Genomic DNA, 57,671 nt, shown 5'->3' on the forward strand with positions numbered 1-57,671 from the left:
TTATATTGTTTTCATTTACTAAAATTAAAAAGGATTGCAGAATGTTGGGAACCCTAAAGGGTTTCCCAACACTCTGAATAAAAGGACCATTAAATGGCCCTTTTATAGTTTTTTTAAAGAATCATATATAATCTTTAAAATATTATAAATGAAAACTAAATCTCACTTTTTTTTAAAAACTTCTCTATTTCTTTTATTAAATGTTTCGCTCCATCTATACTAACAGTAATGTTTCCATTTGCTAATGATATGTTCTGATCTGAAACATCACCTGTTATTTGACAAGCATTGTAAGGTTCATATTTTTGTAAAATGACTTTATCTTCATCTACGAAAATTTCAAGTGGTGATTTAATTTGTATACCTAATACATCTCTTAATTCTTTAGGAATAACAATTCGTCCTAATTCGTCTACTTTTCGAATAACTCCTGTTGCTTTCATATTACTCCCCCTTACTCTCTATTAATTTTCCACCTCGCTTTTTCCATTTTATCACTTTTTGGCAATACTTGTATCTTTTTAGAAAATTTTGTACTCAAGTTAAAAAAACACAGTTAACGAATACGTAATCTCTCTTTCAATTGTTTTAAATAACGAGATCGTATTATTAAGAAGTATACAACTTGAATTCCTACGAAAATACTTAATACAATTGTATTTTCTTTAAACAGTGAGTACTCAAACATCTGTCCTAACGCAGTTAACGCTACTGCCCCATGTAATGTTGCAACACCTATCGGAACGAAGAATAAAAGTGCCAATCGAATTGTAACTACTTTCGATAATTCCCCACTCGTTAAGCCAACTTTTCGAATCATTTCAAATAACCGAGTATCATCCTCCAAATCAGAAAATAAACGGAAGTAAAGGAAGCTTCCTGCACATACGAAAAATACAATACCAATAAAGAAACCTACAAATAAAATTGGTCCTGCGATTTGTAAACTTTGGTTTTGTTCGTACTCTTCTGCACTAAACGTTGCATGTTCTTCATAAGGCTTCATCTGACTCGTAAGTTCTTTACCAACCTCAATTTCATCTTTCATTCCTTCAGTTTTATACATATAATCTTTTGTTTCTATAAATCCACCTTGTAATGAATCATATTGATTATTAGGGATTACATAAACATTTCCTCTTAATATTTTCCCCAATGAAGACGAAGTAACTTTTTTCACTTTTAAATGTTCATTCATATTAGGTAAAGTAATTTCTTTTCTTTCTTTCATCGGTGGTCCTGGTATTTCGGCCGACAAAAATAAAACCTCTTTATTTGCTACAGTATTAAATGGTTCTCCTGTTAACTTTGCATATTCCTTATACTCTGATTCTTTTATAAAAATGGCGCTTCTTAATGACTGCTCCTCCGTTTTCTTCGATGAGATATTAGTTTTTGAAGCTGCTATATTATGTTTTTTTAGTCCCTCATCGATGATCTTCAGATGCTGTGATTCATTACTATTCCCTTGCTTAGAGTGGTAATAAAACGCAATTGGTCTCTCCATAATCCCTTTCGTCATTGATGCAAAGCCAACTAATGTACCTATTGCCGAAAATGCTACAGTTGAAATTATCGTTATAATAAAGAACATTCTTGCGTTATCTCTCATACGGTACGCTAAATCTGACAACGTAATAATATTTGTCTGTGTCCAATAGAAACGTTTACTTTTTTTACATAGCCGAATAATAAAGACACTCAACTGCTTGTACAGCAAATACGTACCAATAATGACTACCGTTGTAACCGGAATCATCATCACAAATACCATAGCACCATGCGACATAAGAGCGCCTGTATAACCAGCACTAAGCAATACTACTGCTAATATAGAAGAAATACTCGATGCTTTCGGTTCTGGCTTCGCCTCTGCTGATCCTCTAAACAATTTCATAATATTATTTTTACGAACCATTCCGGCACTAAATAATGAAATAATCATAAATAATATGAAAAACATAATACTCGTTACAACAACTGCTTTCATTGGAATGTAATAGGATAAGGAAATATCTAGTTTTAATATCATTGGGGCTACAAAAATTAATACTCCTGAAAACAACATACCTGAAAGAATCCCGAAAATAATTGCCCCTATTCCAATCATAATATTTTCAAAGAAGATAAGACGCTTTAATTGATATTTCGTCATACCAAGCATCATTAAAATTCCTAGTTCACGCTTTCTCGTTTTTAAAAACATTCCCATTGAATATAAAATAAAGAAGAATGTAAATACGTAAATAATAGACTGTGCAAACGACATACTTACAAATACATACTGACCTAATTCTCCTGCACTTAATGCCGGATGAAACGCAAAAAACGAATATACAAAAAAGGCCATAATTGCAAATGCACTACTCAAAAAATATGCTGAATATGTCCGTCTATTTCGCGTTACATTCCGATATGCGAGTTCTCTAATGTTCATATTACTTCTCCGCCCTTCTACTAACTATGCTTTTATAGTAGTAAAGTAGGGAAATACCTTCCATCGATTCAAATGACAAAAACCTTACATTTTTGAAAGGTAAAAAAATTGCTTAAACGAAACAGTTTCATTATAATGACTACATTCATATTCATACACACATCCTATTGTATATTCGTTAGTTTTGCGAAATAATAAAGGATAGAAGTATGTACCAATATATACATAAAAATTTTTTATTTACCGCTTTAATATGAATAGGAGGAAAACATAATGACATTACAAGAACAGATTATGAAAGCATTACATGTTCAGCCTGTAATTGATCCGAAAGTAGAAATTCGTAAACGAGTTAATTTCTTAAAAGATTATGTAAAAAAAACAGGTGCGAAAGGATTTGTACTTGGAATTAGCGGCGGCCAAGACTCTACATTAGCAGGACGTTTAGCACAGCTTGCAGTTGAAGAAATTCGTAACGAAGGTGGTAACGCAACGTTTATCGCTGTACGTCTTCCTTACAAAGTGCAAAAGGATGAAGATGACGCACAATTAGCATTACAATTTATTCAAGCTGATCAATCAACTGCATTTGATATCGCTTCAACCGTTGATGCTTTTTCAAATCAATACGAGAACTTATTAGGTGAATCATTAACTGATTTCAATAAAGGTAACGTGAAAGCTCGTATCCGTATGGTTACACAATATGCAATTGGTGGACAAAAAGGTCTACTTGTTATCGGAACAGATCATGCTGCAGAAGCTGTAACAGGATTCTTTACAAAATTCGGAGATGGTGGTGCAGATTTATTACCATTAACGGGATTAACGAAGCGCCAAGGACGTGCTTTATTACAAGAGTTAGGTGCAGATGAGCGACTTTACTTAAAAATGCCAACAGCTGATTTATTAGATGAAAAGCCAGGTCAAGCTGATGAAACAGAATTAGGCATTACTTACGATCAATTAGATGATTATTTAGAAGGTAAATCAGTTCCAGCTGACGTTGCAGAAAAAATCGAAAAGCGTTACACAGTGAGTGAACATAAAAGACAAGTACCAGCGTCAATGTTTGATGATTGGTGGAAATAGAACATAAAAAAGAAGCTAATCTTTTAGCTTCTTTTTTATATGTTAGCGATATACCCCTACTCTTTTCTCCAATAAATCTTGCAAGCAATCTTCATGTTGTTTACAAAATAACGGAGGCATTTTGTCTAATGGGAAAAATTTCAAATCTAATGTTTCATCACCGTCTATTTTTTTATTCCCTCCAACTATTGAGCATGAAAAGCACATCACAATTGTCTGTGCTTTATCTCCATTTGGATATGTTTGAAAATATTTTGTATACACTCCAATAAGCTCATGTATTTTTACATCATACCCAGTTTCTTCTTTTATTTCTCGAATCGCAGTTTCCGCAGCCGACTCCCCTATCTCCATTGCGCCACCTGGAAAGCCCCAAGCATTAAAGTCTCCTCTTTTTTGCAGTAATACTTCTCCCTCTTTATTAAACACAAAACCACCCGCAAAGTTTAAGAAAACATAATCATGTCCTACTTTTTCACGTAATTCTTTTATATAATCGGCCATTTCTTTTCCTCTTTTCATACGTCTTCCATCGTTATCTCGCTATTTGCCAGGCAGTAAGATCCCCACCTCAAAATGTAGCGGAAGCAAAGAAATTAGGTGGGAGATCAACTGCTCGTAAAAGCCTTCACTTTACTTCTTATTTATTTCTAGCAATTCAATAATTCGATCTAGCTTCTGATTCATATTGATAACATGTTGTTTTTTTGCAGCGCTACTTTGCAATAATCTTCTAATAAACAAAGTAAATGATAGGAAAAACAAAACGATAAGTTCGATTATTAAACAAGTATATATCAATATAAATATATTACTTTCGAACAAATCCATTTAAATTCCACATCCTTCCTTTTTATTTTATCACACAATTCTGTTTTTTAAAACGATACATAATAAAAAGAGCACCTTTTACAGATGCTCTTCTTCATTACTTAATACGTAAATGTAATTGTCGCTAATGAATAACCTGCCATTGCACTATATGGTGCTACTTGATAAGATACACGCTTTGCACCTTTTGGCCAATTTATTTCATTTAATACTTTCTTTATATCTTGCATTGTTCCATCCATGGACTGCTTATATCGTACTTCTACCTTTTCTGGTTTACTAGCAAATTGTTGCTGCAACTTTTGCTTAAATTCATTATAATTTTCCGCTCCGTATTGTGCAGATAAGTATTGTAAATTTGTTTCTTTTAACATTTGCTCATATACAACGTTTTTTGAACTACCAGCTTTTATTTTGTTTGTTAACTCACCAAAGTAACTTGTAGTTGCTGCTGGATATTTACTACGATCCCAGTCATGGTCTTTACTTAATTGGTCGTCAGACATATTAAAATATGAATATGTTACACGTCCAGCTTTGTCTGGTACTGGATCATCGAATGTAGTATCAAGATGGTACCATTTGTTTTCAATGTTCACTAAATTCCATGCATGAGCTTGTCCATTTCCTGTACCAGTTACAATATGATTTTGAATACCTGCTTCTTTTAGTAATTCATATGTTAATAATGTATACCCTTGGCAAACAGCAGAACGGTTCGCTAACGCTTCATATGCTGTATACGCTTGATAAGAAGTGTCGTATGATACATGTTTCACAACATAATCATGAATAGCTTTTACTTTTTCATGCGCATCCATTCCTGGCTTTACAATTGAACTTATAATTGCTTTCGCCTGAGATTTTACATATTGTGTTTGCTCTTTTGATTCACGGTATTTCACTTGTAGTGTAAACGAATAGTTCCCTGGCATCCCTTTAATAGAATATCTAGTAGAGGCTACATTATATTTTACATACTCATCAGCATCTACGATTTTATTAAACTCGCCGTACAATTGGTCCATAATCTTTCTAGCATCTCTATCTTTTGTTTTATATGTGATTGTAATATTTTCTTCACGATTATCAATCTGTTTTTTTAATTCTTTTCTGAAATCATCTAATAACTTTGCATCTGATTGTGTCGTCACTACAGTTGGATTCGTAGCTGCATAAGATACAGTTGACGATTGTAAGCCTCCCATTACAATCGTTGAACAAAGTGCGGCAGCTGTCATATACTTACTTGTCTTTCCCATCTTGTCACTCCTTATATTCTATAACTATACGAAAAAGTATCGTATAGTTTCAGAGTATACAATACTTTTCAAAATAGGTCATATGAGATTATGCATATTAATTAATTCACATAAAAAAGGTTGCTCTTTTAAAAAGAGCAACCTTTTTTATTAACACGTTTGTAACACACAGCATGTATTTTCAAAACGTCGATTTTTCAAATCTTCATTACCAATACAGAAATATAACATTCCTAACTCTCCCCAAACCATATTACAATTTTTATGATCTGAATCGATTTGGAATAAAAGCGTCATTTGCTGTGGATCTATCCCCATATATTCTCCTGTCTCATGTAGTACTTCCTCTTGTACAGAGAATGGCTCACCAAACATTTGATGGTTATCGTAGTTATCTGGGATTAGTTCTTCAAGTAATTGCAAGAAACGATCTGAATCGGCCTCATCTTCAATGAAAAGTTCTGGTAATTTATACGTCAGTTCAAAAGTAATTGCGCATTGATTATATTTCGCTTGCGTTTCATCCGCTCTTCGTAATTGCTCTACTGGAACATCATAATAAAGTACGCGCCCAGCTTCCATTGGATTCACATCTTCTTCAAAATAATTTTCAATGCTAAAGAAATATAACATTCCTGCCTTAGGTAGATTATGATTCATACGAACGTTTTGTAAATCATTTAGATTAAATTGCGCGATAAAATGTAACGGATTTCCTTTATACATTGGATATTCAAATGTATCCGGTAAATCAGGAGCTCCCCCCATTTTTGAACTACCAATCGCAACCGTTTCTTGCTGCTCAGGCACAACTTTTACACAAGGAAATACAGTATTAATAAGTTCCTCTTTTAAATGTGTCAGTCCATATTTATCAATTAACACTTCAATTTTGTTATCCATATATTCTCCTTACATCTCTATACTTATTTGTATCATAGCACAAAGATTATACTCCATTTATCACAAAATCAACAAGCCTTCCAAAAAACGGGCTTATCCCTCATACGCGAACAAGTTTAAAAAAGCATAGTATACATTGTTCCTACAAACACGATAGTTCTTTATTCCTTCCAGTACATTTTCCCTTCGTTCATTTTCATTTTTAATTTAAGGAGGAATTCCACATGGGTTACGGATATAGTTGCGGCGGTTACGGTTACGGCGGTAGTTGTGGTGGATGTGGTTATGGAGGTTTCGCTTTATTAATCGTTTTATTTATCCTTCTAATCATCATCGGAGCTAGCTGTTGGGGCGGCTTTGTAGGCTGCTAGTAAACTTAAAAACTATTGTAAAAAAGCACGTATATTACGTGCTTTTTTTACATTTTCATTTTTAGAAAGGAAGTATGTGCAATGAAAATTGATGGTGTTTTTGAAGGAGGCGGTGTGCGTGGAATTGCACATGTAGGGGCAATTTGCGCGTTAGCTGAAAAAGGGTATGAATGGGAGCGTGTAGCTGGAACATCGGCTGGTGCTATTATTGCAGCTCTTTTAGCTGCTGGCTATTCTTGTTCAGAATTAAAAATAATTATAACTGATATTGATTATAACAAATTTATGAAGAAAACTTTCCTTGATAGAATCCCGTTTATCGGTAAAGGAATAAGTGCATGGTCTACTCTAGGTATTTATTCCAATGTATTTATAGAAGAATGGCTTGAAGAATTACTACGAAAAAAAGGAGTTCACTTATTTACAGATTTACCTGATTTAAACAAACTTAAAATTATTGCTTCTGATATAAGCAACGGTAAAATGGTTGTCTTTCCCGATGACTTGCCAAACTACGGATTTTTAAATTATCGCTTCTCGATTGCTAAGGCAGTAAGAATGAGTAGTACCATTCCTTTCTTCTTTGAACCAGTAAAATGGAGAACACCAAAATGGAAACAACCTTGTTATATGGTTGATGGTGGGATTTTAAGCAATTATCCCATTTGGATTTTTGACTCCCCTACCTCACCTCGCTGGCCAACTTTTGGATTTCATTTTGTAAAAGATGAAATTCAAGCTGATCCCGCCCATTATAAAGAGCCCATTTCCATGTTCAAAGGACTATTTAAAACAATGATGCAAGCTCATGATTTACGGCATTTAGATAAAGAATCAAAAGCAAGAACAATTACAATTCCTACAGGGACGATTACAAGTACAAATTTTGAATTAACGAAAGAGGAAAAAGAATGGCTTTACAATTCTGGTTATAACTCCGCAAATAAGTTTTTACAATCTTGGAACTTCAGACAATATGTTGATGAATATAGAAATGGAAATCAAGATCGCAAAACCAATCGATTTTTCCGTCAGCTTGACTCATAATATTATTATTTTCATACGAGATTTCTTGACGCTTTAATAATAAATAAGCCTAGTAATTTCATATATTACTAGGCTTATTTACCAACTACGTACCCCACACATTGCTTACGGATAAGTTAACCCTTTCGCTTCTTCCGCGGTAATTACTATGTAACGATTTCCCGTTCTTAATCCTAGCAGTTCTGCTTTTTCGACTGCGTCCTGCTTCGTCTCTGCATAAGCAGCTAAATATTTATCTCCATCGATAATTTGGCAAATTACATATTGTTTCATTACTTTCTCCTTTTACATTTTAATTAGTTGTGCAAGTTTTTTTATACCTATTTCAATTTCTTCTAACGTTGCATATGAATACGATAGTCGCAAAAATTGGTTTGCACTTCTATCATACAAAGTACCTGGATTTAATAAAATCTTTTCTTGTAAAGCTTTGTCAAATAAGCTACGATTCGAAACGGGTACATTCATATGTAACCAAATATAAAAACCACCTGTCGGTTCATACCATGTTGCTATTTCACGACAATATTTCTCTAACATATGTAACATAAAATCTCTACGTTTCTTCAATTCATTTCTTACAAACTGTAAATGTTCATCATATAATCCATTTGTAAACCATTCTGCTGCAATTTGCTGGGATATAGAACTCGAACCATAATCTGTTTGCATTTTTATATCTGCCAACCTTTGAATTACTGATTCAGGTCCAACAATCCATCCAATCCTTAAACCTGGACTAATCACTTTAGACATACTCCCGATATGTAGTACAATTCCGTTTTTATCATATGCTTTTAAAGGCTTTGAAACAGGCTCATCAAACCATAAGTCTTGATACACTGCGTCCTCTATAATAGGCAATCCAATTTCATTACATATCTCCATTACTTCTTTCCGCTTCTCTGCATTCATACTAAAGTTCGTCGGATTATGAAAAGACGGAATTGTATATAAAATAGATGCGTTAAATTGCTTCTTATATTTCGCAATATATGATGCATTTAATCCATTCTCATCCATTGGTATTCCAATTAAACGCATTCCTGCTGATTGAAAAACATTAAGCGAATATAAATAGGATGGTTTTTCTAGTAAAATCGATGCCCCTTTCGGAAGAAGCCCCATAGAAATAAGTTGCAACGCTTGAATTGCTCCTGAAACAATTAAAATAGAATCAGGAGATACATATACACCATGCCCTTTTAAGTAGCCCGCAATTTTCTCTCTTAAATAGAGATTTCCTTTTGGCTCTTCATACCCAAGTGGCACGTTTGATTGCAACAGCTTATTCATTATTAGTTTCATCTTTTTTTCAGGTAAGAGACTCGGCGCGAGTTCACCTGTTCCTAAACGAATTACATGCGGATAAAATTCAGCTTGATTAATATCTTGAATAGCAGGAAGGTTCGGATAATGAAGCCCTGTTTCTACATAAGACTGCCAATTAGGAGGCGGAGCATATGTTGAAGTGTTCTCATTATTATTTACAACAATCGTTCCCTTTCGGCCATTTCCCTCAATGTACCCTTTTACTGCTAGTTCATCGAAAGCCATTACAATTGTACTTCGATTCACACCAAATGTATGTGCCAAATCTCTTTGTGAAGGTAACTTTGTTCCAACGGTCCATTCTCCATTAACGATTCTTTCTTTTATATACGTTTCTATTTGTTTATACAAAGGAATCGATAAAGACATATCAGGCTTCCAAACTAACCTTTCCATCATACATATCCCCTTACATTCTTTTTGGTTGGTGACCTCCCCAACCATATGGATGGATACAAATTTTCATTTCTTCTATACAATATACACTATCATAATGAATTAAAGTAGGAGGTAATATAATGAGTGAAGCGATTATTCACGGTATCATCCTTGCATTTGGCCTTATCATTCCATTAGGTGTCCAAAATGTTTTCGTATTTAACCAAGGTGCGAGCCAACCTAATATTTGGAGGGCAGCCCCTGTAGTATTAACTGCTTCTCTATGTGATACGTTACTAATATTAATTGCAGTACAGGGTGTATCCCTTGTACTCCTTACTTTTTCTTGGCTAACGACGACATTATATACGATTGGATTTATCTTTCTCATATATATGGGCTTCGTTATTTGGAGAAGTAAGCCTTCCAAAGATGTAAAACAAGAAAAAAGCATGCCTTTAAAAAAACAAATTATTTTCGCTATATCGGTTTCGTTATTAAATCCACATGCAATTTTAGATACAATCGGTGTAATTGGGACAAATTCTATTCAATATATAGGAAGTGAAAAATGGGCTTTTACATCTGCAACGATTATCATTTCTTGGATTTGGTTTATTAGCTTAGCTTTAGCTGGAAAGTTTTTAAAGAGACTATACTCAACTGGAAAGGCAATCGTATTATTAAACAAAATTTCAGGCCTCGTCATATGGGGAGTCGCACTTTATATGTTAAAACAAGTTATTTTCCCTAACTAAATTAATAGGATTGCACGCTAATTATAGGCCATGCAATCCTATTTCAAATTATGCAGTCGGTTCTGGCTTCTGTTTTATTGCCTTTTCATCTTTTGCTGGTTTAATCCAAATCATTGCTATAACGGCACCAATAACAGCGAAAATACTTGTCAAATAAAACACTTCATGGTCCGACCCTTTCATAAAAAATGAATATAGAGGTGGTCCAGCTGCTACACCGATAAATCGCATCGAACTATAAAATGACGTAACCGTGCCTCTCTGCTCCTTTTCAATCCCTTGTGTAATTAGGGCATCTAAACATGGGAGTGCCATACCAATTCCTACTCCCATAATAACGAGACATAGAAGTAGTAAATAGATCCCTTTTATAAATAAAGGGATTATGACTGATGCCGCAGCCAGTAAAAAGCCAATATAAATACACTTCTTCATAACATTTTGATTATCTCCAATTTTTTTACCAGCCATATATGAACTAATCGATAATACAAGCAAAGGAATAGCAAGTACACACCCTTTCCATATACCATGAATGTCATACTTTGACTCCAGTATAGTAGACAAATAAAAGAGAATTCCGAATAAAATAAGCATTATAATTGCACCTAGTGCAAAAATGGCAATTAACCATCTTCCCTTTTCTCGAAACGTAGAGATAATAGCTTGAATAAACTCTTTTAATGGTGGTACTTCTCCTTCTTGTTTTTTTGCTTTTACTAGTACCAGTAATAAAACAATCGATACTACACATAAAACTGGAATCGCCCAAAATGGTAAGAACCATACAATGGCAGCTAGAGCAGATCCTAAAATAGGGCTGAGTACTTTTCCAAATGTATTTGATGTCTCAATGATTCCTAAACCTGCGCTAACCTGTTTTTCATCTTTGTATAAATCACCAACACACGGTATAACAACTGGCATTGCACCAGCAGCACCAATACCTTGAATCGCTCTACCGATAAGTATCCAAACGTAGGGATTATCAACTTTCCATGATACCCAACCAGTTACCGCTCCTCCGATAGCCGCAATCAGTAAACTCGGAACCATTACCATCTTCCGTCCCCATCTATCTGATAAATAACCAGCAATCGGTATAAGTAAAATTGCAACTATGGAGTAAATTGTAATAATCATGGATACTTGAAACGATGAAATATGTAATTTCTTTTCAATAGTCGGCAGTATTGGAATGAGCATTGAATTCCCTAATGTCATAACAAGTGGAACTGATGCAAGCGCAATTAAACAACAGTTTTCTTTTTTTAACATGTTGACTTCGGAACCTTTCATCATATATTTCTTACCATATAATAGCCCTGGTGGAACGTAATTTTTCATTCCACCAGGGCTATTACATCTTTACTACTCCCCATTCATAACGAAAGAAATTGGGTAAAATATAGTATTATTCCTATTGTTTGAATCCAGTTCGCTATATATCCATACCAATTAATTGAAAAAAAAAGAAAGGAAGAATCCTTCCTTTCTCCTATAACCTTCTACATTTAGCGAGTATATCCGCCACCAAGTTGTTGTTCTGCCATCGCTACAAGGCGTTTCGTGATTTCACCACCTACAGAACCGTTTGCACGTGAAGAAGTTTCAGCTCCAAGTTGTACACCAAACTCTTGTGCAATTTCATATTTCATTTGATCTAGAGCCGCTTGTGCTCCATGTGATGCTAATTGATTAGAATTACGATTTCTAGCCATTACCAATCACCTCCTTGATATATATATAAATTGTGCCAAATTCGAATTTAAATACATGGTAATTTTTGGTTATTTTTAACTATAAAAAAAGAGACTCTAAATAGAGACTCTTTTATCATTTTATATTACGAAGTTACTACCTCTAATCTTCTATCTGTTAATACTTTCATTTCTTCTTTTAATATATCTTTCGCGTTGTGTCCAAACCATTCTAGCGAAGCAAAATAGTCCGTATCTCGCACTTCCCGAATGATATCATCATAATTTACAATACCTTCAAATAATGGAACCATACCAATACGACTTCCCGCTGCGGCATATACATTATTAGGTTCAAATACATGTAAATAATCCGCTGACGATATATTCTTAAAATGGTAATGTTGTATCCACGGTCTTAGTCGATGAAAACTGTCTATTGGATCTGCACCAGACTCCCATATATGAAGAAAATCAAGGTTTATTTTCAAATTCGGATGGTCTACTTCTTCTAATAATTCCAAAGTAGACGGCAACGTGTCCGTTAACGTATTTGGATGTGTTTCTAAAAGTACATATATATCATGCTGAGCAAATAAATCACAAATCTTGTGAATTCGCTTTACATACTCTTGTCTCTCTTGTTTCGAGAAGTCTACACTCCCTTTTTGTCCGGCAAACGTACGAATTTTATTCGTATTAAACCAATTTGCTAACATTACGAGTTGTTCACATTTCCCCATCGTTTTTTCAAAATCTGCTGATAATGATATGTCTAAATAATCACTTATCATCGTAATTTCTAAGTTTTTATCCTTTAAAAAATTCAACTCTCGTTCTGTCGTTTCACGCTCTTGCACATACAAATTTTGTGCATGAGTTCCCCACAATTCAATTCCTTCAAAACCGTTTTCATATGCAAATTGAACAATATCAGTAAATGAAATTAATTGATGACGAAATGAAATGGTACATAGCGAATATTTCATAACTTTAAACTCCCCTATCTTAAATTCAGTTAGCTTTTTAAAGAGTTACGACAGACTGATTTGTTTTCATACCTTTCCATGATAGAAACTGTCTCTCTAATTCCTTCTTAATTTGCAGTTCAATTGCATTCATTTCATCCAGTTTTTCAATAATCGATACGAGCATACCCTTATTATTCGTCATTGCCATTTTAATTGCACGATACTGTACATTTGTAAATCCTTGTACAATATCCTCTACCCGATCACACCAATAATCAAACTCCTCTTCCGAGTATTGTAACGTTTCACGGAAGTATGCAAAGGCATGTTCATAACTATATTTACGAATTGCAAGTACTGGTATTTGTTTTACTGCTGCTACAAGCTTAGAGAGCGAATAGCCCTCTTCCTCATTTGCCATTTTTATAATTAAATTTTTTAATTCCATAGTCAGTTCATTATCATACTTTTTGAATGTCTCAGTGAAATAATTAGCGACCATTTCTTGCGTCGGCTCCTGAATCGCCTCTACATCAATGAAATAACCACCACCAAATGGATTATCTTGAACAGAGTGAATCACTTTTTCTCTTTCCATATTCCCTTCCCAACGAAAATCAGGATCTAACATGAACCATTCTTCTTCTTTCTCTGTCTTCGATATCATTAAATAATGCGGAAATGGTTTTTGGTGAAACTTATTTTCCCTCTCTGGTAATAAAGACATATCCACCATTACAATTACATAACGATTTTCCGGCTTATTTTCTACTAATTCTAAAAATGTTTCTACATTTCTATCTTTATCTTTTGCATGATCATACCATTCGTTCACTTTAATACCATACAGTTTTTCATACCAAAGTAAATAATTATCATGGTTAATGTTTTCGGAGTGATACGAAATAATTCCGCCTTCTGTTATATCAAAGTCTCCATCCCATAGTCCAAAATAAAATGGACGAAAATCTATATCACCACGTCTTTTTATAATTTCACAAAAACAGCTCACTAAACAGTGCACTTTAATTGAAGTCATACTCTCATCCACTTTCTCCAAGGTTAGTTATTCACATTTGATTCTTGTAACGGCTGTAACTCTTCCATAAAATCAAGTAAAGATCCTACAGTAAGAAACGCCTTTGGATCTACCTCATCCTCTGGGACACATAACTTCAAATCCATTTCTATGTATACGATAAGCTGCAACATCATTACCGAATCTATATATAAATCTTGATTTAAACGCATTGTTTCTTCTAAATGCGTTACATTTTTCAGTTCCATTTTTTCTGTCATAATTTTCAGCACTGCACTCTTTAACGTTTCACGTCTCATGTTGTAACCTCTCCCATCTCTAGTAACTTTCTACTTACTTTTCCAGTTTTATTTTTCGGAATTTCAGTTACACTTTCAATTTCATGCGGAACTTTATAAGACGGTAAGTGCTGAATACACCATTCTCTTATTTGTACTGGGTCAATATGAGAGATTACTTTCGCTTTTACGATTTCTCCCATCACTGGATGTTTCCCTCGGTATACAATGGCTTCTTGAATACCTTCTAATCGAAGCATCGTTTCTTCCACCTCTATAGGAAACACTTTTAACCCTGAAACATTGATTACATCATCCATACGCCCCATAAAGTGAAGGCCGCGCTCAGATTCATACCCTAAATCTTTCGTATAAATTTCCTTTCCAGCAATTTTCACTACGATTTCTTCAGGCTCGTTTTCATCTGATCCTATGCTTATACTTACATGTGGAAGTGGTTTTCCTAAATCTAAATGACTCTCCATATCATGACATATACTAATACAACCAGCTTCAGAACATCCATATTGCTGCATCATGTACGTTGTCATTTCATTTAGTTTATAAAATAATGTTTCGGGCAAAGGTGATCCGGATGTCATAATTTTATGAAACTGGAACGTTCCTAGTGGAAAACTCCCCATAATATGTAGCATCAATGGTACTGCATATATGATATGTTTTTCTGTATTGCGAATAATATTTAATGCGAATTTAGGGTTTTTATTCGTAATAATTATAGGCTTACTTCCTCTTGTAATAGAAGATAACGTACCACATATTAATCCGTATGAATGTGAAACAGGAGCCATAACAATCGGTACTTCATCTTCTTCACAATTTAAAGCTTCATTATAAGCAACGATTTCAGTATCAACTTCCGTCCATGATCTGCAAATCAATTTCGGTTCTCCCGTGGTTCCTGAGCTATATTGCAATAAAGAAGGCTCTTGTAGTAATGAATTCACTACTTCTAATTTTGTAAATTCGCTACATTCTCCATATAAAAGTCCCGTACAATTTGCACGCCTTGCCATTTTAATAGCCGTATCTTTTGGTGTATCTTCATGTATAAGAAGTACAGATGATTTCTTTTCTTTTAAGAAAAACACAAGTGTAATAATCTCAAATGGATCTTTCAGACAAAGTGCAAATCTATTTCCTTTTGCTGCTTGAAATTGTTCCATTTCCTCGTAAACTTGTAATCTCGATTCAAAATCATTTTTACTATACTCTTGTTTATTAACGATTAGCATAATTTCCCCCTGTAACAAATGATTTTTGTATGTTAAGTTGCTTTGCACTATACAATGGATTTGGAACTTCATGAACAAGCGATTCTACATCCAAATATAAACGACGCTTCGTTAATTGCTCCGCATAGAAAGTAGCTGTGTATAATTGAATGGATTCAAATCTCTCTTTCAAATGTGGATATTTTCTAAAATGATTTTCAATTTCTTCGACAATCATCATCCAAAAACGTTCTTCTTTCCATTCATATTCATCCGCAAGTATGAAAGCTAACTCTCCTAGATTAAATAAGAAAAGTGCATCTAAAACCATCTCTTGCAAACATTCGATGCGATCCATTTCAAAGAAATCATTCATTTTTCCGTTCACATACGTTTTATGCATTTTTGTAAACTCAGGGCATTTGTCAATTTCTTTCAAGTATGGACGATAAAACTCAAGTCCTTCATGAAAGTCCTTTAATGCAACCCGGACAGGTAGCCCTTCTTTATGGACTAAAATCATATTTTGACCGTGTGATTCTAATGCGATCCCGTGCTCTACAACAAGGTGTAAAACCGGTATTATCGCTTTTTGAATAAGTACTTGCAGCCAATTTTCTATTCCATATTTGTTTAACCATGCATCAATAATTGGTGTACTATCTTTCTTTTTGGCATATAAGCCATTAAAGGGAACTGCATCCTCTTGTTTATCTACATATTTGTGAACGCTTTCACGCCAAATACATCCTAATGAACCATATGTAGCTTTCTTATTCGTATCATACGTTACGCTCGAGAATTCCTTTAATAAAATCAAGCGCGATTCATCCCTTAAATAAGGATCCTGACTTACGACATCACTTAACCAATTTGATATAGCTGGTGCACTCACAACCGAATGTGGTTTCAACGTACGGATAGTTGAAGTATTAAGTAAATTCATCGATAACTTAACATACGGCTTCTTTGGATTCGTCATATTTCTTAATGTTCTCATTGACTGTTGGGCGCAGTAATCATCCGATGATTCCCCTAAATAAATCACATATTTCCCCTGTATATGATCAGCATAATTAGGAATAATAAAGTTCTCCCACTGCCAAGGGTGGACTGGGATAAACAAATACTGTTTTGGATTACATCCCATATTTTGAATACGATTTATATATTCTTCTATTCTCTGCACACCAATTTCTTCTGTTAAAGTATTGCTATAAATCATTTCATTTTCATAACCTACAGTCGCATATTTCTTATGTGCTGCAATCCATATGAGTTTTATTGGCTTCATGAATTCATATCCATATTGAAAATTGTCACGATATTGAAATCCAATGCGCGCTTTATAGCTAGGATGATACGGGTGACCGTCTATTAAATGGCTTTCAAACTCATCGTAAGATTTTCGAGTATATTCCTCCCTTTTATTTCTTTCATATTGTGCAATCGTGTCTTTAAATATTGTTTGTTCTAATTCGTGAATAAAAGAATCTAATCTAGTTCGTTCTACGTTAACAACCCGAAAAACTTCTTCTAAAAATTGCGACACAGATTGTATTTCTTGTTGTTCGTCTTGCACTCGTATTAGTAATGAGTCTACAGCAATACGTCCAAATGTCATCCTTTCTCTTCCATGGCATTGATACGAAACATTTTTGTTTTCTTCATCAAGTCCTTGTATAATAAAAAGAATTTGTTCTTCCTTCTCTACACGAACTGGCGTTATAATCCCCTCATAAATTAACGATTCTACTAACTGACGTAACACCCTTCTTCGCACTGAAATGTATTCTTCTGATTCAAGTGCCTTCAATATTTTCGTGTGATACATATCCACTTTCATAAACTCCTCCACTTATGACGAAATACCAAATTCCATTATTTGTATTACGTGAAATTTTAACGCTATTTATGAACGAACAGCCACTTCTCTAACGAGTGGATTATGCACTTGCACATAAATTGCTTGCTCTAATGGATTTGTTAATTCATCGACATCGAAAAATCTCGTTAATAAATTTGCTTTACATGCCAACTTATCCTCTTCCAACAATTCTTTTAAAAATGTAGAAGGTTCACGGTTATATGGAAGGAATGATTCCAATACAGACCTTAATTCAGAAAGTAGAATTTCCTCCTTAATTAATCCTGCCGTACCAAAACCGTTAATAAGTCCAAACATATGATTAAAAATTAAATAGTAACGAAACCTTTCATCTACAATATAATCGTCATATAAATTCCCAGTACGTTCTCCAATACCAGATAACTCATTATTAAGCATCTCTTTCATTGAATTACAGAAATAAAATCCTTGATTATCACGGAAATAATATTTTACTGGATAACCATCCTTCAACTGTACAACACTATTTTGTTGATGAGCTTCTAATGCAACTCCATACTGTAAATACATCCATACCATCGGCTTTAAAGAAATATTTACATACCGTCTAAACCACTCTAAACTTACTTCTTCACAGCTTCTATTTTCTAACTCTGCTAAATGATGAATTATATTCGATAAACGAGTGTGCTCGCCAGGAATAGCATCTTGAACTAGTCCAGCAATTAATGTAGCATCATTTGCATGTTCACTATAGAAAGGGTTCTCGCGAATAATTACTTCAAATCCAGATTCTTGTGTTCCATAATTTAATGTAATAAAGGCTGGATCACAAATAAAATCAAAGCCTGGAAATCTTTCTCGTACTTCACCAATAGCCGTATTTAACATTTCCTTCCCTTCAAGGCCACTCTCAAGTTCTTTCAACTTATTAATGCGCATTGAATTTGTTACTTTCACTGGAAAGGAAAACTTAAGCATATATTTCGAATGAGGATGATATAGCGTCCTAAGTGATGATGTTGCCATATAACACTTACCTACTGGACCAATATATTCAAGCACTCCTTGATTTATCCACTCTTGTACATAAGGTTGATGTAATAACCATTCAGCCTGAAGCGGATGAATTGGAATTAATGAATATTCATCTTCCTTACAGTACTTCTCTATAAATTCCTCATTTACCATCTCATCTTTACTTAATTCTTCTTTTATAATCGTTGTTGTAGAATCTAATAATAATGATTTTTCATTTACTATACTTTTATGTGCGCGAAAATAATGAAGCTGGCATTCTCCTTTTAATTCTGGAGAATACATTGCACTTTTCCAATCCAATATACCTTGTCTACTCTTTGGGGTAGGATGAGTTAAATGCCCAAATAATAAAGATTGCTCCGCCTCTATAAAAGTTGTATGGAAACCATATAATGCAGATGTATCTTCTGCTCTCTCTTTTGTAAATTCTTCAATATTTTGACAACTGCGAATAACTCGAAGCATAAGCTCAGCAGGATTAGTTCCTTCTCCATAGTTGATAGACATCTCTTTTATTAAAAATGTAATAACTGTAACATAATCTGCTTTTATAACAGTTTTAGTTTCTCCAATTTGATAATAAAACTGTTCTCCAAACAAATGGCGATCTGTTGCTGATTTATATATAACTTCTCCATACAAAGTAACATTCTGTGCCGATAGCCGACAACATAAATATGTGGGGACTACATTTCTATTCAACGTATTACTGAAGATACTTTCCATTCTTTCATCCTCTGTAATCCATTCTCCACTCCCTGTTTCTCTTAAATAACAGTTTAAAAAACTTTGTATTGTTGCATGTTCTGCGATTTGTTTCGCATGCTGCATACTGGTCCTCCTCTTTATATTAACGCTATCGAAATTTTATAAAACAACCAATGATTGAATATCATTATCAATTATGATTCTAATTGATTGTTATTATCAATTCAAGAGTATATTTCAGAATTTTTTTATCTAACTAAATTTTTTTCCTTTTCTATCATTTATTTCATCTAATTAAAGATACAATAGAAAAATTTTTACTCTCAAGTTAACTATTCATTATTTTTCACATTACTCGTTATTAATCGATTGAACAGAGTTAAACAAAAAGGTATACCAATTAAAGGTATACCTTTTAAAAACATAAAGTTTACATAATAATATTATTTATATTCCTCCAGCAATACGCTGTTTCTTCTACCTGTACTCTCTCTAAAAATTTCGTATCAATTTTTTCAGGGTTATATTTTTCATAAAACTTTTTAGCGGGATTATTAGTAACGACCCAAACTAAAAGAGATTGCATACCATTTTTTATACATTCCGACAGTAACGCTTGAAATAATTTTTGTCCTATTTTCAGTCCTTGATACTGTTGTAACAGATAAATCGCATATAATTCCCCATCACAATTATATGTACCGCTTCTTTCAACTCCCCCATCAATGAATCCGATTATTTTTCCATTTAACGTTTCTGCTACAAATCTGAATTGGTAATTATCTTCTTTTTGAAAAATATCCTCCCACTGCTTTTTTCTTTGTTCAAATGTTACATTTTCTAAAATTTCGTTTTCGAATATCCCGGTATACGTTGTTTTCCAGCTTTCCACATGTACTTTTGCTATTGCTGCAATATCCGATTTTGTCGCCCTTCTAATGTGTATCTCCACCATTCTCATCCCCTTTAGAGAATAATTATAGCAAACTGTTTTTTTATGCGTAAAAAAAAGAGTGAATTTTCATCACCCTTTTTTATCTACTTTCAACTTCAACTGAAACAACTCGATCAATCTCTTTTAGTGAACTATATAACTCAGTTGTATATAAATCTTCTGGAGCTAAAATAACCATCTCCAATTGCTGAAATGCACCACTATCAATATCTTTAATTTTCACTCGTTTTACATGCATGCCTAATTTTTTAATTTGCTTAAATATACCATCTAATTCTTGGTGCTCTTTTACAGTAATTTTTATAGATAAGTCCTTTTGTCTTAATGAATACGGGCCTGCAATTTTCACAATTTGCGGAAGTACGTTAATCGCTAAAATAATTAAAATCATGGCAACGGTCGCTTGCAAATAAAACCCTGCTCCAATTGCTATACCTAAAGCTGAAGCAGCCCACACCATAGAAGCTGTCGTTAATCCAGAAATAACGTCATTACTTCTTCGTAAAATGACACCTGCTCCAAGGAAACCGATTCCGCTCACAATTTGAGCAGCAAGACGCATTGGATCCATATTTGTATGACCTGGAACAGAATATACATGAACTGATTCAATTGAAACCATCGTAATTAAACAACTTGCTACAGAAATAACCATACTTGTTTTCACACCAAGCGGTTTATTCTTTAGCTGCCTATCTATCCCGATGAATAATCCTAAAAAGAGCGCTAAACCTAATTTGAGTAAAAATTCATATGACATGTTTCATTCTCCTTACTTTACAATGTTTCCCTTCGAATAATTCACTATAACTCTTTTATGATATCTATTCCAGTCTTTTCTATTCATTTAACGATAAAAGCCGAAAAAACATTTTTATATGTTTTTTCGGCTTTATATTCCGATTAAGAACTTTCTTTATTTCTGTTCTTTAATCTTAATCTGCGCATCTTTATAAAATGCTAATTTACTGTCATTATACTCTTTTGTATAATTGTTAAACTGCTCTTTCGACTTTTGTGCTTCTCCATTTAACTCATTAAAAGTTTTAACTTTCTCACCAATCTCTTTTAATTTCGTTTCTTTTACCTTTAATTGTTCGTACAATTCTTTTTCAGTCGCTAACGCCTTCGTGTAGTTTTCATTCATCTTTTGGAATGCATCGTAACGTTTTTTATACGACTCTTCAACTGCCTTTGCTTGCTTTTGCACTTTCTTATCTTCAAGTTTTTCTATATTACTTTGAACGGATTTCGTTTCCTTCTGCGCTTTTTCTAGCATTTCTTTTTCGTTTTTCAATACTTTTTCACGGTCAGCTACATTTGCAGTCGCTTGTTCTATCTTTTTCATAACTGCGTCATTATGATCTTTACCTTCTTGTAAAATTTGAGAATATAGTTCTTGACCTTGCTTCTCTAAACCCTCTAATTTTTTCGCTTCATCAACTAAAGACTTTTCTTGTGTCGCTGCTGTTTCAAAAGCTGTATATAAATTTTCTTCTGGCTTTTCACCGAAACAACCTGTTAATACCCCTACTGATAACGCTCCAACTAATGCTACTTTTCCATACTTCAACATTCATTCCTCCATTACATACGGTTATCATGCCAGAAGTTCACTGGGAAGTGACTTTCTTCATGATAAGCTTCAAACTCATAACCCTTTTCTTTTAACCCCTTTAAAATTGCTGGCACAGCAGCGACTGATTGCGGGTGAATATCATGCATTAAAATTACTTCTTGTGGTTTTGTTGCATTTGTTAATACGTTTTGAGCAATTTGCGCTGCAGCTGCATCAACTTGCATTTTATTATATTTCCAATCTAATGAATCAATTGTCCAATCCCAAACTTTAAAACCGCCTTCTACCACTTTATTTCGAAGGCCTTCATTTAATCCAGGCATCGAACCATATGGCGGACGTGTTAATTTAGGTGATTTTCCAATAATATTAGCAATTAAGCTTTGGTCTTCTTTCATCTCATTTACATATTCACCATTTTTATATAACTTTGCAAAATTATGTGTCATACTATGCATACCTACATAATGTCCCTCTGCATTTTCACGTTTCACTAAATCCGGAAACTCTTTTACATTCGCTCCAATTAAAAAGAATGTCGCCTTCGCATCATGCTGTTTTAACGTATTTAATAATTCAGCCGTATATTTTCCTGGTCCATCATCAAATGTAAGATAAGCAACTTTTCTTTCTTTTCCATTAAAACGACTTGGTGCCGTTTTATTCAATTCAACTTTTGATTGTTCACTTGCAAGCTGTACTACATTTTCTTGTTTTGCAACAGCCTTTGCTGGTGAAGTAATTGATTGAAACATAAAATACCCAATAGCTACTGCTGCAACCGCTATTAAAACGACTACTACTCGTTTCATATTAAAAGCTTTTTCCATTCTATCGAATTCCTCTCCCTATTAATCTTATATATAAATCACCCAATGTAATTATACATCTATTTATTTTATTGCACGATATAAAGTGAAACTTTAATCAGTGGGGGGATTCATCCCCCACTGATTATTAACCTTCACCAATCGAGTGTTTACGGGCAGTTAATTTCCCACCTACCTTCTTTGCTCTAGCCGAATTTTGAGGCGGGAATCTCACTACCCACAAATAGCGTGATAAATAGACTGCATATGTATTATAATGGGAGTTTTATCAAAATTGTTGTTCCTATTCCTTCTTTACTCACAATACTAAGTGTACCTCTATGAAGCTCCACCATTTTTTTTACGATAGCTAAGCCAAGGCCTGCACCTGCAGCATGATTATTAATCTGGTAAAAAGACTGCTCTATATATGGTAAATGCTCTTTAGCAATTCCAATCCCTTCATCTTTCACCTTTATCACTGCTTGTCCTTCATTTTTAGTCGCTTCAATGTATACAGTACCATTTTCATGTGAATATTTAATTGCATTTTGAATAATATTCAAGAAAATTTGCTTTAGCCTATTTCGGTCTCCCAACAATTCAATTCGTTCTATAGTATTAATGAATTGAATTTGTTTCTTTTCAGCGTTAGGAGTTAATTGCCAAATCGTCTCCTCTAGTATATCGTACAATTGCACCTTTTGTTTATATAAATTAAAATGATTTGATTGTAATCTTGAAAAATCTAACAATTCTTCTACTAAATGAATCAATCGGTCTGTCTCACCGGAAATAATCCCCATACCTTGCTTGATTTCTTCTTCTGTTAAATGTTCTACTGTTTTAAGCGTCTCACTCCAACCTTTAATTCCTGTTAAAGGTGTTCGTATTTCATGAGAAATAGAAGCGATAAATTCATTTTTCATCTGTTCCGCTTTTTCTATTTTATCAGACATATAGTTTAAACTATGTGCTAATTCACCTAATTCACCAGGATAATCTTCTTTAATTTTATTTTTCAACGTTCCTTCTGCGATTTGTGAAGAAGCTTGAATGATAGATTCAATTGGCTCAACAAAAGAATTTGCCAAGCGTCTACTAATTGAGAAGACAATACATGAAATAACAATACCAACGGCAATAGTAAACATAATAATTTCAATAATCTTTGCATTCACATGTGTTAATACTGTCGTATATTTTAAAACACCGATTGTTTGTCCTTGATGTATAAGTGGGCTTAGCACTTCTAGTTGTTTTTCATTATCTTTCGTAGTAGTAACTTGATTATACATTTCACCTTCCAATAAAGATTGTGGGATATTCACTTTACCTTCTACTTTTTCACCACTTGAAGATTGTATAACCGAACCATGACGATCAATTAACTGTAATTCCGTTCCATCTAATTGAAAACTACTAATTATGTCACCACTATATTCTTGCAAACGAATAAAATATAATGAATTGTATTCTGAGAAAAATCGAGTACTCGTCTTCGCATGAGATTCTATATATTGCACAATACCATTATAATAATATCGATAAATTGAGACCGAAAATACTACCTCAAACAATACAAGCATAAGTGTAATGACCGTCATAAAATATAAAGTCACTTTCCGTTTCATCTTATACTTTCCTTCCACACATATCCTTTTCCCCACACTGTAAGGATAAATTCGGGTTCTGATGGATTACATTCTATCTTTTGGCGTAACCGTCTCATATTTACATCTACGACTTTCGTCTCGCCTACGTAATTCGTTCCCCAAATCATATTTAAAATTTCATCACGTGAAACCGGCTTTGAGGATTGATTCATTAAGTATTGTAAAATCATATACTCTGTAGGTGTTAAATCAACCAATTGTCCATCTCTATATAATCTTTCTTCTATAATATTTAACGAAAACGGACCAGACGTAATTGTATTCGTTTTTTCTTTATGCACTTCTATTCTTCTTAATAGAGATTGTATACGTGCAGTTAACTCTACTGGACTAAACGGTTTTGTAATATAATCATCTGCACCAATTCCTAGTCCTTGCACCACATCTCCATCTTGTACACGTGCGGTTAACATAATAATGCCCATTTTTTTATTTTCTTCCCGAATAGTTTTACAAACTTGAAAACCATCAATTCCTGGTAACATGACATCAAGTAACGCTACATCAACAGTGTGATCACATAAAATCTGTAACGCTTCTTCTCCAGTACTAGCTTCTAATACATAAAATCCAGCACGCTTTAAATTTAAGACAATAAAACTACGGATTGGCATTTCATCTTCTAAAACTAAAATTGTTGACATAATTTCCACCTCCCTACTCTTGTTGATAATCCGCTAGCGGTTTTATATATGCTTTCACTTTTTTAAACTTTGATCGCTTCGGCACTGCATATACGTGAGAAGCCGTTTTCACCGCTGCCTCGAATCCTTTTATTTTGAACCATTCTTTCCGCTTAAAAATTTGGACTTCAAGCCATATTGCATTTGTATTTACGTCCAAAAACTTTTGAGAATTTGATTCCTTCTGCTGATCTGGGATAGTAATTTTCCCAATCAACTCTTCAGGGATTTTCACAAAATACCCTTTTTCTATATCGATATATCTTTCTTCTATAGGTTTCGTTCCATCTTCACTCCACTGTATGTAACGTTCAAAGAGCGGACTATCTCCATGTGATTTATCTTCCCAACCTTTTGGTCGTACAGTACGAACAAATTCAATAATACCATCTTCATTTACATCTTTACTTTCCACCACATATTCATTGAATAAATCTTCTTTCCCATCTATAGGTAGTACCTCATAATGATCCTTATCAAATTTTGCTACATAAGTTATACCTGAATGAGCCCCAATTCCTGCATCAATTACAATCGCCTTTAATGTTTTAGAAATATTGCCCATTTGTATTCTTTGAATACTATTTATAAATGGATCAAATGTAACTTCTGATATTGTCTTAAACTGCTCAATAAGCTCAACTGTCAACTTCTCATCTTTTTCATAAGTAACAAGGCTTATATCATTAAGACCATTTCTATTTAGATCCTCTATAAATAACTTCGTGTAACGCCGATTATAAATCTCCTTCATATCATCATTTTCTTCTGAAAAAGCATACATAACATGTTCTAACGATTCACGATTTACAGAGATTCCAATTAATAATTCTCGCTTCCCATTCCCTGTAAAATCACCGACTTCAACGATATCTATATCCTCACCATCAAATTTATGCGTGGACTTTATTTTCCACTTATAGCCGATTTCCTCATATACAGCTAAATATACGCTACGATCTTCATTCGGCAATTTATAAAATACGATGGCTTCTTTTTTATTATCTTGTTTAAAATCCATTGACCAAATCATTTGTTTATCTTTATTAGACTTTGGAGTAAGCAACCGATAATTAACAGGCAAATCTTTATCTATTTGCTCTTTTAGTTCATTAATCCACTTTTCATTTGCAGGAGCTCCCATTAAACTGGTTGGAGCTTCAGACATTTTACATCCAGTCAATATAAAGACGATTCCCATAATGCTTATCCATTTTTGCATATGTTATCTTTCCTTATAACAGTATTTATCTTTACTTTTTGCTTATCCAATAATCTCATACATATGAGTATAATTTTTCTAGAATAAAAAATCGTTACAGAAAAGTTACAAATCCATTTCCATAAAAAAAGATTGGCAAAGGCCAATCTTTTTTACTTTTCATTTAGAACTGATTTTGGCGTTACACCTAGATGTTGATTCAGTTTATTTGAAATATCTTTCACATTTTTTTCATTTGGAATGTAATAATAAATACCACCAATACGTTTATCAGTACCTTCAATTTGCATCTTTTCCATTTGTAGATCCGATCCTGCCATGTTTTTCGTAATAGCAAGCATATCATCAAATGTTAAGTTTGTTTTCATGTTTTTATCAACTGCATCAAGTAGAGAGCCCATTTTGCTAATTGATTGAACAGACATTGCTTTTTTCGCAATTGCTTCTATTACAAGTTGTTGTCTCTGTCCGCGCATTGCATCACTATCAATTTTACGTGTTCTTGCAAGTGCAAGTGCCTGTTCTCCATTTAAATGTTGGAAACCTTTTTCTAAATGAATCATACCTGCTTGGTCTTTACTATCTTGCTCTGTGAACGTAACAGGTACATCAATATCAATACCACCTAGTGAATCTACAATTTGAACAAATGACTCAAAGTTAAACTTCACATAGTAATCAACTGGAACATTTAAAAATCTTTCCACAGTATCTCGTGTACTTTCAACACCACCAAATACATGTGCATGCGTAATTTTATCTAATTTTTTTCTAGATGGAATATAAACACGTGAATCACGCGGAATACTAACTAATTTAACAGATTTATCATCTTTATTAATTGTTGCTAATAAAAGTGCATCTGTTCGAACCGCTTCACCATATTGACTTTTCCGCATTTCACTACCGTCTACACCCATAATTAAAATTGAGATATTATCCTTTAAAGGTTCCACTTCTTTATCACGTTTTGATGATTTATCAATTTGTGCATATGCATCACTTACAACCGCTTTTGCTTTATTATATATTAACGACCCATATCCTACTCCACCAAAAACAAGTAAGAACAATGGAATTATTATAAACCACTTTATTGACTTTCTTTTAGAACGCTTTTTATTACTTCTCGTATTTTGTTCTAATTCAGAGCTCATACCCATTCGCCTCTCTTTCTCTTTCCCTAGTATAATGTATGTCTAGTAATCTTCATATTGAATTTCCTTTCAATTACCTTACAAATTTGTAAGGTTACATTGTGGATTCAATATGTATTCCATTTCACATTATACTCTCGTACTTATTTTTGGCAAGTCACTATTTACTAACTTCAAAAATTTAGCATTTCGTAACATTCGAAATTACAGATTTATCAACCTTTTCATTTCAAATAATCTGACTTTCAACTGAAAGAACGAACAAAATAGTGAGTCAAGTTATTTATTAACTCTCTATTCATACAGTTATATTTCACATTATTGTTTCGCCAACGGCGTATACATGATTTTCTTCCCATTATTATAAATTAAAGCAGTCTTTGCTTTTAATTTCGTTTTTTCTATTTCCACATCTTCATTTGAGAAATTCACAATAATTTTAATATCATTTCCATATGAAGTAGATTGTACTAGCTTATCTTCTGACAAGTATGCAAAGTTTGTCATTTCTTCTTTTACTGCCTTTTTATGAACTTCATTCCAAACTTTCAGATGCTCTGTAATTTCTTTTTTATGCTGATTCCACTCTACTTCATCTAAATGGTACAAAGGAGGAACATTATACAATAACTCATATAGCATACGGTTTCCTGCCTCATCTTTTACTTTCAAACTTCCCCATTCCCAGTGGTGCGTTGTAATAACGGAATCGTTGTATACTAATTTATATAAAGGAACCGAATATACTGGACTTAAATATACTTGTTTATATTCTTCTTTCAACGGTACTTGTTTTGCATATTTTTCTGGAACATTTTGATTTGGTGAATAATATCCACCGACATAATACGGGCTTGTTTTGTTTTTCCGCATATCTTCATCGTCCCATTTAATAACTGGAGTTTCAATTCCATGAGCAAATGCAATCGTACTACTTGCAAAATCATTTCCGCCCTCAGAGCCAACTACCATACCTTTTTCTTGGGCGATATAATCCATTCGTTGTAATCTCGCTTTTAAATCTTGTTCTTGTGTCGTTACATGTTTTGATGAATAGTCATCATAAATTTCACCCGTTGCATCACAATCAATAAACCAGGAATTATATTTAGGGCCATTTTGTAATATATCGTTTATCCGTTCTTTTACACTAGGAAGTGATAATGTTGGATTTAGTTTTCGCCCTCTACCTAAAAACCCTTGCACCTTTTCTCCATTTCTCTTCGTTACAGTTGCCTCTTCATATAACGATGGATCATTAAAGGAAGCTGTGTTCCAATTTTTATCACCTTTCTCATGAATAGAATGATAAGAATCATACGGACCAACTAAATATCCCATTTTCTTAGCTTCTGTAACAAAATTAGGTTGCATAAATCCTTGTTCCCAGTTCGGTAGACCAATCCAAGCTTTGTCTATCCCTGCTTCTTTCATTTCTTTTGTTATATCCGTTCCATCTGCGTTTCCCCATTTACTTATATCTTCAACTGAATCACCAAGTACTGACTTTAATAAATGCTTATTTAAGCTATACAGTTCTGCTTTCGATAAGTGATCTACACTTTTGTTTAATAACTCACTAGCCTCCTGATCAACTTTCGAGAAAATATCCTCTTTATATAAATCCTTCATTGATAATACTTCGTTTACATAACGCAAAATAACATTTTTTTGATACTTATCAATGAAGTCTTGTTTACTTACTTGCTCAAATACATTCAATTCCCCAGGCTCTGAACTATTTTTTTGAATAAGCTCTTTTATATGACTAAACACTGGGCTATTTATTTGCTCTCTTAACTTCGGCCAATTTACATTACTTGCTGATAAACCATTTTGATTCCAAAAATAAAAATGAGCCGCTCCATAAAGTTTTTCAATTTCTTTATTTCTTCTTGCCTTTTCTTGTAATGTTTTAAATTCACCTTTTTCCATAATGTTATCCTTATACAGCTTAGCAATACTTACTGCATCAGTATTTGTGACATATAATTGAAAACCATATGTTTTATTTTTACTTATACTCGGGAATTCATGTATAAAATCAAACCCTATTTTCGGATCCGAATGAAATTTCACTTCATTATTAAATATATTATTCGCAATATATACAATGGAATATTTCGAACCATTTAATGCAAAAAACTTCATAGAAAATGATTCAGCAAATGAATATGCATCATCCTTTAAAAACTTCTTCCAATTCTCATCATTACTTGGAATTTGTTTACCTTCCCATAACGGAAGTGTATAATTTTCAGCCTGTACTTTCGGCCATGTAAAGCTTTCTGCACCAATCGATTCTACTTCAATATTTAAGTGGTCTTTTTTCTTTTCTAAGTTTACTTTTACTTTTTGATCTGGATATTCCCACGACGTACGATCCTTATCTTTTTTTACATTCGACACCTTCATTTTCGGCAGAGCTTGCGATGCCTGTTCCTTTACACCATCATGTTCTACAGTTAACGTGAAAGTCTCTGGATTTACATCGTAAGTAAAATCTTTATACGTCGCTTTCTTTATTTTAGACTCTTGTACAGCATTATTACCTTTTACATCACACCCGACTAAAGTCGAAAATGACATAGTTGTAAGAAGACATATCGCTATCATTTTTTTCATCTCCTGCACCTCCATCCCTGAATATACAGGGGCTTTGTTACAGGAATATGGCAAAAAATAATAGAGCTAGCATAACGCTAACTCTATTATGAGTATAAAAAATTCTCAAATAACTATAATTTATTTTTTAATATGTAATACAGAGGGACTTTAATCCTTGTTTTTTATTCTCACAAATAATGTGATTAAACAAATTAAAGTTTCACTAGGCTTTCCTTACCTGAAAAAGTAAGTGTATATAATATATCCTAAAACTAGCACTAAAATTAATATCCCTGTACCTTTCCAATTCATGCCCCCTGTCATATCAACAGGGCTACCTGATTCCGCTCTATTGAGCCCATCATTCAAAGATCCGGTAGGGTTATTTTTTAGCTCGCTTTGTCTTATACGTTCTCTTTTTTCTTCTGATGACTCTTTTGAACTCATATAATCACCTCCAAAATTAATACGCTCTTTACTGAATTATACAATACTCATTTTCATTTTATATGCTGATTTAAAGTATATGTACAACAAAAAAAGCTAGCGATGCTAGCTCTTTTTATAATCCAATATGTTCTTCCTTATTTACAGTAATCCCTTTATGATCGATTTCAAGCTCACATACTTTCATAGCGGTAAATACTTTCGCTAATTGCTCAGCGATTTCTTGACGTTTCTCATACGGCGTTAATATAAAAATAGATGGTCCCGCACCGCTAAGTGCTGTGCCGTACGCACCGAATTCTTTTGCGCATTTACGAATAGATGGTAATAACGGTACGAGTTCTAAACGATATGGCTCGTGAAAATGATCTCTTTCCATCATTTCACCTACAACTTCCCACCGCTTTTGGCATAATGCTGCTACTAATACGTTGCTTATCGCACTAGCTTTAACTGCTTCATGAAACGGAAACATTTCTGGTAATACAGATCGACTTTCATCTGTATTTAGCTCTTCATTTGGAATAAGAGAAATTACGCCTAATTCCTTACTTTCAATCCTTACAACTGAAACATTCTTTCCATCAAGTGCTCCGATTACAGTTCCACCTAATATAGAAGCTGCAACATTATCTGGATGCCCTTCAAAATTTGTAGCAATTTGAACCTTTTGATCAGTCGTTAAGTTCAAATTAGCAAGTTGATTCGCAAGCTCTATTCCTGCTACAATCGCTGAGGCACTACTTCCTAGTCCTCTTGTTAGCGGAATATTACTAGTAACTTCTATTATATGGGGTGATAAAGAAGGACATACTTTACATGCCGTGCTAACGATTAAATTTTTATCATCTGTCGGAATTGAATCTTCAAAGGAATGTATTACCTGCCATTTATCAGCTGTTCCCTTTACAACAACCTCTAAATATAATGACAAAGCTATTCCTACTGAATCAAATCCAGGTCCAACATTTGCTGTACTAGCAGGAATACGAACGCTTAGTGGTATCACGACATGATCACCCCTTTAATATGATCTTTAATTTGTTCTATATCATTTGACACACTTGCAATGTCTAATTTATTAGAAGAAATAGCGATATCAGGATCTTTCAAACCATTTCCAGTTAATACCACAACTACTGTTTCTCCTTTTTTGATTTTTCCAGATTGAACATGTTTCATTACGCCAGCTAATGAAGCATTTGATCCTGGCTCAGCGAAAACCCCTTCCGTTTTTGCTAACAATCTATATGCATGTAATATTTCCTCATCTGATACCATATCTATCTCGCCTCGAGACTGCTCAGCAGCCTCTACTGCATATGACCAACTCGCTGGGTTACCGATACGTATAGCTGTTGCAATTGTTTCAGGTTCTTCAATTACATGTCCTTTTACAATTGCAGCTGCTCCTTCCGCTTCAAAGCCGTGAATTCTTGGCTTTTTGTAGCCTTTTTCTTTCTCATATTCACAGAACCCTTTCCAGTATGCTGTAATATTCCCTGCATTCCCAACAGGAATAGCGAGAACATCTGGCGCTTTTTGCAACTGGTCACAAATTTCAAACGCTGCTGTTTTTTGCCCTTCAATTCGATAAGGGTTCACTGAGTTTACTAATGTAATTGGCTCTTCCGCAGCAATGTTTCTTACAGCCTTAAGTGCATCATCAAAATTTCCTTCTATTGAAATGATTTCAGCTCCATAAGCGACTGCTTGCGCTAATTTTCCATGCGCAATCTTTCCTTCCGGGATTACGATAATACATTTCATTCCGAGGCGTGCCGCATATGCTGCAGCCGCTGCCGATGTATTACCTGTTGATGCACAAATGATTGCCTCAGAACCTTCTTCTTTCGCTTTAGCAACCGCCATTACCATACCACGATCTTTAAAAGAACCTGTTGGATTCGCTCCTTCATACTTACCATATAAGTGAATCCCTAATTGTTTTGATATATTTAATAATGGAATTAGAGGTGTATTCCCTTCCATTAAACTGACATCAGGTGTGTTTTCATTTACTGGTAAATAAGCAGCATACTGTTTTAATAGTCCTTTATACATATTGTTTTTCCTCCTCAATAATGTAATAACTGTTTATTTCACTTGCGACAGCTTCTATTGCTCCTAAAACTTTTTCGAATTGATATTTTGAAGTTTGATGTGTCACAACAACGACTTCTGCAAGCTCACGATTCAAAGGTAATTGAATCACTTCTTTTAAACTTACAGAATAATTAACGAAACATTCTGTTACTTTTTGCAACATCCCTGGCTCATCTTGTAATGAAATACGTAAGAAGTATTTCGAAACAACTTCTTCATCTCCTTGTAATTCATACGGCACTGGTTCTTTTAACGCACTTTTATTTTTCGGAACTTGATTCATATTTTTAACAATCGAAATAATATCACTTACTACAGCAGAGCCAGTCGGTAACTTCCCAGCTCCAGGTCCGTAAAACATCACTTCCCCTACTGCTTGACCGTGAACATACACTGCATTAAATTCATTATTTACATTTGATAACGGATGACGGCTTGGTAAAAGAGTCGGTTCTACACTTAAATGAATAGCTGATCCTTGTTTCTCCGCTTTACCAATTAGTTTCATAGTAAATCCTAACTTTTCAGCCATTTGTAAATCTTCTTTTTCAACCTTTCGAATCCCTCTCACTTGCACATCATCTAATGAAACATTCATCGAAAACCCTAAATTCGCAAGGATCGCTACCTTTCTCGCCGCATCTAGTCCATCTACATCTGCTGTCGGATCTGATTCTGCGAATCCTAATTTTTGTGCTTCCTGTAAAGCCTCTTCATACGACCATCCATTTTGACTCATCTTTGTTAACATGTAATTTGTTGTTCCATTTACAATTCCCATTATTTTTTCAATTTGATCTGAAGCTAATCCGTCTGTTAATCCTCTTAACACTGGAATACCACCCGCTACACTTGCCTCATAACATAGATCACAATCATTTACGTTCGCTAATTGAAGAAGTTCCGCACCGTATACAGCCATTAAATCTTTATTTGCTGTTACGACATGCTTCTTATTTCGTAAAGCCTTAACAATATGCTGTTTTGCTTCTTCAATTCCGCCCATTACCTCTACTACAATATCAATATTTGAATCATTTAGAACTTCATCTGCATGACTTGTTACTGCAATTCCATTAATACAAACATCGCGTTCTTTTTCCAAATCACGTACAACGACTGTTTTTACTTTCACTTCGTATCCTGTATCAATTGCGATTTTTTTATAATGTTCTTTCAAAATGTGGACAACACCACTTCCGACTGTACCTAATCCTAACACCCCAACATTAATAACGTTATGCATCTTCTAATCTCCTCCTACAATTTTATTTTTTATCTCTATCAATCACCTTGTTCTGCTTTTTAATCATGCAGGTGGTGGTTATTTCCGTACGTACGAATCGTTTCATGTTACAGCACCTCCTTTCAAAGTAATAAAGTGAAACTTTAATCAGTGGAGATTTTGTCCATTCCTCACTGATTATTAGTTGAACCAATCGGGCTTTTACGGACAGTTGATCTCCCATCTAACTCCCTCGCATCTGCCAAATTTTGAGATGGGAGTCTTACTGACCGTTAATGCGGGATAAAAAAACACACTCATCCCTAGGAAAGGGACGAATGTGTTTTCGTGGTTCCACCCTTGTTCCAATCTAGACGTATCTCCTCCTAGATTGCTCAAGTTCAGATAACGGCTGATACCGTCAATAATTACTAGATTACTCTTTCACTATTGAAGTTCAAAGGTGGTAAAATCATTTCTCGTGTTAGGAAGCTCACACCCTTGGCTTCCCTCTCTGTAAACCGTAAAAATGATTTCGTGTCCTTATCGTTACTTTTTCGTTCATGTTTATTTGTTAACTCATTATACTCGCATAAAAAACAAAATCAATACCATTTTTTAATTATTTCAAATTTTCAATCTCTAAGGCCATAAAAAAACACACTCATCCCTAGGAAAGGGACGAATGTGTTTTCGTGGTTCCACCCTTGTTCCAATCTAGACGTATCTCCTCCTAGATTGCTCAAGTTCAGATAACGGCTGATACCGTCAATAATTACTAGATTACTCTTTCACTATTGAAGTTCAAAGGTGGTAAAATCATTTCTCGTGTTAGGAAGCTCACACCCTTGACTTCCCTCTCTGTAAACCGTAAAAATGATTTCGTGTCCTTGTCATTACTTTTTCGTTCATGTCTATTTGTTAACTTATTATAGTTATCAAATTTTTAAAAAGCAAGCCTATTTTTATTAACTATTTTCAAGATCATTTTTTATTATATTTCACAATAATATTTTATGCCGGCCAATCTATTTACCTATTTCGCAATTTCCCAACTTGTAAATTAATGTTTCACATAAAAGTATTCCATTCTAAAACGAGTAGATCTCTTCCTTTTAAAACTATACTAATAAAGGATTTTTAATACAATCTTTTCGTATAACTTTCTTCTAAAGAACGTGCAACATCTTCTTCTGAAGTATTCACTTTCGCATGCTCCAACAACATTTTTGCTGCTGAAGGTAACCCTTTTTTATTTAACCAAGATTCTGGATCCCACATCTTAGAACGAATAAAAGCTTTTGCACAATGAATGTAGCATTCTTCTATTTCAACAACAATTCCAAGTAACGGATTACGTCCATTCACCTGCATCTCTTTCAAAATTTCTTCATCGTTTGTAATATATGCTTTACCGTTTATTCGGAGTGTTTCCCCAAGACCAGGAATAAAAAAGATTAACCCTACGTGCGGATTTGAAATAATATTTAAAATGGCGTCTATACGACGATTGCCCGGTCTTTCCGGAATGATAATTTTATTTTTATTCAATACATATACAAATCCAGGTGCATCCCCTCTTGGCGAAGCATCACACTCTCCTAATTTATTTGCAGTAGATAATACTAGAAAAGGAGATTTAGACAGAAAATCTACACAATGATGATCAAGTGATGAAATAACTTTTTTCAAAGCTCGCTCACTTGGTTGCCCCAATATTTGTCGTAATGCTTCCTCTGTTGAAATAATCGATTTTATTTCCTTACTTTCTATCCCCATTTATAACCACTCCTTTTTTTCTTTATTTTCCCAAAATTCAATACGATTATTGTATAATAAAATTTGCAGAAAGGGGAATTAAAATGACAGAGTGGTTAACGATATTTGATTCTGAAAAAAATACACTTGGAAAGAAATTACGTGATGAAGTGCATCGTGACGGTGATTGGCACGAAACATTCCATTGCTGGTTTGTAGAAAAAGATGATGAAGATATGTTCTTATATTTCCAATTACGCTCTAAAAATAAAAAAGAAACTCCGGGTATATGGGATATTACTTCAGCTGGACATATTATGCATGATGAAGACGTACAAATTGGCGGCCTTCGTGAAATTGAAGAAGAATTGGGGCTTTCCTTTCAAACGACTGATTTAGCATACAAAGGAATCTATAAAATAGATTATGAAATTTCAAATCTTACTGATCGTGAGTTTTGTCATATGTATTTTCACAACGTAATAAAGCCTCTTCCATTTGCACCAGGTGATGAAGTAGACGATGTGATGAAAGTACATGCAACTGCTTTTCTACAACTATTAAAAAGAGAGATTTCATCTTTTTCGGCTATTTCTGTTTTAAACAATAAACCAATTACAATAACATTTGAAGATATTTATCCGTATGATCTTACATACTATGAATTTGTTGTTGAAAAAGGAAAAGAATTACTAAAAAATAATGATTAATAAATAGAATAGGACTCCCTACCCATATTGGCCGGGAGTCCTATTTTTCATTATTGCTCAAGTGTCTTCAAACTTTTCTCTACTCGTATGAATAAGCGAATGATTAGTACTAACATAAAGATCATTATCGCTAACGTTGTATGGGGATAGCTAAACAGTATACTAATAACACTTCCTATCAACATCATAATGAACCCATTTTGTTTCATCACTTCTGCACTATACCTGTTACCTGCATCCCATAACTTCTTATTTTTCATAGACCGTTTCGTCCGATAACCATACGCTGCGTTAATATCTGTCGGTGGATTCTTTTGAAGAATACGTGCAGCAAATATAAATATAATACCGATCAACATGCTTATTCCTATGTTTACTAGTGCATACATCAATTATATCCACCCCCTAATTTACACCTTCATTATACTATACAATTATCAATATTCCAATTATTAACATTTTCATTTTCTCTCTTTAGATGTCTGGAACATACTTGGAAGTGTTACAAAGCGTGCTCCTTTCGTTTTCAACTGTGGAATGATTTTGTCTAGCGCATCTACAGATCCTTGCAAATGTCCACCTGGAGTTGAATGCTGAAGTATGACACTACCTGGAAATGAATTCCCTAACACATTATTTGTAATTGTATCAGCACTTACCCCTTTCCAATCAACTGTATCGACACTCCACTGTACAATCATAAAATTTTGCTCTGTTGCCCACTTCAATTGATTTTCAAGTATTTCACCGTAAGGCGGACGTATAAACTTCGGTGCATAACCAGCTAACCGATTTAATATTTCTTCCGTTTTTATAATTTGATTATGGTACTCAGCCTCATTTACTTTCGCTAAATTTGGATGACTATACGTATGATTACCAATTACATGCCCTTCATTTGCAATACGCTTTACTACGTTCGGAAACTTTTCTGCATTTTCACCGAGCAAGAAAAAAGTAGCTTTCACATTATGTTGTTTTAACTTATCTAAAATTTTTGGCGTAAATACTAAATCTGGTCCATCATCAAATGTAAGAGCTACTTCCGCTTTATTGTATGGTCCTGAAAATGCATACGCATATTTTTCGACCCATGAAAATGGTGTCCATGATCCACGATCCTCTTCTTTCATTTGGGCTTCATAATTTTGAGGAACATGTAATGCGTATGGTAGCGCATTTACATAGTCTCCATAATAAAATGAATGATATGGCATATAAGCGTACGAAATATTACGTTTAAGTCCTAAAGGAAATGGAACGAACATTTCTGGTGAATAAAAATAATACATGATAAAAACCTCCCTAAAATTTCATATGTGATTCATCTGTACTTTGTTAGAGAAATTCTGATTCCTGAACAAAAATAAGACTGTCCGTAATTAGGACAGTCTTACTGATTTATATACTTAATAAATTACTTTACTATCTTTCGGTAATTTTCTTACATGCTTTAAATAACTCGTCACTTTGTTATCATCATCTTGCGGATATTGATATTCATAAGTGTTAGCAATTTCGTTCGCAACTTTCCTAAATAAATCACCCATTATGAAAAATGAATCCCAAATATTTTCATACTCTGCATTTGAAAATGTCCTTTTAAACTGCTCCCAGACATCTTTTTCAACATATTGTTCGAAATACTTCCCAAACTTCCCAGCATTAGCTGTAAACTTTGTTTTCATACCAATATGCCACTCTAGCATTACAACCAACATATCTCGCATTGGGCCTTCAAGCATTCCTTTCGCATAAGAAAGCTCCTCGCGCCATAACCCTTTTCCTACATTTGTACTACACCACCAAAATTCATTACAGCAATCTAAAAACTCTTTTTCTGTAGGCTTTTTTACTAAGTAATCTTTATCGCTTGCTGGTCGGAATTCTTCCAGACAATTATCTTTATCAAGAAGCAGTTTACTTAAACTATCTTGTCCAACGAATGTATGTATTAATTCAGCTGGAACTAACGTTAAATCAATCCGATTCCCATCAATAAACTGCATTAAATATGGAAACTTACCGTCTTCATCTGCTGGAAGTAACGACATTTCTTCCGGCATTTGGACAATCATTATTTCTCCAAATCTATGAATCCAATTATGATTAGACGTAAACGATTGCATATCTTTTACAACATACATAATATCATAGTCTTGAAAACAATCTCTTTTCACATTTGGATTTACACGTGATCCATTCATGATGACTGCTCGGATTCTTTCATCCTCTTTTGCTGTATTTATAATTAAGTCTAACATTTCTTTTTCAGTTCTCATCTACTTACAAACCTCCAATTTTTTAATATAAAATATAGTGTTATGTATATAGGAGGCCCACGAGTTAACTGTAATGTACACGCTACACGTTATAATTTTTCAAACATCTTTTTCATTCTATTTATCCCCTTACATCATTTTTTTACGACTGCCATTACAAATCCATCATATCCTTTACTTCCGACAGTTTGAAGCGCTGTAGCACTTACACGCGGCTCTGCAGCTATCAATTCATAGAAACGACGTATCCCTTGTAATCACTGCTAGTATTGTCAATAACTTCTCCTTCACGTACTACGTTATTCCCAATAATTATGGTACCAGGGCGTGATAGTTTCAGTGCCCATTCAAAAATAAGTCGGATTATTTTGTTTATCCCCACTGATTATTAGTTGAACCAATCGGGCGTTTACGGGCAGTTGATCTCCCACCTAACTTCTTTGCTCCAGTCTACCTTTGAGGTGAGAGTCTTACTGCCCGTTAATGCGGAATAAAATCAAATGGTTCATACTTCTCATTTTCTATTTGCTGTAAAGAATGTAGTGCTAATCCTGTTCGTATTTCAATTTTATCATTCAAATTGGCACGTTCAATATTGCTACGTGCAATTTCGGCATGCTTTTCACTTGCTTCTAATGTAACAATGCGCCCTCCAGATGGCAATGCTCTTGCAAGACATATCGTGCTATATCCACCTAAAGTACCAATCTCTAAAATGTTACGAGCCCCTTGAATTTGTACTAATAGTTGTAAAAAATCCCCTTGCGTTGGCGATACATCATGTGTTGGCAAATTTGCTGCAGCATTCGCTTGAAGGACTTCTTCTAATGTAGAATCTTTTGGTATTAATACATCACTCATATATTGATCAACAGCCGACCATTTCTCAATCGTACTCATGTATATACCATCCCCTTAAAGTTTTTTTATGCTTTTCTACCATTCACACTTGATTATACCGAAAATTCCGTTTTATATACAAAAAATAAAGAAGGAACACCCACTCCATTACAGAATAGATGTCCCTTCTTTGTTAATACATGTAGCCCTTACGGATTAGTAGACCAAAGTCCTGCTGATTTAATAAATGTACGTTTATTTAATTTCAGCTGTGCTACGATAAACTCTGCAATATCTTCTGCTTGCATTACTTTATCAGGATTTCCATCAGTTAACCCTAAATCTACAGCCATATCAGTTGCTACTGTACTTGGAGTTAAAGCCGTTACACGAATGTTATGTTTACGAACTTCCATCGCTAACGATTCTGTTAAGCCAAGAACACCAAATTTAGAAGCACTATATGCACTTGTTACAGGCGCGCCTTTTTGTCCTGCTGTAGATGAAATATTAATAATATCACCAGATTGTTGTTCAATCATGCTTGGTAAAGCGGCACGAGTTGCATAGTATACACCCATTAAGTTTACTTGAATGATTTTTTCCCAATCAGCAACGTCTAATTCTAAAAACTTACCAAATTTAGAAATACCAGCGTTATTAATTAAAATATCGATAGACCCTAAACCGTTTTTTAACGTTTCAATTGCAGTCGTTACCTCTTCATACGAAGATACATCAGCAGTCGCAATAACAGCTTTTACGCCTTCTGCTTCCACTTCTTTCGCTACAGATTTTAAGTTTTCTTCTGAACGAGCTAAAAGACCTACATTTACGCCTTCTTTCGCTAATGCGATCGCTACAGCACGACCAATACCTCTACCTGCTCCTGTAATTAAAGCATTTTTACCTTGTAATAATTCTGCCAAGTATAACACTCCCTAATCTTCTCTGTTGTTTATCATATTAAAAGTGTATCTATGTTTATGTAAAAAGGCAATGATGCACTTTCATGTGCGTAGGTTACTTGTAAGTAACTATAGTAGCTATATATACCTTTTTAAAGAAAAATAGTGTTAGAAATCTTTCCACCTAACACTACTTTTCTTCATATTTAGGAATACACACAATAAATTCTGTACCATTCCCTTCCTCACTCTCAACTTTTATTTCTCCTTCATGAAGATCAAGTACTTTTTTTACAATGGCTAAACCTAAGCCACTACCTCCATAAGCACGATTTCGGGACGAATCTGCTTTATAAAAACGCTCAAAAACATGCTGCTTCTGCTCTTCTGATATTCCAATCCCCGAATCACGAATATGCACTTGCACTACTGTCTCATGTTCTTTTAACCGAATTGTAATCGTACCACCGCTTGGAGTAAATTTAATACTATTATGAATTAAATTAATCCACACTTGACTCATACTTTCTTGGTCGGCAGTAATATGCACTTTCTCTAAATCAAGATCTAACTCAATTTCTTTTTCAGCCCAGAGCGGTTCACTATTTAATACAATTTGCTTTAATTGTTGATCTAATCGATAAGTCACTCTTTCTGGTGTATACTCTTCCGATTCTAAAAGAGTTAGTTTCAGTAAATTTTGACTTAGTTTAGATAATCTCGTCGTTTCCGTTTCAATAATGGTAAGGTAATGCTTTCTTTTTTCCTCAGCAAGATTATTATCTTGTAGTGCTCTAGCGAACCCTTTTATAGAAGTTAATGGCGACTGTATTTCATGCGATACATTCGATACAAATTCTTGACGCATTTTCTCCATCGCATTCAGTTCATCTGTCATATCATTTATACTTTTTACGAGCACACCAATTTCTCCATCATACTTTTCTTCATTTCGTATTTTTACGGAGAAGTCTCCTTTTGCAATTTTTTGTATCGGTTCAATAATAGTCCAAATCATCGCCTCTCGCTTCGGTCTCATTAATACTCCGATCAATACCCAAATAAGAACGATAAATACAAAGCCGACCATATCACTAATTAAAAAAGTAACAAACGGCGATACGTTTATTTCAAGAGCATTTATAATACTTGATGATACATAAAATGCGATAGACCAAATTATTGTTAGAAAAGAAAAGAGTGCTAATACCGCTCCAATTACTTTCAATATCTTCAACTTACTCATTTGTTTTCTTTTTCTCATTTACTTACCTCTAGGCGATACCCTAAACCTCTTATCGTTTTAATACTAAATTTCGACTTCTCTTCTTGGAACTTCTCACGTAACCGATTAATATGAACATCTAATGTACGTTCATTCCCTTCAAAATCATATCCCCATACATCTTCAATTAATTGCTCTCTCGAACAAGTTCTTCCCGCCTTAGATCCTAATGTAAAAAGTAACTCGAATTCTTTTAGCGGTAACGTAACCGTTTGTTCCCCCAGTGTCACTTCAAACGTTTTACGGTTTAACAGTACATTTCCAACTTGAATCGATTGCGATACTGTAATTTGGTAACGTTTCAGTAACGCCTTTACTCTCACTACTAATTCTATAGGATCAAATGGTTTTACGAGATAATCATCTGTTCCAAGGTGAAAACCTTTTACTTTTTGAGATGTTTCCCCTTTGGCAGTTAGCATAAGAATCGGGATATCATAGTATTTTCTTAATTCAAAACATACATCATATCCATCCATATTCGGCATCATGATATCAAGAATAACCATATCGACTTTTACTTCGTCCATTTTCCTAAGTGCATCTATGCCATCAATTGCCTCATATGTTTGAAAGCCTTCCCGCTCTAAAAAAACAGAAACGAGTTCTCTAATATGTGGATCGTCGTCTACTATTAAAATTTTAGGTATCAAAGGAACCATTTCCTTTCTACTAAGCATCTTTTATATTTTTTAAAAATGAATAATCAGCGGCGTACAACCTCCACTGATTATTCATTTTATAATGCACCCTCTTTAATTTTCAATTGTTGCGTTGCAAACTCGCGATACATGTCATGTGTACGTAATAATTCATCGTGCGTACCGCTTCCTGTAAGGTTCCCTTTTTCAATAAAGATAATTTTATCCGCATCTACAACCGTAGAAAGCCTATGTGCAATAACTAAAGTTGTTCTGCCTTTCATTAAGTTATTTAATGCCTTTTGAACGACAGACTCGGATTTACTATCTAGACTTGAAGTTGCTTCATCTAACATAAGAATTTGCGGATTTCGAAGTAATGCTCGGGCAATCGCAATTCGCTGTCTTTGTCCTCCAGAAAGCTTCACACCGCGCTCTCCAACTTCTGTTGCATATCCATTTGGTAAATCATGAATAAATGCATCAACATATGCCATAGCTGCTACTTTTTCAATTTCTGCATCCGTCACTTCGCCCTCAACACCGTAACAAATATTATCACGAATCGTTCCATCGATTAACGGACTATCTTGTGATACATAACCAATTTGACGTCGCCATGACTGCAATGAATAGCTCGTAATTGATTCTTTTCCTAATTTAATAGCACCACCAGTTGGCTCATAAAAACGTTCTAATAATAAAAATAAAGTTGTTTTTCCGCTACCACTTGGACCTACAATCGCTGTTACTTTTCCAGATTCAATTGTGAAATCAATATTGTTCAATACTTTCTCATCTTCGTTATACTCAAAATGTACATTTTCAAGAACTATCGACTGCTTAGCATTCGAAACCTTCACACCAGTTTCATGATCTTCTACTTCATATTCTAAAATCGCATTAATTCTTTCCGTTGCACCAATTGCCTTTTGGAATTGTGTAAAGAACATAGATAACTGGCTCATTGGCATAATAATTTGAACTAAATATAAAATAAATGCTACAAGTTCACCTGTTGTTAATGCACCACTAGAAACTCGCATTCCACCATAGCCTACGATAATAACAAGCAGTGCCATTAAAACAAACGACATAACTGGTGAAATTAATGCTTGCACTTTTCCTTCTTTTAAACCAAATTGCAATAACTTTTGTATCCCTGTATTACCTGTCTCATATTCTCTTTTTTCTGTATTTGAAGATTTCACTAAACGAATTTCTGATAACACCTGTGTTAACACACTTGTAAAAGATGCTGTTTCATCTTGAAGCGCTTTTGAAATCTTATACATTTTTCGTCCAAGAGGAACTAAAATTAATACAGACAACGGAATAACCGTTAAGAGTAAAGCTGTCATTTTCCAATCTAAAACAAATAATACAATTAATGATCCAACAATTGAAATACCGCCTGTTAATAAATTTGACAAGTGCTCAGAAATTAATGTTTTCACAACACCTGTATCATTTGTCATACGGCTAATCGTATCGCCTGTTCTATTTTGATCATAATAAGATACTGGTAAAACAAGCACCTTTTTCCACAAACGTTCTCTCAGTCCAGCTACAATCTTCTGCCCAATATAATTTAGTAAATAAATAGACAATCCTGCAGCAATGGTTTGCATGACAAAGAAGGCAACTAACCCAACAATTTGTCCTGTACTAATTGACGAAAGCGAAAAATTATCTACTAATCCTTTTGTTAACATCGGAATAAATAAACTCGCTCCTGTAGAAAGCAAACTCATTAACAATGCAAAAACAAGAATCCCTTTCGGAGGATTTGTATCTCGAATAAGGCGTAAAAACTGCCTCCAACTTCCTTTTTTCTTCATTTCATTTCTAACTTCCATTCCTGTTCATCTCCTCGTGTTAAGCCAAACTGCTCTTTCTAAAACTAGAATACAGTACAAATGTAAACTGAATGTAAACACACTTTTTCTATTTTTACAAAATATACATAAAAACTCATCTTTACAACAGATATAAACATCTGATATTATTACCTGGTACTTAATATTATTGTATGTGAATTATAGATAACTAATTTAAAATACTATATAAATCTCCAGTTATTGAAAGGAGTATCCTTTTTGCAAACAAATATACATTCTGAAAAGGAAACAATCATTTTTATTCACGGCTTAGTTGGCAATCGTCGTGCCTTCAAAAAAGAGCATAAACGATTTTCTGCCTCCTACAACATTATAACTTATGACTTATTAGGTCACGGAGACGATAAAGGAGAAGCTATTGAATTTTCATTACAGCGCCTCGTAGATCAATTATTGAAATTATATGAAAAAGAAGGTATTACAGAGGCTCATATTTGCGCTTTAAGCTATGGCTGTTATATCTCTACAATTTTTGCACAAATGCACCCGGAAAAGGTATTAAGCATTTGTCATATTGGTGGACATTATAATAATCCATCCCTTTTATATAACGTATTTCAAAAATTTTGGGAAAAGCGAGGAGACGAATACTCTAAATGGCTCTCTCAATACGCAAATACTATTTTTCCAAGTGGTATACTAAAAGCGAATCCGTTCGCAGTCATTTCAAGAAATATTTACTACCGTTTCGGATTACAATTACATTCATCCATAATTGCCCAATCATTACGACACCGGTTAGAATTCGATTTAAAATCTAAATTAAAATCACTTCCCCACCCTATTTTATGGGTAATGGGTGAACAAGATCATCTCTATAAATCTTGCCTATTCGATTTAAAATCTATTTTGCCAAACGTTCTATATAAGGAAATACCTTTAGCAGGACATGCTGCGAACTTATTTCGTCCTAACTATTTTCATGACTTATATGATCGATTTTTAAATGGAAATTTAAAATAAAAACTACTAAACTTCCAATTTATTCAACTATAAAAAGGCTTCCCAAGTTTCCTTGGAAAGCCTTTTCTCTATACGAAAAGTATAAAATACTTTTTCTTAGTATGCTTTTGTGTAACCTAAAATGTGCTTGCTCCAGTAAGAGTTGCTTACAGAACTAATACGTACACCAGTTGCATCAGTTTCTGCACTAATGAACTGACCGTTTCCTAAGTAAACACCCATGTGAGAAGGACCTGGTTTATAAGTATTTTGGAAGTATACTAAATCACCTGGTTGTGGATTACTAGTTTTTGTTTTAGAGCTCCAGTATCCAGCAACTGTTTGACGAGCGCCTTTATGACCAGTTTGATTTAATACGTAGTGAATGAATCCACTGCAGTCAAAACCAGCAGGTGTTGTACCAGCAGTTCTGTATGGTGAACCATTTAAAGATCTAGCGAATCCAGCGATTGAAGACGTATCTCCACCTGTAGGTGCTGTTGGTTTTTGTACTTGGTTAGAACCTTGGTTAGAACCTTGGTTACCATCAGTCACTCCGCCTTTTACAAACTTAACATAGTCTGCACTTACGTAACCTGTGCGGCCATTATGGTTAATTTTGTACCAACCATTTTCTGCGCCAGTAACGTTTAATACTTTACCGTTTGTTACCCCACCAATTACAGCATTGTATGTAGCTGGGCCTGTACGTACTTTTAAAGCACCAGTGTTAACAACATAAGAACCACCAGTTTGAACTGTAGTAGTATTGTTGTTGTTTGTAGTTGGTTTTTGTGTTTCGTTAGATACAGCAGAACCACCTTTTGTTACGAAGTCTTTGCTTACGTATCCAGTTCCACCGTTGAAGTTGATTTTAAACCAATCTTGTACTTCACCTACAACTTGTACTGTTTTCCCTTTATTTACAGAACCTAATACTGTATGAGAAGTACTTGGGCCTGTACGTACGTTAAGTGAAGAAACGTTTACTGTATAAGTACCTGTTCCTTGTTGAACAGTTGTTCCTTTGTTACCACCAGTTGTTACGAAGTCACCACTTACATAACCTGTTTGGCCGTTTACACTTACTTTGAACCAACCGTTTTCTTGTCCAATTACTTGTAGTACTTGACCTTGTTTTACTTTAGAAATAACGTTATGTCCTGTACCAGCACCTGAACGAACATTTAATACATCAGCAGTTACTGTGTATTTTAATTCAGAAGTTGTTTCTACTTTTTTTGTTTCAGTTACAGTCGTTTGAGTTTGTGTTTGAGTTTGTCCATTAATTTCTTTTAGCGCTTCGTTCGAAACTTGTGCATGAGCAGAATCCATACCTGGAACTGCAACACCTGCTACTGAAGCTGCTGCTAAACCTGCAATTACTTTTTTCATAAGTTGTCTTTACTTCCTTTCCCTACTATCCTCTTAAAAAAACTTAAAACTTTAATACTTTACAATATTATCAAAGTAAAATATTCATCCAGTTCCATTTTTTAGCAAGAGTTTTATTTTTCACACGTAGTTCATTTTAAATGAACGAAGTGAATTTCGTGTGAACTTCATGTGAACTTTATCATTAAATATAGTAATTTTGCAACGATTTTCTTCAAATCCCTTATGTATTGCATGAAAATTCGACATTTCATTCATTATCTTAATATAGAATACTTATTTTCTATCCAATAAAAAAATTTTATTAACGAATACAAAACAAATTATATGTTTCCTTGATAAAATGAATTACATGAAGCGTACTCTTATCATGGCAAAAATTACTTAATTAATCAATAGTATAATATTTTTAGAAAACTAATTTCCTATACGATTTATGTTTTTTAAATAATTTGACGAATTGTAAGATTTGGTTCTCAAAACCTCATTCTATGTTAAAGAAATTACACACTCCATTGACTATTTTTTACTAACTATGGAATTTTTGAAATATCCCTGTTATCATTTGTATAATCATATAATATGAAACTCTTATCAACAAAGAGATGTACAATGGGAATTTAAGGACTGCCGACTTCTATCATTCCAGATTGTAGTCTTACTAGTAATGAACAAGGAGGTGCATTTGTGAAAAACATAATAGACGATCACATAAACAAAAATATAGAACTATACTACGCCTCTATTCAGTTCGTTTCATTTATAACATTACAAAAAATATCAACTATTGAAACACGTAAAAAAGAATTGGAAAATCAGATGAAAAATAGCCAACAAAAAAATCCCACTAATTATTATCCTTCACCAATCGGGCGTTTGCGGGCCGTTAATGCGGGATAATAAAAGGTGAACAGGTCGTATCCCTGTTCACCTTTTATAATTTCTACCTTATTTATAAATTTTCACACGATTTTCTAATGGTTGGAACTCTTTTTCGCCAGCAAGTACTACTGGTTTACCAAATGGCATTTGCGCAGTGAGTTTCCAGTTTTCTGGAACATCCCATTCTTTTCTTACTTTTTCATCAATTAATGGATTATAATGTTGCAATGTAGCACCAAATCCTTCAATTTCTAAAGCTGTCCAAATTGCAAATTGTAACATCCCTGAGGATTGCTGTGACCAAGTTGGAAAGTTCTCTTTATATAGTGCAAATTTTTCTTGAAGCCCTTCCACTACTTCACTGTCTTCAAAGTATAAAACCGTTCCATAACCACTTTTAAATGCATTCATTTTTTCTTCTGTAGGTGCAAAGTTATTTTCAGGTACAATTTTCCGTAACGTTTCTTTCGTAAGATCCCATAATTTATCATGTTGTTCTCCTAATAAAACAACAACACGAGCACTTTGAGAATTAAAAGCTGAAGGTGTATGTTTTACAGCATGATAAATCACTTCTTGAATTTTCTCATCAGAAACTACTTGCTCTTTACTAATTGCATAAATAGATCTTCTGTCTTCAATTGCTGAGTAAAAATCTTTTGCCATCATAATTCCCTCCAATTTTCAATTGAGGCTATTTCATATGTATACATCATACAACGCCCCTTCAAACTTATTATTAATAAGTTTATAACTTTATACTATCAACAAACATTGATAAACTCAAATAATAACTCTCACATTTTTTACCTTTTTACTTCCCGTGTTTTAAATAAAAAAGCAGTTTATCGTTACTAAAAATAAGTAACAATAAACTGCCTTCCTCATGTAATGTTCTAACTTAGCATTTTACTTAATTAACTAATCCAAATGTATATGACATTAACTTATTCGTCTCTGTAAAACGTTTTGTTTTACTTGAAGTCCCCATGACTACTGTAATAATTCGAGTATCTCCTTGTTTTGCAGTACCTGTAAAACAGTACCCTGCACTATCTGTAAATCCTGTTTTTAATCCGTCTATTCCTTCTATATATAAACTTTTATTATTTTTGTTTAGCATGTCATTTGTACTGATAACATTAATATTATTAAATGCTAACTGACTTTGACGTAAGTGAGTCACTTCTAATATCTCCGGATAATCTTTTATAAGATGATACGCCAGTTTTGCTACATCGGCAGCTGTCATCTTAGTCTCACTTCCATCAGGCTCTTGTAGCCCTGATGCATTTGCGAATTTAGCATGTTCCGACATTTCTAACTGTTTCGCTTTTGCATTCATAAGTTGAACGAAATCTTTCTCCGTCTTTGCCATATGTTCTGCTAACGCCACCGCCGAATTATTTGCTGATTCAATCATTAATGCATGGTACAAGTCTTTCACAGTCAATGTGTCATTCACTTGGACTGGGATTCTCGCACCCTCTGTTTGCGCTGCTTTCTCACTCATTTTCACCGGATCTTCCCAGCGAACTTTCCCATTATGTACACTCTCTAATAAAAGGTACGCTGTCATCATCTTAGACATACTAGCTGGCGCAAAAGCTTCATTTTCGTTATGTTGATAAATAACATCTCCATTACTCGCATCGATAATCATAGCTGCTTTTGCATCAACTTTTGGTGGGATGTACTTTGACGGAACTACTTTTTCAGTTAACCCAGTTTTAGGTAGCTCTGCCACTTGTAAAGGTGGTCCCTCTACATTTGTTGTACTCTTTTGAGTTCCTTGGAATAAGAACCAACATATCCCTAAAATAATGACTAATAGGATTGTTACTCTTCCCCATTTCAACCGATTCATTTCAAAACTCCTTTAGCAAACCTTTTATACACTCACAGTCAACCATAACAACAATTCCTGCATATCGTCAAGGTAAAAAGTATATTTATTCATATACAACAATTATTATTTCAATCTATTTATGTTACACTATGAATACTGAAATATAAGAATATTCAATGATAAATCCATAAACAAACTATTTAATAGAAAGGATTCATACAAATGATACTTCCAAAACCATTAAAATACGGTGATACTATTGGGATTTATTCGCCCTCTTCACCAGCAACCTACACTTCCCCAAAAAGGTTTGAACGAGCAAAATCTTACTTAAAACAGAAAGGGTTTCATATATTGGAAGGTTCACTTACAAATCAATATGATTATTATCGTTCTGGCAGCATACAAGAGCGTGCTGATGAACTAAATGATTTGATAAGAAATCCAAATATTTCTTGTATCATGTCAACAATTGGTGGGATGAATTCCAATTCATTATTACCTTATATCGATTATGATGCTTTTCATAATAACCCTAAAATAATGATTGGCTATTCAGACGTAACAGCTTTATTACTAGGAATTTATGCAAAAACAGGAACTCCTACATTTTACGGTCCTGCACTCGTTCCTTCTTTTGGAGAATTTGAGCCTTTTGTAGATGACACATACAAATATTTTTCAGAAACATTACTAAACGATCAACCTCTTCCTTACAATATAAAGCAACCGTTATTTTGGTCAGATGAATTTATTAATTGGGAAGAAAAAGTGAAAGAAAAAGAACTTAGACCAAATAATTGGATTTCTATAACGAATGGACAAGCTACTGGGCGTATGATTGGCGGGAACTTAAATACAATACAAGGAATTTGGGGCAGTCCTTATATGCCATCTATTCAAGAAGGTGATATTCTATTTATTGAAGATAGCTCAAAAGATGCAGCTACTATTGAAAGAAGCTTTTCCTTACTTAAACTTAACGGAGTATTTGATAAAGTTTCTGGTATCATTCTTGGAAAACATGAGCAATTTGATGATTGCGGTACGAATCGAAAACCTTACGAAATACTATTAGAAGTACTACAAAATCAAAGAATCCCTTTTCTAGCTGACTTTGATTGTTGTCATACGCATCCAATGATCACTATGCCCATAGGTATTCCAATTAAGCTGGATGCGACCAATAAAACGATACATATTTTAGAAAAATGGACGGTCTAAGCACACTTATATTATAGGAAGAAAATATAATGAACTTACCGTTAGAAAACAATGAAAAGCTCCGTTTATGAAAAACGGAGCTTTTCATTATTGACCTAAATTTTGTATCTTATCTTTCAAATCTCGCACTTGATCCATCGTCTGCATAAGCTCAGAGTTTTTAAATTGCTCTACATCAATTTTCCCTTCCTCTACCTTCTTCATAGACGTATCAATTAATGTATTTAACTTTTCATTATATCCGACGATTTGTTGGTGAAGATCCTTCGCAACATCTGGTGGTGTTAATTCATTAAAAGCTGGTATATCTTGTTTAATTTCATTTAGCTTCGCTTCCAATTCTTTTCGGGCTTCTTTATCATTAACAGCCTTTTCCGCTAACGCCGGAGCTTCATGTGCAAATGCGCTTATTTCATTCACATAGTCTGTTGCCTTTTGAGCATAATCTAATGAGTTCTTTCCTTCCTCTACTATCGAACAACCTATTAAACCAATTGAAACTATCAATACTAATAAAATTGATTTTATTTTCATTTTAGACTCCCTTCGTCTTTATAATTGTCTGTAAGCTTCCCTTCATAACTTCTAGCTTAATTGCTTATAACCTTTTTTCAAATAGCAATTTACCCACTTACATGCCCTATTATTGTTACAACATCAATTTCTATATGTACGCTAATAATATCTTCAATTATATCCATATATCCTTGTCCTATAGCTGTTCCATAGTGTAATGACAGCCCCTTCTTTTCATAAACTGACTTTGGCACTGTAAAAATAAATCTCCTCAAGTTTCTTTCATCAGCTGGTTCCATAATTAAAACAATCCCATCCTCATCAAACATATACACTCGCCCTCCAACTTTACATTCACTATGGCTCAGTATTGCCTTGGTCAACTAAATTTAAAACCTAAAAATACGATACACGCTGCTCTATAATTAAAATAAGAAGCATTCATTCTTTTTTTAAAGAATGAACGCTTCTTCAAAACGTTGTTTTAAAGGTCCTTTCCCCCTGTAGATGGGGGATATCACTCCCCCTCAATACACATCTCTTGCCTATCATTTTCGGACAATATAGAGCATATCTGTTTCAGATAACCCAAATTTCTTAGCGCTTTTCATTCCTTGTTTTTCAGCTACGTTATACAGTTCCACCTTAAATCCTGCATTCATTAATCGTTGAATAAATCCTGATTGATTATAAATTCTTACATGATCTTCATGACCAAAAGCTAATTTTCTTAATTTCGGTGTTACAATTAATTCATTCTCTATAATAGAATCTACATTCATTACGATTGGCACTTGAATAATTCCCCATCCATTTGGCTTTAATATTCTATATAACTCTCGCATCGCTTTTTCATCATCGAAAACGCGTTCTAATACATGGTTACATAAAATCACATCAAATGTGTTATTTTCATATACAATTCTTGTAACATCTATTTCTTTCATTAACGGATCCTTCGGTTCAATATCTCCACATACATATGTAATGTTTTTATACTGACTAAACCATCCTCTTACCTTTGCTTCCGGTGCAATATGAAGTACAGTATCATTTCCACTTAATAAATCAGTTTCCATTTCAATATAAACACGATATAACCGTTCACGATCCATCGAATCACATACCGGACAAATCCCCGTATCTTTATTCCACATCTCGAATTTATATTTTGGAAAATCGTAATGTGCTGGCCAAGGGGAAAATTTTGCAAATTGTTGATTGCAATATTGACAATAACATACTTCTTTCTCAAATATACGAGTAACTACCTTATTTAGTGCCTTCTCTATCTTTCCATTATCAATTTCATTTAATTGCCCACCTCTTACTGCATCTTTCATTATGAACACCGCATTTTCCAAACAATAAGTCAAGCACTCTTTATAATCTTGCTCATCATTTAAAAATCCACTATTATATGCATCTATTATTAATTCAATCCATTCCTCAATTGTCATGAATATAAACTGCTTTTGCTTTCGTCCACTATACTGTCTAAAATAACTAAGAGGTTCCTGTATATAAACGACTCTACCTTTCTTCATCATATCGAGCCATGTTGCAATGTCATGAATAGCAGAATAAGCTTTCCCCTTAAAACAACCAAACTCCCCTCCAAAAAACTTCCGATTAAACAGAACTGTTGTAGGTTCACCAACTACATTTTTCAAGTTTTTTAACATATAATTCCCTAATTCTTTCCCTTCAAAAAGTGTAGTTTCTTTGGCAATTTTCATATTCAATGTTGATGGTGGTAAAACCTCTCCATTCTCATCAATTAGTTCCCGATATGATGTCACAAACGAAATGTTTTCTATTCTAAAAAAACAATTCATCATTCTTTTAATCTTTTCAGGATGAAACAAGTCATCATCTAATAAAAAGTTTATATACTCTCCAGTTGCAAGTTCTATACATTTATTAAAGTTCTCAGCTTCTAATGGGGTTTCACTTTTAACATATGTAATGCATTCATATTCACGTAAATATGGTTGGATCATCGCGTGAACTTCAACGTTCGTACTGTCGTCAGAAATTATTATTTCAATATTTTCATATGTTTGATTCAAAGCACTTTTGAGAGCTAATTCCAAATAATGAGGTTTATTGTAGGCAGGAATAAGTATGCTAACTTTCGGTAAATGAGAGTTATAATTCATATATTGTTTTTTCTTTTCTATATTAATTTTCTTTAGCTTAATTTGTTGATAAAAATCTAATGTATATAATAGTGATGATGGAACTATTCTTCTTGCATAGTCTAGAAAATTAGTTATTGCTTTGTCTAACTCTGTTTCATTAGCTAAAAAACCATATTTTTCTCCAACTATAATACTATGTGAAAAATCTTCTAATCCATCCATAAGTTTATTAGATTCATTTAACTGTTGACCTGGATGTAATCGGAAGTAACTAAGTGTCTCCGCTATATATACTGCTTTTCCTTTACTTAATAAGGATAACCATGAGGCGATATCTACGTTGCATAGATACCTCCTTTTATCAAACATACCATACGGTTCTTTCAAATCATTTTTACGAAATAATACCGTTGTAGGTTCTCCTATATAATTCTTTTGATTTACAATTACCCTATTTGCTAATTCCACCCCATCTACTATTGTGTCATTTTCAAATAGACGTACTGTTGAATAAATATGTCTTAATTCGTTCTCTTCATCATCAATTACTTGACGATGGGATGTTACGAGCTTAATTTCATGATTTAAATCATTGACATAATATTTCATCATTTTTTCAATTTTATTAACATGAAATATATCATCATCCATTAAAAAGTTAATATACTCGCCGTTCGCCTCATTACATAACATAAGTGCATTTTCAAATTGCCCTAGAGTTGAGCTATTTTTTATATAATTAATATTTGAATACTTACACAAATATTTTTGTAATACCTTTTCTGTTTCGTCATTCGTACTATCATCTCCAATAATAATTTCTATGTTAGGATATGTTTGTTCTAACACACTACATAATGCTTTTTCAAAGTAGTGAGGACGATTATAAGTAGGAATTAATACACTCACCAATGGCATTCGATCTATCGCCTCTTTACTTTTTTCAAAAGGACCTCTCATCTTATTCCTCCACCTTTTCGCATATTATTTATATACGCGACACAAAATCACATGACTAAAACCGTATGGAACCTTTATACTTTTATGCAAGCTCGTAACAAAATATCCTACTTTTCACTCCTATATATACACATTCAATAATACAGACATTTGATTTACAGCTTTCCATTCATAATGATTACCATCCTAAAACAGTATTGAGCCAAATAAATCTATACGTTGAAATGAATATATATTTCTTAACAAAAAACAGCTACACCATAAGGTGCAGCTATTTTTACGATAAGTACTTAATCAAATTATATTCCTTTATCTAGCTCATAAAGCATACGATATCTCTCATTTTCTTTAAGTAATTGCTCATGACTTCCTTGCATTACAATTTGACCATGATCAAGGAATATAACTTCATCTACATGTTCAATTCCTACAAGATGATGCGTAATCCAAATGACTGTATTTTCTTCCGTTGCAGAAAACATTGTTTCTATTAAAGATAACTCTGTCTTTGGATCTAACCCGATAGTAGGTTCATCAAGTACAATAATCGGCGCTTCTTGCATAAGCGTTCTAGCAAAAGCAACCCTTTGTCTTTCTCCACCAGAAAATCTCTTCCCCATTTCATGCATTTTTGTTTGTAATCCATCTGGAAGAGAAGCGATATGCAAAGCTAATTGTGCTTTCTCTAAAGCGTTCCATATCTCTTCATCATTAGCCTCTGGTTTACCGATTCGCACATTGTTTCCAATTGTCGTATCGAACAAATGCGGTTTTTGATTTAATACGGAAATATATTTGGATAAAAGATTCGTATGCGCTTGTTCACCATTCAATAAAACTTGTCCATGTACCGGACTTAACGCCCCTGTTAACAATTTTAGTAAAGTAGATTTCCCTGTCCCACTTCTACCTAAAATGGCAATTTTTTTTCCTGCTTTTATTTGTAACGATATATCTTTTAATACAGTCTCGTTACTGTCTGGATAACTATACGATACATGATTCAGTTCAATATCTACATGTTTTGGTGCACCGTAATCCTTATCTTCATGCAAATCCATTTCATCATGTAAAACACTATCACTTTCTACACGATTCAGACGATGAGCAGATTCTACATAAGATGGGATTCGATCGACGGCATCTGAAATCGGAATAAGCGCATTCGTTACAGATAAAGTCATTAATACGAAGGCCGCGATAACTGTAGGTGCAATCTGTTCACTTGCCGCTTCATTCCCAGTCCATATAATCATTGAAATAACTACAATACCTACTACTAAATGAATGAGACTGTCTCGAATATGATACCAGCGTTTCAATCTCTTCTCTGTTTTTAACAATCGATCATTTTGCTCTACATACTCATTAATAAATTCATCTTTTCGACCACTTGCCTGCCAATCCGATAATCCAAAGACTGCATCTGTTAGTTGTTGATACAAACGGCTTCTTCCCTGCTTTAAAGTAACATGATGTCGCCTCATCAATAGTAATGATACGAATGGAAGAAGAAAAACGATAATAGCTAACATACAACCAGCAATCAGTGCAAATACGAAGTCAAATGTACCGATAACAAGTACGAAAATGCTATATACAACTAGTGCTAATATACTAGGGAATATTGTACGTAAATATAGGTTTTGCAAATGCTCTATATCTTCGGATAGTACGCCTAACACATCACCCGTTTGAAATCGCGAACGGAAAAATAACGCCTGTGGTTCTACTATTCTGTATAGTTTCGTTCTCATTCGTTCTAATATGCGTAGTACGACATCATGTCCCACTAAACGCTCTATATAATGGAAAACAGCTTGCCCTATACTAAACGCACGTGTTGCAACAATCGGAACATATACAGCCATTACATTTTCTGGTCTAAGAGCAGATTTAGAGATTAAATAACCTGAAATAAAAAGTAACATCGCACCTGAACTAACTCCAAGAAGCCCAAGGAAAATAGTTAAAGTCATTCTACCTTTATTTTGCTGTATATAAGGTTTAACCCAGTTACTCATTTCTCTCTCCTCTCTTCCCTATGAAAATGTAATGTCTCTTTCTTTAACAGTTCTTCATACGTTCCACTTTCTTTAATTTTCCCTTTATTTAAAATAAAAATATGATCCATTTGTTTCATCCAATGCAGACGATGTGTTGCAAGAAATACTAACTTACCTTCAAACAGACGTAACATCGATTGCTTTATTTCAAATTCAGTTTCAATATCAAGATGCGCCGTAGGTTCATCTAATAAAATGATTGGTTTTTTACTTAAAAGTGCACGCGCCATAGCGACACGTTGTTCTTGCCCGCCACTAAGCATACGTCCACCTTCTCCGATTCTTTCGTACATCCCGTTCGGAAGGGATGTAACGAGTGAACGAAGACCAACTTCATTAATAACTCTTTCCACTTCTTCATCAGTTGTATTTGTTTCATAAAAACAAATGTTATCTTTTAATGAAAGCGGGAAAATATAAGGTTGCTGCGGAATATAAGCAATATTCTTTTGCCACTCTTCACGAGTAGCCCCGTCAATTTCCACACCATTTACAATCATCTTGCCACCCGAAGGAGTTAAAAATCCCGCTAATACGTCGATTAACGTTGATTTTCCTGCTCCACTTTCACCAATTACACCTATAGCGCCGGTGCCTTTCCAAGTAAAATCAATTCCCTCTAATATAGCTTTTTCAGATTCATCACTCTTTACTTTTACATCTTGTAAATTCAAGTTACTAGAGGAATTCCATATTAGACCTACATTTGATTCTTTTTTTCCTATTTCTTTTTGTTGCTGTAAAATCTCTTCTATTTGCTCCATTGCAAGTTGTCCATCTAACGTAGCATGATAATTCGCTCCAACTTGTTTAATCGGCAGAAAATATTCCGGAGCTAAAATTAAAATCGTAAGGGCTGGTAATAGTATAATTGTCCCGTCTATTAAACGTATCCCTAATCCGACCGCCACAAATGCAATTGATAAACTCGTAAAGAAATCTAATGCAAAAGAAGAAAGAAAAGCAACTCGCAAAGTACGCATCGTTGCTTTTCTATACCTTTTACTTACTTTTTCAATCTTTCCTTCGTGCTGTTTACTTTTCCCTAAATACTTTAATGTTTCTAATCCTTTTAACGTATCTACAAAATGATTAGAAAGTACACGATATGTTTCATATTGACTATCAGCCATTTTCTGCGCTGCTAATCCTAAAAGAATCATAAATATGATTACAATAGGAATCGTTACAACTAAAATGATTCCAGACTTAATATCCAGCGTAAAAACATATAGTACAATTAATCCCGGAACGATACTACTTCTAATCATTTTAGGGATTGTTAATTCAATATATGTTTTAAATTTTTCAATCCCTTCAATCGATAAGGTAACCAGATGACCTGTTCCGACAGTTTGAACATACCGTGGACCTAATGTGAAATACGCCTCTATTAATTGTTTTCGCAGTAGCGATCCTGTTTTTTCAGCGAAACGTTCCACTAATATTTGCGATATTCGCACTAGCATGTGACGTACTACAAACGTGATTCCAAAATAAACAGTTTCATTTAACACAGATTGCACTGTTTCTCCTTGAAATAAAAACGTAATAGCCCGCGCTAAAAACACTGTTTGCGCAATAATACTTATAGCTTCTAAAATGCTAATGATTGTTAACACTACATATAAAACTCGGCTACCAGGATACGACGGAAGTCCTCTTTTTCT

53 protein-coding genes, 2 pseudogenes and 2 other annotated features (1 of these 57 running past the window's edge) are annotated in these 57,671 nt (G+C 34.0%); of the genes and pseudogenes, 8 read left to right on the plus strand and 47 right to left on the minus strand.

What is annotated here, in order from left to right; all coding sequences use genetic code 11:
- Nucleotides 1–155: 155 nt before the first annotated feature.
- Nucleotides 156–443 carry an AbrB/MazE/SpoVT family DNA-binding domain-containing protein gene (locus JDS92_RS04175; RefSeq protein WP_000648323.1) on the minus strand — a complete coding sequence of 96 codons (288 nt, stop codon included), beginning with the start codon at nucleotides 441–443 and terminating at the stop codon, nucleotides 156–158.
- Between the two features lie 113 nt (nucleotides 444–556).
- Nucleotides 557–2,437, minus strand: a complete 1,881-nt coding sequence (locus tag JDS92_RS04180) for an FtsX-like permease family protein (RefSeq protein WP_199631537.1) — start codon at nucleotides 2,435–2,437, stop codon at nucleotides 557–559.
- Nucleotides 2,438–2,710: 273 nt separating this feature from the next.
- Here JDS92_RS04180 and nadE point away from each other — a divergent pair, with 273 nt between their 5' ends.
- The gene (gene nadE, locus JDS92_RS04185) at nucleotides 2,711–3,529 is read left to right on the plus strand and encodes an ammonia-dependent NAD(+) synthetase (RefSeq protein WP_098710961.1); all 819 of its coding nucleotides are present in this window, start codon (nucleotides 2,711–2,713) and stop codon (nucleotides 3,527–3,529) included.
- A gap of 42 nt (nucleotides 3,530–3,571) precedes the next feature.
- On the opposite strand, the gene JDS92_RS04190 is transcribed toward nadE, so the two are convergent.
- From JDS92_RS04190 to JDS92_RS04205, 4 genes are all read right to left on the minus strand, one after another.
- Nucleotides 3,572–4,033 carry an NUDIX hydrolase gene (locus tag JDS92_RS04190; RefSeq protein WP_000796419.1) on the minus strand — a complete coding sequence of 154 codons (462 nt, stop codon included), beginning with the start codon at nucleotides 4,031–4,033 and terminating at the stop codon, nucleotides 3,572–3,574.
- Between the two features lie 129 nt (nucleotides 4,034–4,162).
- Nucleotides 4,163–4,360 carry a DUF4083 domain-containing protein gene (locus tag JDS92_RS04195; protein WP_098000856.1) on the minus strand — a complete coding sequence of 66 codons (198 nt, stop codon included), beginning with the start codon at nucleotides 4,358–4,360 and terminating at the stop codon, nucleotides 4,163–4,165.
- A gap of 101 nt (nucleotides 4,361–4,461) precedes the next feature.
- Nucleotides 4,462–5,622 carry a transglutaminase domain-containing protein gene (locus tag JDS92_RS04200; protein ID WP_097953348.1) on the minus strand — a complete coding sequence of 387 codons (1,161 nt, stop codon included), beginning with the start codon at nucleotides 5,620–5,622 and terminating at the stop codon, nucleotides 4,462–4,464.
- Between the two features lie 150 nt (nucleotides 5,623–5,772).
- Nucleotides 5,773–6,525 carry a YwqG family protein gene (locus JDS92_RS04205; RefSeq protein ID WP_000368922.1) on the minus strand — a complete coding sequence of 251 codons (753 nt, stop codon included), beginning with the start codon at nucleotides 6,523–6,525 and terminating at the stop codon, nucleotides 5,773–5,775.
- 224 nt (nucleotides 6,526–6,749) lie between these two features.
- Between JDS92_RS04205 and JDS92_RS04210 the strand changes: the two genes are divergently transcribed.
- Nucleotides 6,750–6,896 (plus strand): YjcZ family sporulation protein, encoded by a 147-nt coding sequence (locus tag JDS92_RS04210; RefSeq protein ID WP_000540425.1) that lies wholly within the window; start codon nucleotides 6,750–6,752, stop codon nucleotides 6,894–6,896.
- An 81-nt stretch (nucleotides 6,897–6,977) separates the two neighbouring features.
- On the plus strand, nucleotides 6,978–7,943 hold the full coding sequence (locus JDS92_RS04215) for a patatin-like phospholipase family protein (RefSeq protein WP_199631538.1): 966 nt from the start codon (nucleotides 6,978–6,980) through the stop codon (nucleotides 7,941–7,943).
- Between the two features lie 105 nt (nucleotides 7,944–8,048).
- Here the strand turns inward: JDS92_RS04215 and JDS92_RS04220 are convergent, their stop codons facing one another.
- A complete protein-coding gene (locus JDS92_RS04220) occupies nucleotides 8,049–8,216 on the minus strand; it encodes a DUF3933 family protein (protein WP_000816372.1) in 168 nt (55 codons plus the stop codon).
- Nucleotides 8,217–8,228: 12 nt separating this feature from the next.
- The gene (locus JDS92_RS04225) at nucleotides 8,229–9,671 is read right to left on the minus strand and encodes an aminotransferase-like domain-containing protein (RefSeq protein ID WP_199631539.1); all 1,443 of its coding nucleotides are present in this window, start codon (nucleotides 9,669–9,671) and stop codon (nucleotides 8,229–8,231) included.
- Nucleotides 9,672–9,793: 122 nt separating this feature from the next.
- Between JDS92_RS04225 and JDS92_RS04230 the strand changes: the two genes are divergently transcribed.
- Entirely contained in the window at nucleotides 9,794–10,411 is a 618-nt protein-coding gene (locus tag JDS92_RS04230) for a LysE/ArgO family amino acid transporter (protein WP_199631540.1), read from the plus strand.
- Nucleotides 10,412–10,459: 48 nt separating this feature from the next.
- On the opposite strand, the gene JDS92_RS04235 is transcribed toward JDS92_RS04230, so the two are convergent.
- The 22 genes from JDS92_RS04235 to JDS92_RS04340 all read right to left on the minus strand — a co-directional run bounded on the left by JDS92_RS04235 (nucleotide 10,460) and on the right by JDS92_RS04340 (nucleotide 35,477).
- A complete protein-coding gene (locus JDS92_RS04235; RefSeq protein WP_043322897.1) occupies nucleotides 10,460–11,689 on the minus strand; it encodes a bacillibactin exporter BcbE in 1,230 nt (409 codons plus the stop codon).
- A gap of 236 nt (nucleotides 11,690–11,925) precedes the next feature.
- Nucleotides 11,926–12,132, minus strand: a complete 207-nt coding sequence (locus JDS92_RS04240; RefSeq protein WP_000113546.1) for an alpha/beta-type small acid-soluble spore protein — start codon at nucleotides 12,130–12,132, stop codon at nucleotides 11,926–11,928.
- Between the two features lie 125 nt (nucleotides 12,133–12,257).
- On the minus strand, nucleotides 12,258–13,100 hold the full coding sequence (locus JDS92_RS04245) for a sugar phosphate isomerase/epimerase family protein (RefSeq protein WP_087970057.1): 843 nt from the start codon (nucleotides 13,098–13,100) through the stop codon (nucleotides 12,258–12,260).
- Between the two features lie 37 nt (nucleotides 13,101–13,137).
- A complete protein-coding gene (locus tag JDS92_RS04250; protein ID WP_000200692.1) occupies nucleotides 13,138–14,121 on the minus strand; it encodes a DUF6005 family protein in 984 nt (327 codons plus the stop codon).
- Between the two features lie 23 nt (nucleotides 14,122–14,144).
- Nucleotides 14,145–14,420 carry a petrobactin biosynthesis protein AsbD gene (asbD, locus tag JDS92_RS04255; protein ID WP_001250761.1) on the minus strand — a complete coding sequence of 92 codons (276 nt, stop codon included), beginning with the start codon at nucleotides 14,418–14,420 and terminating at the stop codon, nucleotides 14,145–14,147.
- Nucleotides 14,417–15,655 carry an AMP-binding protein gene (locus JDS92_RS04260; RefSeq protein ID WP_098911519.1) on the minus strand — a complete coding sequence of 413 codons (1,239 nt, stop codon included), beginning with the start codon at nucleotides 15,653–15,655 and terminating at the stop codon, nucleotides 14,417–14,419. The genes asbD and JDS92_RS04260 overlap by 4 nt, the downstream gene beginning before the upstream one ends.
- On the minus strand, nucleotides 15,642–17,480 hold the full coding sequence (locus JDS92_RS04265) for an IucA/IucC family protein (RefSeq protein WP_000861776.1): 1,839 nt from the start codon (nucleotides 17,478–17,480) through the stop codon (nucleotides 15,642–15,644). Before JDS92_RS04265 ends, JDS92_RS04260 begins: the two co-directional genes overlap by 14 nt.
- Nucleotides 17,481–17,546: 66 nt before the next feature.
- The gene (locus JDS92_RS04270; RefSeq protein WP_199631541.1) at nucleotides 17,547–19,355 is read right to left on the minus strand and encodes an IucA/IucC family protein; all 1,809 of its coding nucleotides are present in this window, start codon (nucleotides 19,353–19,355) and stop codon (nucleotides 17,547–17,549) included.
- Nucleotides 19,356–19,662: 307 nt separating this feature from the next.
- Nucleotides 19,663–20,187, minus strand: coding sequence for a GNAT family N-acetyltransferase (locus JDS92_RS04275; protein WP_000229284.1), 525 nt, complete (start codon nucleotides 20,185–20,187; stop codon nucleotides 19,663–19,665).
- Nucleotides 20,188–20,266: 79 nt separating this feature from the next.
- Nucleotides 20,267–20,947 (minus strand): MgtC/SapB family protein, encoded by a 681-nt coding sequence (locus tag JDS92_RS04280; RefSeq protein WP_000119505.1) that lies wholly within the window; start codon nucleotides 20,945–20,947, stop codon nucleotides 20,267–20,269.
- Nucleotides 20,948–21,103: 156 nt separating this feature from the next.
- Nucleotides 21,104–21,760, minus strand: coding sequence for a YkyA family protein (locus JDS92_RS04285; protein ID WP_033658408.1), 657 nt, complete (start codon nucleotides 21,758–21,760; stop codon nucleotides 21,104–21,106).
- Between the two features lie 14 nt (nucleotides 21,761–21,774).
- Nucleotides 21,775–22,596, minus strand: coding sequence for a peptidoglycan-N-acetylglucosamine deacetylase (locus JDS92_RS04290; protein WP_000409398.1), 822 nt, complete (start codon nucleotides 22,594–22,596; stop codon nucleotides 21,775–21,777).
- 251 nt (nucleotides 22,597–22,847) lie between these two features.
- Nucleotides 22,848–24,209 (minus strand): HAMP domain-containing sensor histidine kinase, encoded by a 1,362-nt coding sequence (locus JDS92_RS04295; protein ID WP_000824522.1) that lies wholly within the window; start codon nucleotides 24,207–24,209, stop codon nucleotides 22,848–22,850.
- Nucleotides 24,206–24,895 carry a response regulator transcription factor gene (locus JDS92_RS04300; protein WP_000104235.1) on the minus strand — a complete coding sequence of 230 codons (690 nt, stop codon included), beginning with the start codon at nucleotides 24,893–24,895 and terminating at the stop codon, nucleotides 24,206–24,208. Before JDS92_RS04300 ends, JDS92_RS04295 begins: the two co-directional genes overlap by 4 nt.
- Nucleotides 24,896–24,908: 13 nt before the next feature.
- Entirely contained in the window at nucleotides 24,909–26,156 is a 1,248-nt protein-coding gene (locus JDS92_RS04305; protein ID WP_199631542.1) for a hypothetical protein, read from the minus strand.
- Between the two features lie 152 nt (nucleotides 26,157–26,308).
- Entirely contained in the window at nucleotides 26,309–27,313 is a 1,005-nt protein-coding gene (locus JDS92_RS04310) for an LCP family protein (RefSeq protein ID WP_002093782.1), read from the minus strand.
- A gap of 318 nt (nucleotides 27,314–27,631) precedes the next feature.
- Nucleotides 27,632–29,938: a glycoside hydrolase gene (locus JDS92_RS04315; protein ID WP_199631543.1), complete on the minus strand. Its 2,307-nt coding sequence runs from the start codon at nucleotides 29,936–29,938 to the stop codon at nucleotides 27,632–27,634.
- Between the two features lie 216 nt (nucleotides 29,939–30,154).
- A complete protein-coding gene (locus JDS92_RS04320; RefSeq protein ID WP_000095428.1) occupies nucleotides 30,155–30,367 on the minus strand; it encodes a DUF6366 family protein in 213 nt (70 codons plus the stop codon).
- Between the two features lie 115 nt (nucleotides 30,368–30,482).
- On the minus strand, nucleotides 30,483–31,376 hold the full coding sequence (thrB, locus tag JDS92_RS04325) for a homoserine kinase (RefSeq protein WP_000612680.1): 894 nt from the start codon (nucleotides 31,374–31,376) through the stop codon (nucleotides 30,483–30,485).
- Nucleotides 31,373–32,431, minus strand: coding sequence for a threonine synthase (gene thrC / locus JDS92_RS04330; RefSeq protein WP_070173038.1), 1,059 nt, complete (start codon nucleotides 32,429–32,431; stop codon nucleotides 31,373–31,375). The genes thrB and thrC overlap by 4 nt, the downstream gene beginning before the upstream one ends.
- Nucleotides 32,424–33,719: a homoserine dehydrogenase gene (locus JDS92_RS04335; RefSeq protein WP_085449901.1), complete on the minus strand. Its 1,296-nt coding sequence runs from the start codon at nucleotides 33,717–33,719 to the stop codon at nucleotides 32,424–32,426. The genes thrC and JDS92_RS04335 overlap by 8 nt, the downstream gene beginning before the upstream one ends.
- A 306-nt stretch (nucleotides 33,720–34,025) precedes the next feature.
- Nucleotides 34,026–34,257: a binding site (T-box leader), on the minus strand.
- A 115-nt stretch (nucleotides 34,258–34,372) separates the two neighbouring features.
- Nucleotides 34,373–34,604: a binding site (T-box leader), on the minus strand.
- A gap of 234 nt (nucleotides 34,605–34,838) precedes the next feature.
- The gene (locus tag JDS92_RS04340) at nucleotides 34,839–35,477 is read right to left on the minus strand and encodes a pyridoxamine 5'-phosphate oxidase family protein (RefSeq protein WP_199631544.1); all 639 of its coding nucleotides are present in this window, start codon (nucleotides 35,475–35,477) and stop codon (nucleotides 34,839–34,841) included.
- An 83-nt stretch (nucleotides 35,478–35,560) separates the two neighbouring features.
- Between JDS92_RS04340 and JDS92_RS04345 the strand changes: the two genes are divergently transcribed.
- A complete protein-coding gene (locus JDS92_RS04345; RefSeq protein ID WP_199631545.1) occupies nucleotides 35,561–36,166 on the plus strand; it encodes an NUDIX hydrolase in 606 nt (201 codons plus the stop codon).
- A gap of 50 nt (nucleotides 36,167–36,216) precedes the next feature.
- Here JDS92_RS04345 and JDS92_RS04350 read toward each other — a convergent pair whose 3' ends face one another.
- The 9 genes and pseudogenes from JDS92_RS04350 to JDS92_RS04385 form a co-directional block, all read right to left on the minus strand.
- A complete protein-coding gene (locus JDS92_RS04350; protein WP_199631582.1) occupies nucleotides 36,217–36,555 on the minus strand; it encodes an SdpI family protein in 339 nt (112 codons plus the stop codon).
- 72 nt (nucleotides 36,556–36,627) lie between these two features.
- Nucleotides 36,628–37,458, minus strand: coding sequence for a peptidoglycan-N-acetylglucosamine deacetylase (locus tag JDS92_RS04355; protein WP_199631546.1), 831 nt, complete (start codon nucleotides 37,456–37,458; stop codon nucleotides 36,628–36,630).
- A 117-nt stretch (nucleotides 37,459–37,575) separates the two neighbouring features.
- Nucleotides 37,576–38,448 carry an aminoglycoside 6-adenylyltransferase gene (locus tag JDS92_RS04360; protein WP_199631547.1) on the minus strand — a complete coding sequence of 291 codons (873 nt, stop codon included), beginning with the start codon at nucleotides 38,446–38,448 and terminating at the stop codon, nucleotides 37,576–37,578.
- 134 nt (nucleotides 38,449–38,582) lie between these two features.
- A pseudogene (locus tag JDS92_RS31345) lies at nucleotides 38,583–38,825 on the minus strand (O-methyltransferase); the annotation flags it as partial.
- A 110-nt stretch (nucleotides 38,826–38,935) separates the two neighbouring features.
- Nucleotides 38,936–39,348, minus strand: a pseudogene (locus tag JDS92_RS31350) (O-methyltransferase); the annotation flags it as partial.
- Between the two features lie 149 nt (nucleotides 39,349–39,497).
- Nucleotides 39,498–40,217, minus strand: a complete 720-nt coding sequence (locus tag JDS92_RS04370) for a 3-ketoacyl-ACP reductase (RefSeq protein ID WP_199631548.1) — start codon at nucleotides 40,215–40,217, stop codon at nucleotides 39,498–39,500.
- A gap of 169 nt (nucleotides 40,218–40,386) precedes the next feature.
- A complete protein-coding gene (gene hitS, locus JDS92_RS04375; RefSeq protein ID WP_001231603.1) occupies nucleotides 40,387–41,460 on the minus strand; it encodes an envelope stress sensor histidine kinase HitS in 1,074 nt (357 codons plus the stop codon).
- Entirely contained in the window at nucleotides 41,457–42,134 is a 678-nt protein-coding gene (gene hitR, locus JDS92_RS04380; protein WP_199631549.1) for an envelope stress response regulator transcription factor HitR, read from the minus strand. The genes hitS and hitR overlap by 4 nt, the downstream gene beginning before the upstream one ends.
- A gap of 86 nt (nucleotides 42,135–42,220) precedes the next feature.
- Nucleotides 42,221–43,981, minus strand: coding sequence for an ABC transporter ATP-binding protein (locus JDS92_RS04385; RefSeq protein ID WP_097959138.1), 1,761 nt, complete (start codon nucleotides 43,979–43,981; stop codon nucleotides 42,221–42,223).
- Nucleotides 43,982–44,221: 240 nt separating this feature from the next.
- Between JDS92_RS04385 and JDS92_RS04390 the strand changes: the two genes are divergently transcribed.
- On the plus strand, nucleotides 44,222–44,986 hold the full coding sequence (locus tag JDS92_RS04390; protein ID WP_199631550.1) for an alpha/beta fold hydrolase: 765 nt from the start codon (nucleotides 44,222–44,224) through the stop codon (nucleotides 44,984–44,986).
- 96 nt (nucleotides 44,987–45,082) lie between these two features.
- Here JDS92_RS04390 and entFM read toward each other — a convergent pair whose 3' ends face one another.
- Complete coding sequence (entFM, locus tag JDS92_RS04395) at nucleotides 45,083–46,360, minus strand: enterotoxin EntFM (protein WP_199631551.1); 1,278 nt, start codon at nucleotides 46,358–46,360, stop codon at nucleotides 45,083–45,085.
- A gap of 687 nt (nucleotides 46,361–47,047) precedes the next feature.
- Between entFM and JDS92_RS04400 the strand changes: the two genes are divergently transcribed.
- Nucleotides 47,048–47,260: a DNA mismatch repair protein MutT gene (locus tag JDS92_RS04400; protein ID WP_141556003.1), complete on the plus strand. Its 213-nt coding sequence runs from the start codon at nucleotides 47,048–47,050 to the stop codon at nucleotides 47,258–47,260.
- Between the two features lie 48 nt (nucleotides 47,261–47,308).
- Here JDS92_RS04400 and JDS92_RS04405 read toward each other — a convergent pair whose 3' ends face one another.
- Both JDS92_RS04405 and JDS92_RS04410 read right to left on the minus strand, forming a co-directional pair.
- Nucleotides 47,309–47,911, minus strand: a complete 603-nt coding sequence (locus JDS92_RS04405) for a nitroreductase family protein (RefSeq protein WP_002093783.1) — start codon at nucleotides 47,909–47,911, stop codon at nucleotides 47,309–47,311.
- Nucleotides 47,912–48,155: 244 nt separating this feature from the next.
- Nucleotides 48,156–49,109, minus strand: coding sequence for a D-alanyl-D-alanine carboxypeptidase family protein (locus JDS92_RS04410; protein ID WP_001080885.1), 954 nt, complete (start codon nucleotides 49,107–49,109; stop codon nucleotides 48,156–48,158).
- 204 nt (nucleotides 49,110–49,313) lie between these two features.
- Between JDS92_RS04410 and JDS92_RS04415 the strand changes: the two genes are divergently transcribed.
- Complete coding sequence (locus JDS92_RS04415; protein WP_199631552.1) at nucleotides 49,314–50,315, plus strand: S66 family peptidase; 1,002 nt, start codon at nucleotides 49,314–49,316, stop codon at nucleotides 50,313–50,315.
- Between the two features lie 87 nt (nucleotides 50,316–50,402).
- Here JDS92_RS04415 and JDS92_RS04420 read toward each other — a convergent pair whose 3' ends face one another.
- The 5 genes from JDS92_RS04420 to cydD form a co-directional block, all read right to left on the minus strand.
- Entirely contained in the window at nucleotides 50,403–50,849 is a 447-nt protein-coding gene (locus JDS92_RS04420; protein WP_199631553.1) for a DUF6376 family protein, read from the minus strand.
- Nucleotides 50,850–50,938: 89 nt separating this feature from the next.
- Nucleotides 50,939–51,160 carry a hypothetical protein gene (locus tag JDS92_RS04425; protein WP_000459109.1) on the minus strand — a complete coding sequence of 74 codons (222 nt, stop codon included), beginning with the start codon at nucleotides 51,158–51,160 and terminating at the stop codon, nucleotides 50,939–50,941.
- Nucleotides 51,161–51,379: 219 nt separating this feature from the next.
- On the minus strand, nucleotides 51,380–53,935 hold the full coding sequence (locus tag JDS92_RS04430) for a glycosyltransferase (protein ID WP_199631554.1): 2,556 nt from the start codon (nucleotides 53,933–53,935) through the stop codon (nucleotides 51,380–51,382).
- Nucleotides 53,936–54,234: 299 nt separating this feature from the next.
- Entirely contained in the window at nucleotides 54,235–55,959 is a 1,725-nt protein-coding gene (cydC, locus tag JDS92_RS04435) for a thiol reductant ABC exporter subunit CydC (protein WP_199631555.1), read from the minus strand.
- Nucleotides 55,956–57,671, minus strand: partial view of a thiol reductant ABC exporter subunit CydD gene (gene cydD / locus JDS92_RS04440; protein WP_199631556.1) — the 3' portion only. The gene runs 6 nt beyond the window's last position; 1,716 of the gene's 1,722 nt are visible here — the last part of the coding sequence; its start codon lies off the right edge, out of view — the gene reads right to left on this strand; it ends in the stop codon at nucleotides 55,956–55,958. Before cydD ends, cydC begins: the two co-directional genes overlap by 4 nt.

The sequence above is a fragment of the Bacillus cereus group sp. N12 genome (genome assembly GCF_016483575.1).
GTDB classification, from domain to species: Bacteria; Bacillota; Bacilli; order Bacillales; family Bacillaceae_G; genus Bacillus_A; species Bacillus_A toyonensis.

Excerpts from the sequence above, each read along its gene's own strand:
- JDS92_RS04175 (WP_000648323.1), bottom strand. The coding sequence starts at position 443 with ATGAAAGCAACAGGAGTTATTCGAAAAGTAGACGAATTAGGACGAATT.
- JDS92_RS04180 (WP_199631537.1), bottom strand. The coding sequence starts at position 2,437 with ATGAACATTAGAGAACTCGCATATCGGAATGTAACGCGAAATAGACGG.
- nadE (WP_098710961.1), top strand. The coding sequence starts at position 2,711 with ATGACATTACAAGAACAGATTATGAAAGCATTACATGTTCAGCCTGTA.
- JDS92_RS04190 (WP_000796419.1), bottom strand. The coding sequence starts at position 4,033 with ATGGCCGATTATATAAAAGAATTACGTGAAAAAGTAGGACATGATTAT.
- JDS92_RS04195 (WP_098000856.1), bottom strand. The coding sequence starts at position 4,360 with ATGGATTTGTTCGAAAGTAATATATTTATATTGATATATACTTGTTTA.
- JDS92_RS04200 (WP_097953348.1), bottom strand. The coding sequence starts at position 5,622 with ATGGGAAAGACAAGTAAGTATATGACAGCTGCCGCACTTTGTTCAACG.
- JDS92_RS04205 (WP_000368922.1), bottom strand. The coding sequence starts at position 6,525 with ATGGATAACAAAATTGAAGTGTTAATTGATAAATATGGACTGACACAT.
- JDS92_RS04210 (WP_000540425.1), top strand. The coding sequence starts at position 6,750 with ATGGGTTACGGATATAGTTGCGGCGGTTACGGTTACGGCGGTAGTTGT.
- JDS92_RS04215 (WP_199631538.1), top strand. The coding sequence starts at position 6,978 with ATGAAAATTGATGGTGTTTTTGAAGGAGGCGGTGTGCGTGGAATTGCA.
- JDS92_RS04220 (WP_000816372.1), bottom strand. The coding sequence starts at position 8,216 with ATGAAACAATATGTAATTTGCCAAATTATCGATGGAGATAAATATTTA.
- JDS92_RS04225 (WP_199631539.1), bottom strand. The coding sequence starts at position 9,671 with ATGGAAAGGTTAGTTTGGAAGCCTGATATGTCTTTATCGATTCCTTTG.
- JDS92_RS04230 (WP_199631540.1), top strand. The coding sequence starts at position 9,794 with ATGAGTGAAGCGATTATTCACGGTATCATCCTTGCATTTGGCCTTATC.
- JDS92_RS04235 (WP_043322897.1), bottom strand. The coding sequence starts at position 11,689 with ATGTTAAAAAAAGAAAACTGTTGTTTAATTGCGCTTGCATCAGTTCCA.
- JDS92_RS04240 (WP_000113546.1), bottom strand. The coding sequence starts at position 12,132 with ATGGCTAGAAATCGTAATTCTAATCAATTAGCATCACATGGAGCACAA.
- JDS92_RS04245 (WP_087970057.1), bottom strand. The coding sequence starts at position 13,100 with ATGAAATATTCGCTATGTACCATTTCATTTCGTCATCAATTAATTTCA.
- JDS92_RS04250 (WP_000200692.1), bottom strand. The coding sequence starts at position 14,121 with ATGACTTCAATTAAAGTGCACTGTTTAGTGAGCTGTTTTTGTGAAATT.
- asbD (WP_001250761.1), bottom strand. The coding sequence starts at position 14,420 with ATGAGACGTGAAACGTTAAAGAGTGCAGTGCTGAAAATTATGACAGAA.
- JDS92_RS04260 (WP_098911519.1), bottom strand. The coding sequence starts at position 15,655 with ATGCTAATCGTTAATAAACAAGAGTATAGTAAAAATGATTTTGAATCG.
- JDS92_RS04265 (WP_000861776.1), bottom strand. The coding sequence starts at position 17,480 with ATGAAAGTGGATATGTATCACACGAAAATATTGAAGGCACTTGAATCA.
- JDS92_RS04270 (WP_199631541.1), bottom strand. The coding sequence starts at position 19,355 with ATGCAGCATGCGAAACAAATCGCAGAACATGCAACAATACAAAGTTTT.
- JDS92_RS04275 (WP_000229284.1), bottom strand. The coding sequence starts at position 20,187 with ATGGTGGAGATACACATTAGAAGGGCGACAAAATCGGATATTGCAGCA.
- JDS92_RS04280 (WP_000119505.1), bottom strand. The coding sequence starts at position 20,947 with ATGTCATATGAATTTTTACTCAAATTAGGTTTAGCGCTCTTTTTAGGA.
- JDS92_RS04290 (WP_000409398.1), bottom strand. The coding sequence starts at position 22,596 with ATGGAAAAAGCTTTTAATATGAAACGAGTAGTAGTCGTTTTAATAGCG.
- JDS92_RS04295 (WP_000824522.1), bottom strand. The coding sequence starts at position 24,209 with ATGAAACGGAAAGTGACTTTATATTTTATGACGGTCATTACACTTATG.
- JDS92_RS04300 (WP_000104235.1), bottom strand. The coding sequence starts at position 24,895 with ATGTCAACAATTTTAGTTTTAGAAGATGAAATGCCAATCCGTAGTTTT.
- JDS92_RS04305 (WP_199631542.1), bottom strand. The coding sequence starts at position 26,156 with ATGCAAAAATGGATAAGCATTATGGGAATCGTCTTTATATTGACTGGA.
- JDS92_RS04310 (WP_002093782.1), bottom strand. The coding sequence starts at position 27,313 with ATGAGCTCTGAATTAGAACAAAATACGAGAAGTAATAAAAAGCGTTCT.
- JDS92_RS04315 (WP_199631543.1), bottom strand. The coding sequence starts at position 29,938 with ATGAAAAAAATGATAGCGATATGTCTTCTTACAACTATGTCATTTTCG.
- JDS92_RS04320 (WP_000095428.1), bottom strand. The coding sequence starts at position 30,367 with ATGAGTTCAAAAGAGTCATCAGAAGAAAAAAGAGAACGTATAAGACAA.
- thrC (WP_070173038.1), bottom strand. The coding sequence starts at position 32,431 with ATGTATAAAGGACTATTAAAACAGTATGCTGCTTATTTACCAGTAAAT.
- JDS92_RS04335 (WP_085449901.1), bottom strand. The coding sequence starts at position 33,719 with ATGCATAACGTTATTAATGTTGGGGTGTTAGGATTAGGTACAGTCGGA.
- JDS92_RS04340 (WP_199631544.1), bottom strand. The coding sequence starts at position 35,477 with ATGGGGATAGAAAGTAAGGAAATAAAATCGATTATTTCAACAGAGGAA.
- JDS92_RS04345 (WP_199631545.1), top strand. The coding sequence starts at position 35,561 with ATGACAGAGTGGTTAACGATATTTGATTCTGAAAAAAATACACTTGGA.
- JDS92_RS04350 (WP_199631582.1), bottom strand. The coding sequence starts at position 36,555 with ATGTATGCACTAGTAAACATAGGAATAAGCATGTTGATCGGTATTATA.
- JDS92_RS04355 (WP_199631546.1), bottom strand. The coding sequence starts at position 37,458 with ATGTATTATTTTTATTCACCAGAAATGTTCGTTCCATTTCCTTTAGGA.
- JDS92_RS04360 (WP_199631547.1), bottom strand. The coding sequence starts at position 38,448 with ATGAGAACTGAAAAAGAAATGTTAGACTTAATTATAAATACAGCAAAA.
- hitS (WP_001231603.1), bottom strand. The coding sequence starts at position 41,460 with ATGAGAAAAAGAAAACAAATGAGTAAGTTGAAGATATTGAAAGTAATT.
- JDS92_RS04385 (WP_097959138.1), bottom strand. The coding sequence starts at position 43,981 with ATGGAAGTTAGAAATGAAATGAAGAAAAAAGGAAGTTGGAGGCAGTTT.
- entFM (WP_199631551.1), bottom strand. The coding sequence starts at position 46,360 with ATGAAAAAAGTAATTGCAGGTTTAGCAGCAGCTTCAGTAGCAGGTGTT.
- JDS92_RS04405 (WP_002093783.1), bottom strand. The coding sequence starts at position 47,911 with ATGATGGCAAAAGATTTTTACTCAGCAATTGAAGACAGAAGATCTATT.
- JDS92_RS04410 (WP_001080885.1), bottom strand. The coding sequence starts at position 49,109 with ATGAATCGGTTGAAATGGGGAAGAGTAACAATCCTATTAGTCATTATT.
- JDS92_RS04415 (WP_199631552.1), top strand. The coding sequence starts at position 49,314 with ATGATACTTCCAAAACCATTAAAATACGGTGATACTATTGGGATTTAT.
- JDS92_RS04420 (WP_199631553.1), bottom strand. The coding sequence starts at position 50,849 with ATGAAAATAAAATCAATTTTATTAGTATTGATAGTTTCAATTGGTTTA.
- JDS92_RS04425 (WP_000459109.1), bottom strand. The coding sequence starts at position 51,160 with ATGTTTGATGAGGATGGGATTGTTTTAATTATGGAACCAGCTGATGAA.
- JDS92_RS04430 (WP_199631554.1), bottom strand. The coding sequence starts at position 53,935 with ATGAGAGGTCCTTTTGAAAAAAGTAAAGAGGCGATAGATCGAATGCCA.
- cydC (WP_199631555.1), bottom strand. The coding sequence starts at position 55,959 with ATGAGTAACTGGGTTAAACCTTATATACAGCAAAATAAAGGTAGAATG.